Genomic DNA, 56,220 nt, shown 5'->3' with positions numbered 1-56,220 from the left:
TCGCCGCCTGGCGCGACGCACCGTATTTCACCGACGAGGAGCGCGCCGCGCTGGCGCTGACGGAGGCCACGACGCGGATGGCCGACCGCAGCGACCCGGTGCCCGACGCCATCTGGGACGAGGCCGCCAAGCACTACGACGAGAAGGGCCTCGCGGCCCTCGTGCTGACGATCGCCGTGACCAACCTGTTCAACCGGCTCAACGCGACCACCAAGCAGGTGCCGCAGGACTGGAGTTCCTGACCGGGGCTTCGCACACCGGCCCGGTCCGCGGGCGGCGGTCCGGGGCGGCTGCGGTCCGGGGCGGCGGACAGCGGTCCCGTCCTCGGGGATACCCCGCGCTAGCGGTTCGGCTCCTCGACGAGCGTGGCGGCGCGGGGGTCGGGGTGCGGGGCGGGGAGGATGCCGGCGCCGTGGAGGTGGCGGCGGGCGGCGGCGACGGCGCCGGGGGTCGTGGCGTACTCGCGGCCCTCGGCCCGTAGCAGATCCAGCGCGCCCACGGAGTCGAGCGCCCGGCGGTGCTCGGGGCGGATGCCGGAGGTGAGGACGACGATGCCGCGGCGGTCGAGGGTCTCCACCGCGTCCTTGAGGACGAGCGCGCCGGTGGCGTCGATGGTCGAGACCCGGGACATCCGCAGGATCACGACGCGTACGTCGGCGATGTCGGTCAGCTCCAGCAGGAAGCGGTGCGCGCCGGCGAAGAACAGGGGCCCTTCGAGGCGGTACTTGACGATGTGCTCGGCGAGCAGGGAGTGCTCCTCGTCGGTGTGGTCGCCGGGCAGGTGGGCCTTGAAGGAGACCTGGTCGAGCCGCGCCTGCCGGGCCACGTCGCGCAGCGCGAGGGCACCGGCGACGAGCAGGCCGATGATCACGGCGTAGACGAGGTCGAGGGCGAGGGTGGCGCCGGCGGTCAGCACGAGCACGGCGGCGTCGGAGCGGGTGGCCCGCGCCATCGCCCGCAGCGAGGCGACCTCGACCATGCGCGCGGCGGTGGCGAGCAGCACCCCGGCGAGGGCGGCGAGGGGGATCTTCGACACGAGCGGCGCGGCGGCGAAGACGATGACGGCGAGGACGGCGGCGTGGGTGAGGGACGCGAGCCGGGAACGGGCGCCGGTACGGACGTTGACAGCGGTACGGGCGATGGCGCCGGTGGCGGGTACGCCGCCGAAGAGGGGGGCGGCGATGTTGGCCAGGCCCTGGCCGAAGAGCTCTTTGTCGGGGTCGTGGTGCTGGGGGGCGGGGGCGGTCTTCGCCTTCTGGCTCGTCTGGCTCGCCTGGCCCGTCTGAGCTGCGTGGCTCGCCTGTGCGGTGGCCATGCCGTCTGCGACCTGCGCCGAGAGCAGCGACTCCAGCGCGGCGAGCGCGGCCACGGCGACGGCGGGGGCGAGGAGCGTACCGAGGTCGCCCACGTCGAGGAAGCCGAGGGAGGGGGCCGGCAGGCCGGCGGGCAGCTCGCCGATCGGCTTCGCGTCCGTGAGGTGGAACGCCTGCGCGGCGAGGGTGGCGGCGATGACGGCGACGACGGAGAAGGGGACGGTGGGCCGCCAGCGCGCCCCGGCGAGCATGATGGTGACGACGGCGGCGGTGAGGGCGACGGCGGTCCAGTTGGGGGCCGCGGCGAACTCCTCCAGCGCGCGCCAGGTGACGACGAGGACGCGCTCGCCTTCGGGCTTCTCGACGCCGAGGGCGTTGGGCATCTGCTGCAGTGCGATCACGCACGCGATGCCGAGGGTGAACCCCTCGACGACGGGGGCCGGTACGTACCGCATGTACCGCCCCGCCCGCGCCACCGCCAGGCCGACGAGCATCACCCCCGCGAGCAGCCCCACGGCGAGCACACCGCCGGGCCCGTACTGGGCGACGATGGGCACCAGCACGACGGTCATGGCCCCGGTCGGCCCGGAGACCTGGAGGCTGGACCCTCCGAAGAACGCCGCCACCGCCCCGGCCACGACGGCGGTCGCGAGCCCGGCCTCCGCCCCGAGCCCGGAGGAGACCCCGAAGCCGAGCGCGAGCGGGAGCGCGACGATCGCGACGGTCAGCCCGGCGAGCAGATCCCGCCGCGGCTCGCGCCCCATGTCCCCGAGGTCGGCGCGCGCGGGCAGCAGCGTACGAACCGGGCGCCAGACCCGGAGGAGGAATGCGTTCACCGTGCCTCGGCCTCGGCTTCCCGCAGCTCGGCGAGGAGTTCGTTCTGCCCGGCGAGCATCTCGGTGAGGATCCGCCGCGCGGCGCGCATCAACTCGGCGACGTCACCGCCGGCGAGGGCGTAGATGACGGTGGACCCTTCGCGGGTGGCGGTGACGATGCCGGAGCGGCGGAGGACGGCGAGCTGCTGGGAGAGGGCGGGGGCTTCGATGCCGCCGATCTCGGTGAGGAGATCGCGGACGGCCATGGGGCGGTCTTGGAGGAGTTCGAGCACGCGGATGCGGACGGGGTGGCCGAGCATGCGGAACAGGTCGGCTTTGGCTTGGTAGAGCGGGACCTGCACGTGAGTCGACTCCAAGTGATCGGGTGGCGACTACATGATGTAGGAAATTGCAGAGTATTGCAATTTGAGAAGCTGGGGCAGGGCGGGGGCAGGGGCAGGGGCGGGTAGGGGCCTGGGGGTGTGGGGTCTGATTTTCCCCTCACACCCGCCCAAGGGTATGCGGCTGCTCTGACAGTGCGGGGGCGGTGGGGCGTTGAGTGGTACGTCGTGGCGGTGGGGCGGGCCGGGTGCGGGGGTGCGGTGTCGGGGTGGCGGTGCTTCGTTGGGGGTGCCGGCGTACGGGGGTGCCGGCGAGGGGAGTAGCGGTGTCGTAAGGGCTCCCCCCGGGCCACCCCGCTTGTGAGTGTGCGGGCCTCCGCCCGGTGTCAAGGGCGCTCCTCTCCGCTTCGCTGCGAGGAGCGTCGCTGCGCGATGGGGCTTCGCCCCACCCCTGACACCGGACTCCGGCCCGTAACAGACCGGCGGCTCAGGGTGGCCCGGAGGGAGCGGGCACCCTCCGACGGGGGCTACGGATGCCGTGCCCGGTGGACGGGGGCGGGCATCGGTGCCGGGCCGGGCCCCGAGCGCCGATCCCCCCGGCGGACGGAGGGACGGGCTGCCGGATGCCGGGGTCTTCCCCGATGGCCGACCCTCCCAGCGGACAGGGCGGCGGGCTGCCGGGCACCGGGTCTTCCCCGAGCGCCGATGCCCCCCGGCGGACGGGGGCCGGGCCGTCGGACTCCGGGTCTGTCCCGATCGCCGATCTCCCCGGCAGGCGGGGGGCGAAGGCCGGGGGTGGGCTGCACTTCCTCGCCGCTCGCCCCGGCGGACGGGGCGGCCCCATGGCTCCGGGCTCGGTCCGGTCGCCGATCCCTCCGGCAGGCGGAGGCCCGGGGCGGTGCCGGCGGAAGCCGGCCGGGGCTCCGCGCGCGGGTGTCGTTGGGCGAAAGCCGGGCTCCGGGGGCCGATTCGGCCCGTATCCGGGGGTGTTACCGCAGGTTACGACAGAATCTCTCCGCCGGGGCGTGCGGGCGGTGGCTGCCTGGCCTCGGAGGGGCTGCGTGCGCGTCTGTGGGCGAAAGTCCGGCTTCCTAGGTGGCTTGTCCCGGTTTAGCGGGGGTGCTGCTGCGAGTTACGGCCCGATCCGCCCCGGCCTCGGCGCCCTACGCCGACTCCCGTACCACCAGGTCCGGTTCGAAGATCACCGATCTCGGGCTCGCCCCCGGCGAGTCCAGTGCCGTCAGCAGCAGGCTCACCATCTCGCCCGCCATCTCCTCCACCGGCTGCCGCACCGTCGTCAGCTCCGGGCGCGTCGACGTCGCCGCGCTGCTGTCGTCGAAGCCGATCACCGCCACGTCCTCCGGGACCCTTCTGCCCTGCTCGCGCAGGACCTGCACCGCCGCTCGCGCCATCAGGTCGTTCGCCGCGAAGACACCGTCCAGGTCCGGGTGTTCCCGCAGCAGGCGGGTCATCGACTGCTCGCCGCTCGCCGCCGTGAAGTTGCCCTCCGCGCACGGGACGTACGCGTGGCCGTGGCGGGCCATCGCCTGGTTGAAGCCGTCGAGTCGCTCCTGGCCCGCCAGTACGTCCAGGGGGCCGCATATCGTCACCGGGCGGCGGCAGCCGCGGGCGAGGAGGTGTTCCGCGGCCAGGCGGGCGCCGTCGCGGTGGGCCAGGTCCACGTAGCCGGCCGGGACCGGGCGGGCCGGGCGCGCGAACAGCACCGTCGCGACGCCCGCGGCCGTCAGCATGCCCGGCAGCGGGTCCTCGCCGTGGGTGGAGACCAGCAGCGCCCCGTCCGCGATGCCCTGGCGCAGGTGCGCGACGACCTGTTCGCGGGCCTCCGTCGTCTCGGCGAGCATCAGCATCGGGTGCATGCCCCGCGGGCGCAGCGCGCCCATCACGCCGTCGACCACGCGGCCGAAGAACGGGTCGGAGAAGACGTAGCGCCGGTACGCGGCCTCGTCGCCGCCCTCGCCCGCGCCGGAGATCACCAGGCCCACCGCGCCGGTGCGCCGGGTGACGAGGGAGCGGGCCGCGCTGTTGGGTGCGTACCCGGTCGTGCGGACCGCGGCGCGGACGGTCTCCTGGATCGCCGGGTCGACGTTCCGGGTGCCGTTGATCACGCGCGAGACCGTGGCCCGGGACACTCCGGCGACCCGGGCCACGTCCTCCAGCGTCGGCGGTCGGCCCATACGCGCCTTTATAGCACGCGCCGGAAACCGCTCTCCAACACCTGATCGATCAGCGGTACACGCCGAACTCGTAGAGCGAGTACCCGTATCCGGTGCCCCGCGCGGTGCCGTTCATCCGCACGTAGCGGCCGGTGCCCGAGACCTCCAGGTCGTCGATCCCGCCATTGCCCGCGGTGGTCTCGTACACCGTCCGCCAGTCCTGCCCGTCGTCGGAGACCTGGATCGCGTACGACCTGGCGAACGCGGCCTCCCACGCGAGCTGGACGTGCGTGAACGTCGTCCGCTCGCCGAGGTCGACGCTCAGCCACTGCGGGTCGGCCCACGCGCTGGCCCAGCGGGTCGTGTAACTGCCGTCGGTGGCGTCGCCGGCCTCGCAGGGGCAGCCGCCGTAGGCGTCGGTCTGCTCGGTGGACGCCGTGGACGGCTTCCCCCGGGCGACGTTGGTGCCGTCGACCGGCGGCGGGACGACCTTCACCGACAGCGTCTCGATGCCGACGTTGCCCCTGCCGTCCGTCGCGCGCAGGTACACTTTCCACACGCCGAGCCGGTCCGGCGCCGTCACCGCGAACGTCCCCGCGCTCGTCTGCCGGAACTGCGCCGGCCGCAGCGCCTTGTCCTGGTCGACGTAGTTGCTGTTGACGAGCACCCCGTACGTCAGCGCGTCCCCGTCCGGGTCGGCGATGTCCGCGGAGAGCGTGAACTCCCTGCCCGCGGGCACCGCGCCCGCGTCCCCGACGCGCAGGCCGGAGATCACCGGCGGGGTGTTGTCGCCGCCCGTGTCGCGCCCGTACGCCTCCTTGACCGCGTAGTACGACAGCCGCCGCTGCTTGTCCGGGGTGAGGTTGAACCACACGCCGCCGAAGTCGTTCTCGACGCCGTAGTGGAAGAGGGTGGCGCCGAGCGCGACGCCGCGGTGGCCCGTCACGCAGTCCCACGCGCGCCCGTAGCCCTCGGCCTTGGCGACGTCGGACGGCTCCGTCGGCACGCCGTTGGCGTCGTCCTCGACCTCCCACTCGCCCGGCGGGCCGCCCTCGGTGACGATGTACGGCTTGTCGTAGCCGCCTGCCTCCCAGGCGGCGCGCACGTCGCAGACGGCGGCGTACGCGTTGACGGCGTACAGGTCGAGGTCGGGGGCGTTGCGCTGGTAGTACGGCCAGGCGCCGACCCAGGCGTCGGTGGAGGTCACGGGGTGGTTCGGGTCGACCTGGTGGATGCGCTCGGCGACGTCGTTCACGAAGCCGGTGTACGCGTCGCGCTGGCGCTCCAGTTCGGCCCCCTGGTAGCAGTTCTGCAGGCCGAGGACCGACTCGTTGCCGACGTTCCACATCAGCACCCCGGGGTGGTCGCGGTACGTGTCGACCCAGCGGGGGAACTCGGCCAGCATGTCGTTCTTGTACGCGGTGTCCGCGACGTAGTCGACGCAGCCGCCGCTGCCCGGGCCGCCGCCGGGCTGGAGCCAGAAGCCCGCGATGACCTTGACGCCGTTGGCGGCGGCGGCGTCGAGGAGCGGGCGGGTGGTGGCGTCGGTGCCCCAGGTACGTACCGTGTTGGCGCCCAGGGACGCGACGTCCGGCATGTACGAGGCGGCTTCGGCGACGGGCGGGCCCCAGGTCAGGCCCTTGACGGTGTACGGCTGGCCGTCGACGGTGAGTTGCCACGCGCCTGGCGGGCCGGTGACTTTGACGACGCTCCCGGCGGCGGCTTCGGGGGCGGGGGCGGTCACGGAGGCGGGCTCCGGGGCCGGCTGTACGGCGGCGGCCGGGAGCGCGGTCGTCAGGCCGGCCAGCAGCGCGCCTGCGGCCAGGACGGCGGGCAGTGCGGCGGGCAGGCCCCTGGCGCGCCGGGGTCTCGCCGCGCCGGGGGGTGCGGGGGGTCGGGGGTGCATGGGAAGGGATCCTCCAGCGGTGGGGGTCAGGGAAGCTCGTAGTTCTCGTCGAGGGCGGCGCCCGCTTCGGGGTGGGTCTCGTCGTAGCCGCGCGCGTTGCACTGGAGCGCGCCGACGACGCAGTGGTCGACGAGCGCCCCGAGGGTGGCGTCGTCCCAGACGTTGATGAAGTCGTAGTGGAAGGAGTAGCCGCGGCCGCTGGAGAGCGCGATCCGTGACATGTCTCCGTTGACCGGAAACGCCATCTTGAACTCGATCATCGGCAGCGCCACCGGGTGGCTCTGCGGGCAGACGTTGTTGTTCGTACCGGCCTTGACCACGGGATACGCCATGTGGCTCTTGTGGTCGGGGGTGTCCAGGTAGCGGCCGTCCCAGCAACTGGGCGCCTGCATCCGGATGTTGAGCTGGGTGTCCCGGGTGCCGGGGCAGGTGGCGGGGAAGTCGACGTTGAAGTAGCTCTCGCCGCACTCCCAGCCCTCCACGAAGCCCGGGTGGTCGCGGAACTCCTCGGCGCTCTGCAGCGGGCTGCCGACGACGAAGCGCAGGCCCTTGGGGAACGGGCGGACGCTGGTGTAGTCGGTGACGCCGGCCTTGTAGTAGATGACCTGCTCGCCGACCGGCAGCACGGGCTGGCCGCCGTCGAGGACGGTGGGCATCCAGTAGCCGGACTTGTCGCCGGGCGCCTTGCACTCGGTGCCGCCGGCGTCCAGCGAGGCGGTGGTGCTGTGGGCGTCGGTGGTGTCGTTGCCCATGAAGGTGTGGTCGTGGGACTTGCCGGGCTGGCCGGGGTAGACGATCGGGTCGTCCGGCTTGGTGTGGGTGACCGAGCAGTTGGCCTGGAACTCGTGGAAGTAGCGGTGCGGCGGCTCCTTGTCGGACGGTACGACGCCGGTGACGGGCGGTTCCGCGGGGATGTAGCCGTCGCCGTCGGGGTCGTCGCCGGAGGCGACGGGGCGGGGCTGGGCGTGGGCGGCGTGCACCGCGTGGGCGGCCTGGGCCGGGTCGCCGGTGCTGCCGTCTGCCGTGGCCGTGCGGGCGCGGGCCTTCTCGCCGGTGGCGGCGATGGCGCCGAGTGCGGTGACGCACAGGGCCAGGGCCAGGGCCGGCAGGAGTACGGCGTAGAGCCGTGATCTCCTCATCGGGGGCCTCCTGGGGGTGGGGGAGGAGAGCGGGAGAGCGCTCTCCCATTGGCCTGGATGGTTACGCTCCGGAGAACGGTCGTCAAGAGAGCCGGCACGGACGCATGGGCCGATACGCGGGAACACGCCAAATGCCGGACCAGATACGGCAGTTGGGCGCGTGGTTGGGGGTGAGTACGGGATGATTCGGCGATGGTGCGCCGGTACGGGCCGTACGCCTCGTACGTCATGGCGTTTCCCGTACGTCCGGCGCGCGCCCGGGAGTGCCCGCGCGCGTACGCCGTCGTCCGCCTGCTCTCGCGCCCCCGCGCCCCCCGTCCGTACCATGCACCGGTGCCGGACTCCGACCTGACGCCGTACTGGAACACCAACGTCGCCCGCCACCCGGGCATCCTGCGCGCCGTCCCGGAGGGCTGCCGCGACGCGCTCGACGTCGGCTGCGGCGACGGCCTCCTCGCGCGCAAGCTCGTCGCGCGGGCCGAGCGCGTCACGGGCATCGACAACTCCCCGGAGATGATCGCCACTGCCCGCGAACAGGCCGCGGACCGGCCCGGAATCGACTTCGTCGCGGGCGACTTCCTCACCGCCGACCTGCCCGCCGCCGGCTACGACTTCATCTGCTCGGTCTCCGCCGTGCACCAGATGGACTTCACCGCCGCCCTCGCCCGCATGCGCGAACTGCTGCGCCCCGGCGGCGTCCTCGTGGTCGTCGGCCTCGCCCGCGAGGAGAGCGCCGGCGACTGGGCCGTCACGGTCGCCGCCGCGCCCGTCGTCCGCGCCGCGAAGGTGCTGCGGCGCGCCTCCTTCCCCACCGGCATGCCGTTCATCAGCCCGCACATGAGCTACGGCGAGGTCCGCGCCGAGGCCCGCCACGTACTCCCCGGCGTGCGCTACCGCCGCCACGTCCTGCGCCGCTACAGCCTCACCTGGCACGCCCCCTGACCGGCCGCCGCCCGGCGGTCCCCGACCGGACCCGCCCCGCCTCACCCCGCCCACGTGCGGGTTCACCTGCCCGTCATGGTGCGCGGTCTACGCCCCCGGCCGCCGGGCTCCTAGGCTGATCAGCATGCCGACCCACCGCATCAGCGCGCCCCTGCCCGCCTTCGACCCCGCGCAGGCGGAGGTCGTCATGCTGCCCGAGGCCCCCGAAGCCGGGTACTGGACCGGCTGCCCCGGGGTGCTGTACGAGCCCGAGCAGGGGCGGTGGCTGATGACGTACCGGCGACGGCGGCCGCGGGGGCACCCGGGCGGCGAACGCGGCTGGCGGTGCGCGGTCGCCGTGAGCGAGGACGGGGTGGACTTCACCGACATGTGGAGCGTGGAGAGCAGGCAGCTGGGCACCGACTCGATGGAGCGCTTCAGCCTGCTGCCCACCCCCGGCGGCTATCAGCTCTACCTCAGCTACGTCGACCCCGCCGACTCCCGCTGGCGGATCGACGTCGTCGACGCCGCCGCGCCCGACGCCTTCGACCTCGCCGGGGCCCGCCCCGCGCTCACCGCCGCCGGCACCGGCACCGAGGGCGTGAAGGACCCGTACACGCTCCGGCACGGCCCGGTGACCTACCTCTTCGCGAGCTACGCGGCCGCCGGGATCGCCGCCGCAGACGCCGACCGCGCGCACGCCACCGCCGACGTCTTCAACACCGGCGTCACCACCCACCCCACGGGTCTCGCCCTCTCCCTCGACGGCGGCGCGACCTTCGCCTGGCAGGGCGAGGCGATGCCCACCGGCAGCGGCTGGGACGCGTACCAGACCCGGCTCAACTCCGCCGTCCCGCTCGGCCCGGGGGCCGGCTGGCTCGGCTTCTACGACGGCATCGCCTCCCACGAGCAGAACTACGAGGAGAACTGCGGCCTCGCGGTCTCGTACGACCTGCGCACCTGGCACCGGCTCAGCACCGAGGGGCCGTGGGCGGCCGTCCCGTACGGCACGGGCTCGGTGCGCTACGTCGACGCGGTGGTGGCCGAGGGCACGTGGCACCTCTACTTCGAGGCCGCGCGCCCGGACGGGGCGCACGAACTGCGGCTGGCGCGCGTGCCGGTGGGCTGAGCGGGGGTGCGGGTCCGCGGTCGGGCGGGAGCCCGGTCCGCGGTCGGGCCGCGGGCTGTCTCCCCGGTCCGGCTCCGGTCCCTGGCTGAGCCACGGGGCCGGTCTGTGGCTGAGCCACGGGGCCGGTCAGTGGCTGAGCCACGGGGCCGGTCCGCGGCGCGGAACTGTGACCGTGCTGTGGCAGAAGGAGTGACCCCCGTCACGGCCGCGGCGCATCCGCCCTGGTCAACTGGGCGGATGCGCCCCGCCACCCGTGCCACCCGGCCGTTCCGTACACGTCAGGCCGGCCCCCGGCCCGGCGCCCTCGCCCTCGCCGCCGTACTGCTGCTCGCCGGCTGCGGCACCGAGCCGGCGGACGGCGCCGTGGACGCCGGAGCCCCGACCGCGCCGGGCAACCCAACCCCGGTGGAGGTCGACGGGGTGACCGTCACCCGCGTCCACACGAACCCGGAGACCGCGGAGCCGGTGCGGGTGGAGTTCGAGATCGCCAACCGCGGGTCGGAGGCGATGACGTACACCGTCGCCTTCGAGGTCCGTACCGCCTCCGGCGAGGTGCTGGCGTACCCGGAGAAGATCGTGGAGTCGGTCCCGGCCGGCCGCACGGTGCCTGACCAGGCGGACGTCACCGCCGCGATGTCGGGCGGGCGCGCGGCCCAGGTGCAGATCGGCGAGGTGCGCAGCGTCCCGGCGGACGAGGCGCCGTCGACGGGCGGCCCGTGCCCGCCGACGGGGGTACGGCTGTACGCGGACGAGGGTGATGCCGCGATGGGCCTGCGGGTCGTCGGGCTGCATCTGGAGAACTGCGGTACGGAGGTGCACCGGCTGGAGGGCTATCCGCGCGTGCAACTCCTCGACGAGGAGCACGCGGAGGTCACCGGCGTACGCATCCGCCGCGGCGGCGCCGCCATCGCCGCCGGCACCGGCGCGGACGCCCCGCCGCGGCCGCTGGCGCTGCAGCCGGGGGAGCGGGCATCGACGCAGTTGGTGTGGCGCAACACGGTCGAGGCGGGCGAGGCGGTCAACGTCCCGTACGTACGGGTGTGGGCGAAGCCCGACTCCGCACCGGTGACGGTGACGCCGGAACTTGACCTCGGCACGACGGGCGAACTCGGCGTCGGCGCCTGGCAGAAGACCGACTGATCCGCACCATCTCTTCCCGGACTCTTCCCGAAGTCTTCCCGCACTCCCGCCCAAGGGTAGCCGCGCGCTGTGACATCGCCGCGGGGCCGCGGCGGCGTTGCGCCCGGAGGGGCGTGGGCTGCGCGAGATGTCAGAGGAGGCGCCTACCCTTGGGCGGGCGTGCGGGATTGGTGGGCGAGATTGGCGTGCGAGATTGGCGGCGCGCTTCGGGGTGAGCGAGGACCGCGCGCGGTGCGGTGCGCGCGGTCCGGGGTTACCTCGTGAGCGTACGGATGCGGTACCGCAGGCCCGACCTGCTGAGCTGCCAGCCGCCGTCCTCGGCGACCCGCCACTCCGGTCCCGGCACCGGCGCGTACGTGTCGCCGCCCGCCACCTCCGTGTCGACCTCCGTCACCGAGAGCGTCGTGGCGTGCCCCAGCGCGGCCCGGTAGACCTCCCCGCCGCCGATCACCCACACCGTCGTGGCGGCCGGCGAACCCGCGGCCAGTTCCAGCGCCCCGTCGACGGACCCGGCGCCGACCGCGCCCTCCGCCGCCCACCGGGGGTCGCGCGTCACCACGACGTTGCGCCTGCCCGGCAGCGGGCGGAACCGCGGCGGCAGCGAGTCCCAGGTCCTGCGTCCCATCACCACCGGGTGGCCGAGGGTGGTCGCCTTGAAGTGCGCCATGTCCTCGGGAAGGCGCCACGGAATGCCGTTGTGCGCGCCGATCACGCCGTCGCGCGCCTGCGCCCAGATGAGCCCTACGTTCACACCGCGACCGGTGCCTTGATGGCCGGGTGGTGCCGGTAGCCGACCACCTCGACATCCGCGTAGGCGTAGTCGAAGAGCGATTCCGCCCGGCGCAGCCGCAGCCCGGGGAACTCGTACGGCGTGCGCGCGAGCTGCTCCGTCACCTGGTCGACGTGGTTGTCGTAGATGTGGCAGTCGCCGCCGGTCCAGATGAAGTCGCCAGGTTCGAGGCCGGTCTGCTGCGCCACCATGTGCGTGAGCAGCGCGTAGCTGGCGATGTTGAACGGGACGCCGAGGAAGAGGTCCGCGCTGCGCTGGTAGAGCTGGCAGGAGAGCCTGCCCTCGGCGACGTAGAATTGGAAGAAGGCGTGGCACGGCGGCAGCGCCATGTTCTCCAGCTCGGCGACGTTCCACGCGGAGACGATCATGCGGCGCGAGTCGGGGTTGCGGCGGAGGGTGTCGAGCACGTCGCTGATCTGGTCGACGTGCCTGCCGTCGGGGGTGGGCCAGGAGCGCCACTGGACGCCGTAGACGGGGCCCAGTTCGCCGTCCGGACCCGCCCATTCGTCCCAGATGCTGACTCCGTGCTCCTGGAGCCAGCCGACGTTGGAGTCGCCGCGCAGGAACCACAGCAGCTCGTAGACGATGGACTTCAGATGCACCCTCTTGGTGGTGATCAGCGGGAAGCCCTGCGCGAGGTCGTAGCGCAGTTGGTGCCCGAAGACACTCCGGGTGCCGGTGCCCGTCCGGTCGGCCTTGGCCGTCCCGGAGGTGAGCACGGTTCGCAACAGGTCTTCGTACTGGGTGTCCGCCACAGCGGCGAGTCTACTGCCGCCCACCAGGCAGACCGCGAAACGGAACCCCTGCCACCGCCCGGCGGCGGGTCCGGCCCCGGGTGCCGTACGGAACGGGCGCCCGGGGCCGTACGCGCTACTTGCGGCCGTGCCGCAGCCCGTGCACCGCGGCGATGGCCGCCGCCGCGCCGGCCGAGAGCCCGGCGATGACGAAGCAGAGGACGTACGCGTCGACCGTCGGCACCTCGGTGCCGTCGATGACCTGCGCCGCCAGTACGGCCGCGGTGGCGGCGCTGGCGATGCTGCCGCCGGCGGTGCGCACGAGGGAGTTGATGCCGCTGGCGATGCCGCTCTGGTCCATGGGCACGTGCTGGACGGCGAGCGTGCCGAGGGCCGCGTAGGCGATGCCGATGCCGAGGCCCTGGATGCCGCTGAAGATCATGATGTCGAGCGCGGAGTCGTGCATGAGCGCGAGCCAGGCGTACGCGACGCCCGCGATGACCGAGCCGGTGGCGAGGGTCCAGGCGGCCCCGATCCTGGCCTCGATGCGGCCGGAGAGCGTGGAGAAGACCAGCATGGTGAGGGTGCTCGGCAGCATGTACAGGCCGACGTCGAGCACCGAGCCGGTGAGCCCGTAGCCGACCTCGGCCTCGGGGGTCTGGATGAAGTTCGAGATCAGGGTGAAGGCGGCGAACATCGAGAAGCCGAGGAGCAGCGAGGCGAGGTTGGCCGAGAGCGACTTGGGGCCGACGAGGATCTGGAGCCGTACGAGCGGCTCGCGCATCCTCAGTTCGACGGCCACCCAGACGGCGCACAGCACGACCGCCGCGGCGAACAGGCCGAGGATGCGGGCGTCCGTCCAGCCCCACGAGTTGCCCTGGCTGATGCCGATCAGCAGACTGACCAGCCAGCCGCCGAGCAGGGCGGCGCCGATCAGGTCGGGGCGGCCGCCGGCGCGGCGGCCGGAGTCGCGGGTGCAGAAGAGCACGAAGAGCAGTCCCACGGCGGCCATGGCGGCGGCGATCCAGAAGACCGGGTGGTGGGAGTCGGTGTTGTCGGCGATGAGACCGGTGACGAGCATGCCCACGGCACCGCCGACGCCGAGGGTGGCGCTGACGACGCCGATGGCCGTTGTGACCTTCTCGCGCGGGTAGGAGTCGCGGATCATCCCGATGGCCAGGGGGATGACGGCCGCGGCGGTGCCCTGGAGCGCGCGGCCGACGATGAGGAGGGCGAGCGAGTCGGCTATCGCGCAGATGACGGAGCCGGCGACGAGCAGGCCCATCGTCACCGAGATCATCTTCTTCTTGCCGTACATGTCGCCGAAGCGGGAGAGCAGTGGTGTGGCGACCGCCCCGGCGAGCAGCGTCGCGGTGAAGACCCACGAGACCGCGGCGACCGAGATGTCGAACGTCTGCATGAGCTGGGGGAGCAGGGGCAGTACCAGCGTCTGCTGCAGCGATACGACGAGTCCGGCGGACGCCAGCGCGAGCAGCGTCAGGCCGGGTCCTGAGGACTGTCCCGGCCGGTCGGCGCGGCCGTCCTCGGCCACCGTGGTGGCGGTGTCTGTCATCGGGGTGGACTCCTGCGACGGGAAGTGGATTACTTGACTTACGCAAGCAGGTGATACTTAGTTGAGTCAAGCAAATTAAGGTTAAAGTGATCCCCATGTCTGTCCGGCCGCCTGAAGCCACCCACGTCTCCTCGGACGTGGCCGAGATCGAGCGTGCCCTCAGCCGTATCGCCTATCTGAGCAGCCGGGCGCGGCAGCACGACCGGCTGATGGCGCTGGCCGAGGTGCCGCTCGACCGGGCGGCGGTGGCCCTGTTGCGGCAGATCGACGACTCCGAGCCGCTGCGCCTCGGCGAGCTGGCGGACCGGCTCGGGGTGGAGGCGTCGCACGTGACGCGGCAGGTACAGCAGTTGCAGAAGGCGGCGTACGTGTCCCGCGTCCCGGATCCGGACGACCGCCGGGCGCAGCGCATCCAGCTCACCGACGCCGGGCGCGAGGCGATCGGGCGCATCCGCGCGGTGGCGTGCCGGGGGATGCAGGGTGCGCTGGCGGAGTGGTCGCCGGAGGATCTGCGGACGCTCGCGGAGCTGTTCCACCGGATGGTCGACGACTTCGTCGCGCACGTGGACGAGTGGGCGGCCGAGGTGGAGCGGCTCTCCGGCGGCGGGCCGGATGGGGCGGACGGGGCAGGCGAGGCGGGCGGGGCCGGTCCCGCGAGCGGGTCCGACGGCGACGCCCCGCAGGGGGCAGGGGCCTGACGGGGCGGGGGCCTGGCGGGGGCGGAGACTCGTGTGGACCGGCTTCGGGACCGGCCGTCGCTGACAACTCGTCAGGATCGTCCGGCCCGCGGCGGCGACACCGGTCTGGCATCGGTCTGTCGCAAGGGCACGGGGCCACGTCCGCGTCGGCGCGGTACGGCTAACCTGCGCGAATGAAGCGGATGCAGCGGGCCGCCGGCGTGATCGTCGGCTCAGCGGTGGGCGACGCCCTGGGCGCGCCCTTCGAGTTCGGTCCCGGGGGAGCGTTTTCCGCGCGAGTGCCCGCGCCCGGTGCCGGTGGTGAGATGTGCGGCGGCGGTGGCTGGGATCCCGGGGAGGGAACCTCGCGGGGGCGTACTACGGGCTGGACGCGATCCCCGCCCGCTGGACCCGGCCGCTCAGTGACGTGGGCGAGGTCACCACGCCGCAGATCTGGGCCCGGATCCGCGACTGGGCCAACTCCCACCAGATCGGCCGGATGGCCTTCTGGGCGGTCAACCGCGACCGTCCGAACTGGGAGTTCACCCGCATCACCGCCGGCTTCACCGGCTGAACCACCCGCACACCGCTACGGGTGCGCCGGCACCCCCGGGGTCCGCTCCAGGAGTGCCGCCGCGTCCGCCGCATCTGCCGCGTCCGCGGGGCGTGCGGCGCGACGGCGCAGGGCGAGGGTGATGAGCAGGGCGAAGGCGGCGACCGCGGTGAGCGTCCGCAGGTTGTTGTACAGGTCCCAGCGCCGGAGTATCTCCGCGTGGTCGGCGGGGGCCGAGGAGACGGCCCACTTCTTGATGTCGGAGTTGATCGGGACGTTGCCGAACCGGGTGATGAGGAACGACGCCAGCGCCAGCAGCGCGGCCCCGGCGGCGAGCAGCCGCTCGCGGCCGCGGTGCAGCGCGGCGAGGGCCAGCGCGCTGAGCGCGGTGAGGGTCATCGCCGTCTGCATCACGGGCGAGTTCATCTTCATCAGCTCGGCGTGGAACGACAGGCGGGTCTCCAGCGGCACGGCGTCGAACGTCGGGCCGAGGTTCACCGCGCCGTAGCCGAACGCGCCGGCGAGCAGCCCGGCGGAGAGCAGGGCGACGGCGGTGAGGATACGGATGGGCACGGCTAACTCCGTGGCGTCGGGGGCGGTTCGGCGGGTGGTGGCGCGGCGTGGGGCTGGGCGGTGCCGGGCGGGGCGGTGCCAGGTCGTGCCGTGTCGGGTGGTCCGGTCTCGCGCGGGGCGGTGCCGGGCGGGGCGGTGCCGCATGGGTCGGGCGGGGGCGGGGCCGGGGTGTAGCCGGCTTCCTCCACGGCGGCGTCGATGTGCGCCCGCGGCACCGGGCGGTCCGCCCGTACGACCACGGTCTCGGCCGCTATGTCCACGCGCACGTCCGTGACGCCCGGGACCCGGCCGATCTCCTCGCCGACGATGGCCGCGCAGTGACTGCACGCCATGCCCAGCACGGTGTGACGGGTCTCGATCACGGACCGTCCCCCTCCTTGCTCGCCTCTTCCCCCCGCGGGCTCGTCCCGTCCGCCTCCGGGTCCTTGATGGTCCTGCTGAGCTGGTGCGTCCTGCGTATCCGGCCGTCCGGGGCCAGTTCGCCGAAGAGATGGACCTCCGTGGCCGTCCGCCGGCCCCTGCGGTCAGTGGCGTGGATGGTGAAGCGGGCGGCGATCCGCTCCCCGTCCCGCAGCGCCTCGTGCACCTCGAAGGCGAAGTCCGCGAGGTTCTTACGGACCGGGCGGATGTGCGCCACCAGCCGCTCCCGGTCGATGCGGATCCCGTCGGCCGTCTGCACGATGTCCGGCGTGTAGTACCGGTCGACGACCGGGCCCGGGTCGCTGCCGTCCGCCGTGATCTCCCGCGTGAAAGAGGTGAAGAACTCGGTCATGAACTGGCGGGCTGTGTCTGTCATCTCGCTCCCCCCGGTGGCGGGCGAGCCCGCGCGCACGGCGGCCTGGCACCCGCAGGCGCTATCTCTTACACTCCGTAAGATATAGCGCCCGAGACAACTTTGACAAGGTGTAAGACTTTGCCGTCCAGGGAATCCGGCGAACCCGCCGAGTCCGCGGGCCGCCGGCCCGCCCCGCGCCGCCGCCGCGCCGACGCCGAGCGCAGCAGGTCCGCCATCGTCGACGCCGCCGTCCGGCTGCTCGGCGAGCGGCCCGAGGCCAGCGTCGAGGCCATCGCCGCCGCCGCGGGCGTCACCCGCCAGACCGTCTACGCCCACTACCCCTCGCGCAACGAGGTGCTGTCCGCCGTCTTCGACCGCGTCACCGCGGAGACCGACGCCGCGCTCGACGCCGCCCGCCTCGACGAACTCCCCGCCGCCACGGGCCTGCTGCGGCTGCTCGACGTGAGCTGGGAGATCGCCGACCGCTACCCCGGCCTCCGGCACGCGGAGCCGCCCCCCGCGGACCGCCGGCAGGAGGACGAGCAGCACCGGCCGATCACCGACCGGCTGGAGCGGATCGCCCGCCGCGGCCAGGAGTCGGGGGAGTTCGCGCGCGACGCCGAGCCGCACTGGCTGGCCGCCGCCACCGTCGCCCTCGGCCACGCGGCAGGGGCGGAGGTCGCCGCGGGCCGGATGACCCCGGCCGCCGCGGCGGAAGCGCTGCGCGTGGGGGTGCTGCGGCTGCATGGGGCGGAGGCGGAAGCGGAAGCGGAGCTCTAGCGCCCCGAGGGTGCGTACGGGTACGACCCGCGGCCCGGGCCCGTCGGCCCGGGCCGCGGGGGCCCTTCGCGAGGCCGGGCGCCCCCGTGCTCGCCCGCCCCGCGCGGCGTCGCCCCTCGGCGCCGCCGTCCGTACCGCCCCCGTCGCCGCCGTCAGGTCTGCTGCCTCCCCGGGCCGTTCCGGCGCTGGTTGTACACCAGTGCGCCGCCCGCGAAGATCACCGCGCCGGCGCCCGCAAGCGCCGCCGGCAGCACCGCCGAGGAGTCGTCGGACGAGGCGGCCAGGTTCGACTCGCCCTCGTTCAGCGTCTCCACCGCCTGCGCCTGCGGCGCAGCTGCGCCGTGGTCGCCGTGCGCGCCCTTGACCGGGTCGGCCTTGGTGTTCTCCTTGCCCGCACCCAGCGCCTTGACCTCGTCCGCCGACATCGCGCCCGGCGTCAGCCCGGTGACCTGGCCGTTGCCGCCGTCGAAGACGACGTCCGAGCAGGAGAAGAAGTTCTCCTGGCTGTCCGAGCGGATCCACTGGATGAACAGCATGTGCTGCCCGCTGCGCTGCGGCAGTTGCAGGTTCCAGTAGTAGTGCCCGCCGTCCGAGCCCGCGCCGCCCGCCTGCGGCGGGTTGGTGACGGTCTGCAGGTGCGTCAGGTCGCCCCAGGCCAGCGTCTTGGACGGGCTCCAGCCGTTGTTGGTGATGTAGACCTCGAACCGGCCCGGGTGGTGCGCCCAGTTGCTGTACTCGAGGTTGATGTTCGCGCCGGAGGTGAGGTGCGTGAGCGGCCAGTCGGTGCGGGCCGCGTTGTACGGCGAGAAGTTGTACGGGCTGCGGTCGCCGGCGCTGCAGAGCTTGCCGTCCGGTACGTAGCCCTGGGCGCGCCCGCCGGCGTTGGAGTCCAGCACGGCGAACCAGTTGTACAGCGGCGTCGTGCCGGCGGACTGCACCGCCGCCTTGCACGCCGGGTTCTGCGGCATCTGCGTGGAGCTGTTCGCGATCAGATCCTTGTAGCACAGGAACGTGCGCGAGCCGGGCACCATCGCGACGCCGTGGGCCGACGCGGGTGTGGGCACCGCCAGCGCGGCGGTCGCGACGCCCGCGACCCCGGCGAGTGCGAGCGTGCGCCGGAGCCGGAGTGATCGCGCGGCGCGGACGAGTCGTTGGACAGCCATGGTCAGGTCTCCTTCGGGTTCTCCCTGAGCGCTGACGCGAGAGCCCGCGACTTCGGTGCGCGTGCCGGGCCGCCGGGCCGTCCCGGAGCACAGGGCTCGGGCCCGGGGCCGGGGCGGGCGACCGACCTGGCAGGGGGTCTCACGTTCGTCGTGAACAGGTCAATGGGAGCGCTCCCATTGACGGTAGCGCGGGATTTCACGGCTGTAAACGGAATGTGCGCCCGCATGTGGACATCTCTTCCCCTCCTCCGGGCATGGACCGGCCGGCGGCGTTGTTGCCGATCACGACAGCCCGCCGTGAACAGGAGAGACACATGCCCGAGATCCGCGACGCCCAGGTCGTCGTCTTCGACGTCCTCGGCACGCTCGTCGACGAACCCGGCGGGCTGCGCGCGGAGATCCGCGCCGCCGCGCCCGCCGCCGACGACACGGCGGCCGGCGAACTCCTCGCCCTGTGGCAGCGGCACGTCGAGACCGAGCAGGCGCGGATGGCCCGGGGCGAGCGCCCGTACGCCGACAGCGAGACCGTCGACCGCGAGGCCGCCGAGCTGGTGGCCGCACGCGCCGGGGTCACCGACCCGGCGGCCGTCGCCCGGCTGGCCACCGCCACCCGGCGGCTGCCCCCGTGGCCCGACTCCGCCGCCGGACTCGACCGCATCGCCCGGCACTTCCCCGTCGCCGGGCTCTCCAACGCCTCCGGCCCCGCGCTGCTCCATCTCGCCGCGCACGGCGGGCTGCGCTGGCACCAGGCCCTGTCGGGCGCGGCGGTACGGGCCTACAAGCCGGCGCCCGAGGTCTACGGGCTCGCCGCCCGAGCCGCCGACTGCCCGCCCGAGCGGGTGCTGATGGTCGCCGCCCACGCCTGGGACCTGCGCGCGGCGCGGGAGAACGGGCTGCGGACGGCGTACGTCCCGCGGCCGGCCGGTGATCCGCCGGCGGCGACGGACGCGTTCGACCGGCACTTCGACGGGATGGACGGCCTTGTCCGGGCGCTGACGGCGCAGTAGGCGCACGGCGGGGCGCGCCGGCAGAAAGGCGTGGCGCTACAGGTGGGCCCCGTGGCGCGCAGACGGTGGGCATACCCGGGACCGGACGGCAGTCGGGCGGCGGATGTGCCGCAGCGCGCGCTGCGGCACATCCGCCGTCGCTCTTACGCCGCCGCAAGCGCACTCCGCAAGTCCTCACAGGTCCCACTCGGCGCACCCGCCCCGCGAGGGGCGCGGGGCGCCGGATGCGCTTCCGTGACCCGCGGCAAGGCCGGGTTCTGTCTGTTCGGCGGGGCCGCGGTGGGCCACGATCTCCCTGGCGGCTCATGTGCCCGCCGGGGGGCGGGTGTTCCGGGACCCCTCCCGGCTCCGGTGCCGAAAGATGGGGACGGCCCGCCGGTGGCTCGCCCGAGAAAGGGATCACGATGGAAGCGTTTCCCCCGATGCCCAGCGAGCCGCCCGCCGAACCCGGGCGGGGCGCCGGCTCCGGGCAGCAGCCCACCGAACCCGACATCCTCGCGTTCGGCCCCGACCGCCCGGTGTTCGAGCTGGCACCCGTGCCCGTACGGGCCAGGGACCCGTACGCCGTCGGGCTCGCCAACGCCTCGCTGCTGGGCATCGGTTACGGGATGCTCCGCAGGCCACGGATCGCCTTCGGCGCCGCGGGCGTGTCAGTCATGCTCGTCATCCTGCTGGCGACGGCCGGACGGAACGCATGGTTCCAGGCCGTCGTGCTGGCGTGGTGGATAGGCGTCACCGTGCACGGCTGGTATCTCGCCGGGGGCCGCCTGCCCCGCCGCGGCGCCGCCGTGCCGGAGGCGTCCGCGCACGCCACGGAGATACAGCCGGCGGAGCCCGCGCAGCCAGCCGGGGCCGCGCACGCCGCGGAGCGCGAGCCCGCCGACGCGCCCCCGCCCCCCTCCGCACCCCCCGTCCTCCCCGCGAACGTGCGCCGCGACCGCCTCGTCGCCCTCCTCGTCGCCGCCCCCGTCCTCCTCGCCTGCACCGCCCTGCGCCTCGACGCCTCCCGGATCGAGGGCAACGCCGCCGACGCCCACCGCGCGGGCGAATGCGCCCAGGCCGTCTCCGACCTCGAAGGACTCTGGTTCGGCCACCGCCTCGCCGACGCCCCGCTGACCGCCCGCGCCGAGGACGGCACCGAGGCGTGCGAGCTGCTGCTCAAGGCCGAGCGCCAGGCGGAGGACGACCGTATACGCGGCGCCCGCACGCTCAAGGCGTACGCCGCCCACCCCGGCGCGCTCTGGGACGGCGCCGCCGGCCGCCGGGCCGACCTCCTCCTCGCTCAGGCCGAGGACGAGCTGGACGCCGGACTGACCGGCGACACCGACGCGCTGAGCGCGGGTTTCGGCCATCTCGCCACCGTCCTCCAGGAGTACGCGGGCGGTGACGCCGAAGGTCGCGAGGACCGCAGCGGCGACGTCGACAAGGCGATCGACGGGTTCCTCGGCGCGCTGCCCACCGACGACGCCTGCCAGACCAAGGAGGTCACCGACTGGCTCGGTGCCCACGAGACCGGCGACGACGGCCTCGCGCGCGCCGCCGACGTCGTGCCCGAGGTCGCGCCCGCCGCGATCGTCGACTGCGGCGACGCGCTGATGGCCGACGACACCTGGAAGCAGGCCCGCACGCAGTACGAGCAGCTCCTCGACGAGTACCCCGACAGCGAGCTGGCCGGTGCGGCGAAGGACGGGGTCGAGCGCGCGGACCTGGCCATCCAGCTCGACAAGGTGCGCGGCCTGCTGAAGCCCGGCGAGTACGGCGAGAAGCCCGCGTACTGCGACAACCCGGCCCCGTACCGCGGCGCCAAGCCCTACCGCGGCGAAGGACCGCACCGCGCGATGCTCATCGGCCAGAGCAAGCACCGCTCGAAGCTGCCGTCCTCCTGGCTCGCGAAGGACCCGAAGGACGCGGTGGCGATCATCTGCGCGGGCTCGTCGAAGCACGGCGCCACGGTGGCGAACTGCCCGTACGAGGACGACATAGCCATCGGCGGCTCCGTCAACGTGGCCTTCAAGAACCGGGAGATCCCCGTCCGGGTCTACGAGCTGCGCACCGGCAAGCTGGCGAAGAAGACCACCGTCGAGATCGGCGGCGCCAGTTGCCCGGCCGTGCTGGAGTACACGTACTACGGCGTCGACACCGGCCCGCCGTCCGAGGTGTACGTCAAGTCCTCGGAGTCCGACGTGCGCGCGGGCTACGAGCCGCTGATCTATCCCTGAGGGCCACCCCTGAGAGCCGGGTCCGGTCCGGGTCGGTGGCGGCCGGCCCGGACCGGCCCGGCTGAACGCCGGCCGGTGGCAGGCGGGCTCAGTTGGTCGCCAGCGCGTACGCCAGGTCCGGGACGAACTGCCCCGCCCCCGCCGCGCAGCCGTCCGCCTCGCCGGGCGGCTTGACCCACAGCAGCGCGTCGACGGCGTCGTCCCCGGTGGTGAGCGTCGGGTTCGCGCCCAGCGCGCGGCCGGAGGGGTCGCACCACTCGCCGTTGGAGCCGTTGCCGTTGCGGCTGGTGTCCACGACCAGGCTGAGGTCCGGGTCGCCGAGCGCGGCCAGGATCTGCTTGCCGTACGCGACCTCCTCCGCCGTGGTGCGGAAGTTGGAGACGTTGGTGAACACACCGTCCGCCTCCGCGACCCCGGACGCCGCCAGCCGGGCGGCCTGGTCGCCGGGGGAGTGCCAGGCGGAGTGGCCGCCGTCGAGGTAGACGTGGGTCTGCGGGCCCGCGGCCTTCAGGGTGGTGACGGCCTGCCGCAGCGCCGCGTGCCGGGCGTCGCGGCCCGCCTGGTCGAGGCAGTCCTCCAGGGCGAGCGCGTCGGTCTCCAGGATGATCACCACGGGGTGGTCGCCGAGGCCGGCGGCGATGAGCCGGATCCAGTTCTGGTACGAGGGCAGGTCGGGGGCGCCGCCGGAGCTGGCGCCGCCGCAGTCGCGGTCGGGGATGCCGTAGACGGAGAGCACGGGCAGGGCGTCGCCGGCGGCGGACATGTAGCCGGCGACCTCCTGCTGCACGGTGCCGGGGTTGTACTGGGAGAGCCAGCGGGCCTGCGGCTGGGAGGCGATGCGGTCGGCGATGACCGGCTGCCGCCAGTCGCCGGGGTTGGCCGCGGTCCACCGCCGGACCTGGGAGTCGGGGTCGACGTACAGAGGGCCGGGCAGTGCGGCGGAGGCGTGCGGGGCGGCGGCGCCGGAGTCCGGCTCGGCCGCGGGTGCCGCCGGGGTCGCGGGGGCCGCGGTGGCGAGGCCGGCGAGGGCCAGGCCGGCGCCGAGGAGGCCGGTGAGAGCGGTGCGGCGCCATCGGCGCAGGATGCGTACGCGCATGGTGGTCCGTCCTTGTCGCGTCTGCCGGAGACGGGGGTCTCCGGGTGGGAGGTGTGCGGGTTTGGGAGCGCTCCCATGCGTTGCCGGAGCATAGTGGCGGACCGCCGGGCTGGAAACACCGCCCGCGCGCGGGGCGGCGGTGCGTGGGACGTACCTCACGACGGGAGGTCCGCGGGATCCGGGTTACAGTCGACCGGTGAACGTGGGAAGACCCGGGGATGAAGCCGTCGGCTGCCCGCTGACCGCCGTCGCCGCCAGGTACCTGCCACGGCTGTCGGAGTTCGCTTTCGAGCCGGGGCTCGTCGCGGCCGTCGACCAGCACGCGGCCGCCGTACGCGACGCGATCGTGCCCCGGCAGCGCCGCCCCTGGCACGACCTCCTGCCGCAGCGGATCGAGCGCGTCTGCGCGCCGCAGCGGATGCGCCGCGAGGATCTGACGGACTACGTGGTCGGGTTCACCGACGTGCTGGCCGAGAGCGACTGGCGCGAGCCGGTCGGCTACGACTTCGCGGTGCTGCGGCTGACGGCGGTCTGCTGGCTGATCCGCGAGTACGACCTCCTGTCGGGCTGACCCGGCGAAGTCCCCCGTACGACTCCCCGCCGCACGGGCGGGTGAACGCAGCCCGCCGCCGGATTGCGCTGCCCGGTACGTCCCGTATCGTCACGAATGCCCCCGTGACCAGGAGGGACCGTGCCCGAACCCCAGCCCGTGCTGGCCCCGCCCGCCACCGCCGCGGTGTTCCTCGTCGTCACCGTCGCGCCCGGCGGCGAGGACACGATCCGCGACGTGCTCGAAGACCTCCCCGCGCGCCAGCGCGCCGTGGGCTTCGGCGCCCCCGACGACGATCTGACGTGCGTCGCGGGCATCGGCGCCGCCGTCTGGGGCCGGCTCTTCCAGGGCCCGCGCCCGGCAGGTCTGCACCCGTTCCGCGAACTGGAGGGTGAGCGCCACCGCGCCGTCGCCACCCCCGGCGACGTGCTCTTCCACATCCGCTCCCGGCGCATGGACCTCTGCTTCGAGCTGGCCAGACGGCTGCGCGCCCGGCTCGGCGACGCCGTCGCGGTCGCCGACGAGGTGCACGGCTTCACGTACTACGACATGCGCGACCTGCTCGGCTTCGTCGACGGCACCGAGAACCCGGTCGGACGGGCCGCGGGCGCCGCGGTGTTCACGGGACCCGAGGATCCGCGGTTCGCCGGCGGCAGCTACGTGATGGTGCAGAAGTACGTGCACGACCTCGACGCCTGGGAGGCGCTGAGCACCGAGGAGCAGGAGCGGGTCATCGGGCGCACCAAGCTGGGCAACACCGAGCTGCCGGAGGGCGTGCAGCCAGAGGACCCGCACGTCGCGCTCAACACGATCACGGGCCCCGGCGGCGAGGAGCGCCAGGTCGTACGGGACAACATGCCGTTCGGCTCCGTCGGCGACGGCGAGTTCGGCACGTACGTCATCGGCTACGCGCGCGCGCCCGGGGTGCTGGAGGAGATGCTGGAGAACATGTTCCTCGGCCGCCCGCCCGGGACGTACGACCGGATCCTGGACTTGTCCACGGCCGTGACCGGCTGCCTGTTCTTCGCCCCCGCGGCCGGCTTCCTCGACGACCTCCCCGCCCTGCCGGCCGCCCTCGGCGCGGCGGCGGCCGCCGTTCCGGACCCCGTCGCCCCGGGCCCCGTACCCGACCCGCAGGGCGCCGGTGACGGCCCGCTGGGGATCGGCGGCCTCAAAGGAGCACCTGCACGATGAACAACCTGCACCGCGAACTCGCTCCGATCACCCAGGCGGCCTGGGCGGAGATCGAGGAGGAGGCCCGGCGCACCTTCCGCCGCCATGTCGCGGGCCGCCGCGTCGTCGACGTCACCGGGCCCGAGGGCCCGGAGCTGGCCGCCGTCGGCACCGGGCACCTGGAGGAGATCGCCCCGCCCGCGCCCGGCGCGACGGCGCGGCTGCGCGCGGCGCAGTCGCTGATCGAGCTGCGGGTGCCGTTCACCGTCAGCCGCGACGCCGTGGACGACGTGGAGCGCGGCTCCCGGGACTCCGACTGGCAGCCGGTCAAGGACGCCGCCCGCACCGCCGCGTTCGCCGAGGACCGGATGATCGCCGACGGGTACGCGGCCGCCGGTGTCGAGGGCCTGCGCACGCGCAGCTCGCTGCCCGAGCTGAGCCTGCCCGCCGAAGTCCGCGACTACCCCGACACCGTCAGCCGGGCGCTCTCCGCGCTGCGGCTGGCCGGCGTGGACGGCCCGTACTCGCTGCTGCTGGGGGCGGACGCGTACACGGCGGTGAGCGAGACCGCCGACCACGGCTATCCGGTCGCGCAGCACATCTCCCGGCTGCTGGACGGCGAGCTGATCTGGGCCCCGGCGATGACCGGCGGGCTCGCGCTGTCCACCCGCGGCGGCGACTTCGAGCTGCGCCTCGGCGAGGACCTGGCCATCGGGTACACCGTGCACGACGCGAAGACGGTGCAGCTCTACCTGCACGAGACGCTGACGTTCCTGACGTACACGGACGAGGCGATCGTCGTCCTACGGGCGTGAAGAGTCCGCGCGACGACGACGAGGCCGACGTCCGGGGCGGTCACCGGGACGACGGCCCGGAGCGCCGCCGGGACCCTCTGCTCGCCTGGCTGCGCGAGGTCGTACCCGTGGCGCTCATGGTCGTCGCGTACTTCCTGCTGCCTCTGCACCTGCTCGGCGGGGAGAGACCCGAGCTGAGCTGGACTCTCTTCGCGCTGGCGCTCAGCACGGTGACCCTCTTGCTGCTCCGCGAGATCCGGGCGGTGCTGATGGAGGTGCCGCACGCCCGCCCGGGGGTCACCATCCCGCTTCTGATGATCGCCTCGCTCCTGGTCTTCTCCGCCGCGTACAACGGGATCGCCCGGCATTCGGCGGAGTTCCACGGGTTGCGGACCCGGGTCGATGCCCTGTACTTCACGGTCGCGACCGTGGCGACCGTCGGCTACGGCGACATCACCGCGCGTGGGCAGACGGCCCGGATCCTGGTGATGGGGCAGATCACGTACAGCTTCGTCTTCCTCACCGCCGCGGCGACGGCGCTGAGCCGCCGGCTGCGCCGGTCACTGGGCGAGGGGCGGACCAGCGGCGGAGGGCGGCACGGCAGGGGGCGGCGGCGCGGCACGGGGCGGCGGCGCGGGGGTGGGCCGTCCGCGGGGCGGGGTTGAGGCGCCCGGGCGTTCACCCGTACGGCCGTCACGGGATCGTCCGCCCGCGGCCGCGGCGTGATGCTGGGACTCCTGGCCACCTCCCGGCGGCCCTCGGTAAGGAGTGTGTTCCGATGACCTCCCCCACCGCCTCCTCCCACGGCACGACGTCGCCGAGCCCCACACCACCGCACCGCGGCGGCAGCCCCTGGGCGACCGGGGGCACGGTGTTCGCCGGGGTGATGATGCTGGTGTACGGCGTCCTCGCCGTGTTCCAGGGCATCGCGGGCATCGCCCACGACGACGTGTACGCCCGGCAGGGCGACTACGTGTTCAAGTTCGACCTGACGACCTGGGGCTGGATCCACCTCATACTCGGCGTGGTCGTCGCCGCGGCGGGCCTGGGCATCCTCATGGGCAACGAGTGGGCCCGGCTGCTGGGCGTCGCGCTGGCCGCCCTGGCGGTGATCGCCAACTTCGCGTGGCTGCCGTACCTGCCCGTGTGGGCGATCGTGAACATCGCCATCGGCGTCTTCGTGATCTGGGCGCTGTGCACCGACCGGTCCCGCTCGCTCGTCTGAGGTTTCGCGGACCGCGGCGGCCCCGGCGGCGGGCGCCTCCGCTCCCCTTGCGGAAGCGCCCGCTCCGGCCGGTACGGTGTGACACCTTTCCACGCGGCGACGCTGAACTACGGGAGTCCCGTCGTGTGGAGGTGTGAACCGTCAGCGCCGCAGACATGAACAACGGTTTCCACGAGCCGGCCCACCGCGCCCGCGATCTGGTCGCGTTCCTCCGCGAGCGGTACGCGGAGCAGCGCAGGACCGCCGTCGGGCAGCGGTTGCAGCACTGGCAGCGGGAGGTCGCCGAGCTGAACGCCAAGCAGGCCGTCGTGGACAACTGCGAGCGGTGGTCCCTCATGGCCGACGAGGCGGGCCGCAGGATCGCGGAGCGGTCCGCCGCCGGGCTCGGCGTCGAGCCGGCCGAGGCGCTGGAGGCGGCCCGGCTGGACGGCTGCGCGACGGCGATGATCCACGTCGTGGCGACGCTGGCGCTGCCGTTCCAGCGCCACCCCGGGTACCGGGAGGCGTGGCGCCCGCCGCCGGTGCCGTAGGGCGTGGCGGGGTCAGCCGCCGGAGCGGCCGAGGAGGGTGCGTACGCCCGCGGCGCTCAGGGTCAGCGCGCCGGGACTGCCGGTGTCGATGGTCAGATACACCTCGTCCGACGGCCAGGCGTTGGCCAGCAGCACCAGCGGCAGCTTGCGGTACTTGTCGACGGAGGGCAGCGCGTACCCCATCCGGGACTCGGACGTGAAGACGGGCACGAGCCGGTCGCCGTTCGGCTGCTCCATCACCGGCAGCATCATGCTCTCCTCGGCGCCGGCCCCCTCCTGCTCCGCGCCCTCCTCCTGCGGGCCCGGTCCCTCGTCCGGCACGGGCACGAGGACTTCGCTGTGGGCCAGCGCGTGCAGCGCCGCCGGGTCCTTGGCGTCGGTCGCCAGTGCCTCCAGCGCCCGCTGAGTGGTCGAGGGGTCGCTCCCCTGCGGTGCCTCGGTCATGGTCCTTCGCTTCCTCCGGTGTGCCGCGGCGCGCAGTCCCTTCCGGCCCGCCCGCGGCATTGCCTACCCCGTACAGCGTCGAACGTGCCGCCGCTGTCACTCCCGGAACGGGTGACGGAGCCGTTCCGGGTGTGCGCGCGGCCCGGAGGGACCATAATCCGGGCGATGAGCGACCCCGGGGGCCAGGTACGACCCGATCCCAGAGCCGGTCACCGGCTCGCGCTGCACACCGCCGCCAAGAGGTTACGGACGGAGTTCCAGGGGGTGTTCGGCGAGCAGACCATCGAGCGGTTCCTGTACGGCGCGTACGGGGACATAGCGGTACGCGGCGCCCCGCCGGACGACCTGCCGCGCCTCACCGAGCGCTACGCGCGCCGCCGGCTGCACGCGCTGGCCCGGGTGGAGGAGGTGAGCGGCGACGGGCGGCCGGTCGTGCTCTTCCTCTGCGCGCACAACGCCGGGCGCAGCCTGATGGCGATGGGCCTGATGGCCCGGCTGGCGGGGAACCGCGCGGTGGCCTGGTCGGCGGGCTCCGCGCCCGGCGCCTCGGCCAACGCGGCGGCCGTGGCCGTGATGGGGGAGCGGGGGATCGACATCTCCGGGGAGTTCCCCACGGCGTGGACGGACGAGGTCGTCAGGGCGGCGGACGTGATCGTCACGATGGGCTGCGGGGACGCCTCCCCGGTCTTCCCCGGCAAGCGGTACGTGGACTGGCCGCAGGCCGATCCGCACGGGTGGGCGGTGGCGGAGGTGCGGCCGCTGCGGGACGAGATCGAGCAGCGGGTCCGCAAACTCCTCGCGGACCTGGGCATACCGCCCCGCGGCTGACGGCGGCGGACGGCCGCGCCCGCCGGTTCCGTACGCCCGCCCGGGCGCGCCCGGTTCACCCGAAGGGCGGGCGGTGGCGCGCGTGTTGGTCTGCGGGCCCGCCGCCCGCCCTGCGGATCATGGTGGGGCCGCCGACCGCCGAGCGCGAAGGGCCCCACCGTGAAGCGAACCCCCACCGTGACGCGAACCCGCACCGTACGCACGGCACTTGCCGTCCTCGTCGCCGCCGCAGGGCTGGCCGGCGGCGTCCCCGCCGCGGCGGGCGCCGCCGGGCACCCCGACCCCGCGACCCGCCCCTCGGTCCTCCACCCCCCGGCCACCGGCCGCGCGGCCCCCGTACCCGCCCCCGCCGTGGGGGCCTCCTCCCGGGCCGCGCCCGTCTGCACCGGCGAGCGGTTCGGCGACGCCCGGCTGGGCCCGGAGCACCTGCCGGGCCGGTGGGAGCCGCGGGTGGGGCCGCTGCTGCAGGGCTGGCATCCCACCGGTTCGCTCACGCCGGCCGCGTTCCTGGATAAGTACTGGACGGGCCCCGCCGAGGGCGGCACCTGGAAGTACCCGCCGAACGACGGCTTCGCCGAGGTCAACGGCACCGTCGACCGGGAGGCGACGCGGCTGGAGGCCGGGCAGCTCCTCGACCGCTTCGGCTCGGAGTACGGCGGCTACCTCGCCCCCGCCGGCGACCGCTACGCCGAGCGCGCGCTGCCCCCGCAGAACCTCAACACCCGCGATCCCGACGCCCCTTGCGACTACCGCGTCTACCAGGTCACGAAGCCGTTCCGGGTCTGGCAGGGGGCCGTCGCGCCGTGGTTCGAGCAGCCCGGCGGGGGCGAGCAGATCAAGCTCGACCCGGTGTTCCTCGACCCGGGCGAGGGGCAGCGGCTGAACGTCACCTGGCTGCTGGAGCACGGCTACCTGGCGCCCGCGTAACGCCTTGCACCCGTGTGACGCCCGGCGGTTCCCGCAGGCCGGCTGGTCAGCCGGCCTGCGGGGAGGCGCGGCGTCAGTCGTGCTCGGAGACGAGGACGGCGACCGTGTCCGGCGCCAGGGCCTCGAAGACGTGCGGGACGTCGGCGGGGTACGAGGTGTAGTCGCCGGGCTCCAGGTCGACCGGCTCCTCCGCCACGCCCACGCGCGCGTGCCCGCTGCTGAGTATCACGTGCTCCACGACGCCGGGTGAGTGCGGATCCGAGCGGCGCGGGACGCCGGGCTGGACGGTGACGAGGTAGATGTCCCGGCGGGCGTGGGCGGGGGAGGAGGCGAGCAGCGTCGCCGCGTAGTCGGCGTGCTCGGAGGGCACGGAAGGGCCCTCGCCGCGGCGTATGACCTGCACCCGCGGGCGGGGCGGCTCGACCAGCCGGGAGAAGGGCACGTCGAGTGCGACGCTGAGGGCCCACAGGGTCTCCACGCTCGGGTTGCCGGTGCCGGACTCGAGCTGGGAGAGCGTCGACTTGGCGATGCCCGCGCGGCGGGCCAGCTCCGTCAGCGTCAGCCCCGTACGGCGGCGCTCGCGCTGGAGCGACGCCGCGATGGCGTCGAGGGGGGCTCCGTCGCTCGGGACCATGGCACGCTCCGTTCGCTCTGTCGGTCGTTTATTCGACTTGACGAACAGAGTAGCGGATGTCCAGCATGGCAGTCATGCGTTCGATATGGCGAACCCTGCGCGGCGACCTCGCCCGCGACATCGCGCTCGTCTGCGCCGCCGACACCCTGGTCGGCGTCTCGTTCGGGGCCATCGCGGTCGGCGAGGGGCTGCCGCTGTGGCTGCCGGTGCTGCTGTCGGTGGTGGTCTTCGCGGGGGCGGCGCAGTTCATGTTCGTCGGCATCGTCGCCTCCGGCGGTACGGCGCTGGCGGCGGTGGCGGCCGGGCTGCTGGTCAACGCGCGGCACGTGCCGTTCGGCTTCACCGTCGGCGACGCGCTGGGCGGCGGGAGGCTGCGGCGGCTCGCCGGCAGCCATCTGATGATCGACGAGACCGTGGCGTTCGCCCTGGCCCAGCGGGACCCGGTGCGGCGGCGTGCGGCGTACTGGGCGTGTGGCGTGGGGCTGTTCGCCTGCTGGAACGCGGGGGTGGTGCTCGGTGCCCTGGGCGGTACGGCGGTGAGCGACACGGACGCCTTCGGGCTGGACGCGGCGTTCCCCGCGGTGCTGCTCGCGCTGGTGCTGCCGTCGCTGCGCGAGGCGGGTACGCGGCGGGCGGCGCTGGTGGGGGTAGGCGTCGCGCTGGCGGCGGCGCCGTTCCTGCCGGCGGGGGTGCCGGTGCTGCTGGCGCTGGCGGGGCTCGCGGTCGCGGGGACCGGTGGGGAGAGGGCTCGGGAGCAGGGGAGCGGTGCGGTGGCGGAGGGCGGTCCGGTGAGCGGCCGAGTGGCCGAGGGAGGCGTGCCCGGGGGCGGCGCGCCGGGGAGCGGTGACGACGAGCCCGGGGCCGGTTCGTACGACGAGGAGCGGGTGCCGTGAGCACGACGCCCCTGGTGTTCGCCGTCTTCGTGCTCGGCGCCGGCACGTTCGCCTTCCGCTTCGCAGGACCCGCGCTCCGCTCCCGCGTGCGTCTGGAGCCGCGGGTGGAGCGGCTGATGACGGTTGCGGCCATCGTGCTGCTCACCGCCCTGGTCGGCACGCAGGCGCTGCTGGACGACGGCGGCTTCGCGGGGGTCGCGCGGCCGGCGGGCGTCGCGGTCGGCGGCGTCCTGGCGTGGCGGCGGGCGCCGTTCGTGGTCGTGGTGGTCGCCGCGGCGGCCACGGCGGCGCTTCTGCGGCTGTGCGGAGTGGACTGACCTGCCGCCGCCCGCGGCAAGCCGCCCGTGCCCTACGGGCCGGCCGCCCCCGGTGCCGTACGGGCACGGGGAAGGCCCGGCGGTCCGGCCGGGTGTCAGACGGGGTCAAGGGGGCCCAGGAGCCAGCTTCCGGCCGAGGCGGGGTCGTCGTCGAAGTAGTAGTCCCTGATGGCCGCGAGCAGGTCGGCGGTGGTGACGCGGCCGTCCCCGTCGGTATCCAGCCGGCGGAAGACCTCGCGGGCGTCGTGCGCCGGGAGGTTCATCAGCGCGCCCGTCCAGCGCACGTGCTCCTCATGGTCGAGCGCGCCGTCGCCGTCCACGTCGGCGATCGCCATGATCGCCTCCAGGAACTCCCCGTACCCCGCGGCGAAGTCCTCCGGCGTCTCCAGCAGCCCGGCGGCGAACGCCGCCGCGTACTCGGCCTGGTCGACCCGCCCGTCCCCGTCCGTGTCCGCGGCCCGTACGAGCCGCTCCCACACCCCGAGGCACAGTTCCTCCACCCGGCGCCGCGCCGGCGAGTCGGGGCCGTGGCCGAACTCCTCGCCCAGTTGCCGGGCGGCGCGTTCGAAGTCCGCGCGGTCGACATAGCCGTCGCCGTCCGTGTCGTACGTGCGGAAGCGCCGCGCGAGCTTCCGCGCCAGGAACGTCGATACCTCCACGAGCCGTCCTCTCCGCAGGAATTGCCGCCGGTGCACGACGCTACGGCCGGTCCACCGGGGTGCACAGGGGCGCCTGGGCGGGCGCACGGTGGCCCGGAGACGGATGGGGAGCCGACCCCTTTACGGAGAGTGAGGGGGGATTTACGATGAGTGGGTGACGGTGTCGAAGGCCGGCGCGGACCGACGTCACCGGCCAGGGAGAGCCGGGGGGTTGCTCGCATGGCAGAACCACTGTCCGCCGCCGTCGTGCTGCGCGCGCTGAAGCGCGAGGGGCTGACGACCGTCGAGCACGGCGAATGGCGCACGCACAATCGCAACGGCGTGGGCCCGTGGGGCCCGGTGCACGGCGTGGTCCTCCACCACACGGCCACGTCCGGCACGGACGACAGTGTCCGGCTCTGCTACCGCGGCAGGTCCGACCTGCCGGGCCCGCTCTGCCACGGCGTCATCGACAAGAGCGGCCGGGTCCACCTCGTCGGCCACGGCCGGGCGAACCATGCGGGGCTGGGCGACGACGAGGTGCTGCGCGCGGTGATCGCCGAGCGGTACGGGGAGCGCCCGCCCTCGCCCAACGAGCAGAACACCGACGGCAACGCGCGCTTCTACGGCTTCGAGTGCATCAACCTCGGCGACGGCGAGGACCCGTGGCCCGACGCGCAGTTGGAGGCCGCCGAGCGGGCCGCGGCGGCGCTGTGCCGGGCCCACGGCTGGCAGGCGAAGTCGGTGATCGGCCACAAGGAGTGGACGGACCAGAAGATCGACCCGGTGGGCTTCGGGATGCCGGGGATGCGCGAACGCATCGCCAAACGCCTGGCGGGCAAGCCGGAAGGCGAGCCCCCGACCCCACCGGACCCCTCAGGCTCCGCACCCTGACCCGTCCCCCGGGAAGCCTCGGCGTGCCGTGCGGGTTGTATAAGGCGAGGAAGTACGCCGGCCACCCAGCGGAGGCACCGTGACCGCATCGCCCGCCGACACCACCGTGCCGCTCGTCGTCCGGGACCTGCCCGCGCCGCCGCCGCTGGTCCACCGGGCGTGGACGGAGGCGGACCTGCTGGCGCGGTGGATCGGTCCGCGGGGCTACACCGTTCCGCGCGACACCGTCACCGTCGAGCCGTACGTCGGCGGCCACTTCGACTACTGCATGGTCGACGCGGCCGACGACACCGAGGGCGACACGACCGACCGCGGCCGCCACTGGCTCCGCAACCACATCACCGAACTCGCCGCCCCCCACCTCCTCGTCCTCACCTCCGCCCCCATGCCGGAGTACGGCACCCCCGCCCCGGTCAGCACCCGCATCCACCTGTCCCCGGCCCTGCCCGGCACCCGCCTGACGTTCACCCGTACCTACCCACCCGAGCGCCGCCCCACAGCCCGCGCGACGTGGACCACGTCCTTCGACAACCTCGAAGCACTCCTGCTCACCCTCACCTGACCCGGGACGAGTCGGTCCGGGGCCCACCCTCCGCAGGTGCGGCGGTGTGTGCGGGGTGGCCCCCCCCGCAGCTCCCCGTCGCCCTCGGCGGAGTAACCGGCGCGCCCGGACGGGTTGCGGTGCGTCGGCGCGCCCGGCTCGTGCCGCAGCATGCGCAGCGTGTACGCGAACCGCTGCACCGGTCCTGCGGCCGGATCCGGCGCCGGCTTCCGGCGACCCCTCGCGTTCCCGGCCCCCCTTTCACGCCGACCGAATCGATAGGCCCGTCGAGTGGGGGCTGCCCGGTAAACGGGTGGCCGCCGGACTCCGGGGAGTCCTGGCCCTCTTCCCGCCGGAGCCCGCCGTCGCCGCCGTCCAGCGCCGCAGCCTCGCCCCCGCCCCCGACGCGGAGCCCCCGGGCCACCGCCCGGCCGCCACCGCCCTCGCCGAAGCCGTCCGGGGTCCGGGCCGCGGCGTGGCCGCCGTGCCCCTCGTCCTCGCGCCCGCCGCGCTCGTCCTGGGGCTCTGGGGCCTCGGCCGGCAGGGCACGATGTGGCGGGACGAGGCCGTCACGTACGAGATGGCCCACCGCGGCCTGACCGCGCTGTGGCAGACCCTGCCGCACTTCGACGCCGTGCACGGCCGGATCGTCGTGCTGCGCGACCCGCCCGGGCAGCCGTTCGACGCCGAGCCCGGCGAGGCGGCCGAACGCGCCGTGCTGCGCGAGCACTTCAGGGAGTGCGGAACCTGGAGCGTCCGCGGCGCCCGCGTCTCCCGCTACGTGCGGTCGGGGCTCTGCCGCACCGGCTCCGCGTCGGCGTCCGCGTCCGCGGAAGCCCCGTCGTCCCCGTCGTCCGGGCGTTCCCCGTCCCCGTCGTCCCGGTCGTTCTCCTCCGAGTAGCGCGGCCGCGGCACCGAGGTGCGGACGAACTCCACCTCCGCGTACGGCGGCGTATGCAGCCACAGCCGCCGCCCCACCGCGAGCCACACCACCCAGCAGAACGCCACCAGCCCCGTCAGTCCCACCAGCGTGTTCGAAAGGAACTCCGTCACCGGCGGATGCTCCACCGTCGCCTTGTCGACCCAGTACGGGCCGCCCCACTTCCAGTCCATCGGGGCGTCCTCGGACGCCTGCGCCCAGATGGTCCAGGCGAATATCCGGCACGCGCCGTAGAGGAAGTAGGCGTGGTAGAGCGCCAGCAGGAAGCGGTCGGAGAGGCCGACGCGGTGGCGCAGCCAGCCCCATGCGGGGTCCGCGGGATAGACGTGCTGCCTGAAGTACTTGGCGGTGAGCGAGCGGTAGTTGTACGCGAGCATCGCCAGCCAGAAGAGATCCCAGGCCAGGCCCAGACTGCCGTAGTACGCGGCGGCGTCCCCGTAGCGGCCCTCCTGCGCCGCGTACGCCCACATGCCCGTCGAGTAGTGCTGGTCGGTGAAGGGGAAGAAGAGCATTACGCCGACGCTGTCGAAGCAGTCGGTCAGCACGTGCGCCCACTGGCCGATCAGCAGGCCGAGCGCCCACTCCCGGCTCTTGAAGATCAGCAGCACGGCCAGCGCGAGCACCACGCCCCACACCAGCGTGTGGGTGAAGCCGACGCCCGGCCAGCCGCGGTGGTAGTCCCAGGCGTTCTCCGGCTTGAAGGAGAAGCTGCCTATCTCGAAGCCGTAGACGGTGCCCTTGGTGCCCATGTCGGGCAGGAAGCAGCCGAGGAGGACCGCCAGGTACGAGACCTTGACCTTGGTGTGCTTGTGGAGGATGTAGCTCTCCAGCTCATGCGCCGCCCAGCTCACCGGTCTTCCCCCTCGCCGCCGTCGCCCCTGTCGCCGCTGCCCCCGTCGCCGTCCCGGCCGTCATCCGGCTCGTCGTCCCCGGGGTGCCGCCGGGCGCGTACCTTGTCGACGGCCCAGCCGGTGAGGAGGATCGCCGCGATCGCGACCACCGGGCCGCGGGTCCAGGTGAGGATGGAGCGGGTGAAGATCGCGCCGCCCGCGACGAGGGCGATCACGGCGGCCGTGTAGCCGGCGACGTCGCCGGCGCGGGTGCGGCGTACCGGCCGCAGGAACGCCGGGCGGCTACGCACCGGGGGTCACCCCCGCGGCGCGGCCCGCCTGCCCGGGGTGAGTCGTCCGTATGTGCATGGGCCCGCCCCCGCGTCCCGTTCTGCTTCCGCGTACGGCCATGCCGTCGCGTATCGCACCGTCACCGTGCACCGCGCCCCACCGTTCCGTCGTCCGCCGGCGCGCCTCCCCGGCCGCGCAGGCCCCCCTCGGTCGTCCGGGATCTTACGGGATGGGGCACGGTGCCCGGCATTCCGGAGTCAGCTCGCGGGCCTGGTCTCGTAGACCAGCAGCTCCGTGCCCGCGGGGGAGGCGCCGTCGTCGGGCGCCGCCCACATGCGCAGTCCTTCGCCGCGCAGCGCCTCCAGATGCACGGGGTTGCGGGTCGCGACGTGGCCGCCGGTCGACCAGAGCTGCACCGGCACCTCGTGCTCGATGCCGAACGTGCGCAGGTCGATCGCCGCGATGCCGCCCAGCTCGAAGTCGGCGCCGGAGGCGTTCTTGAAGCCGGTGATGCCGGTGCAGAGCATCTTGCGCGAGTCGGCGTACGCGCAGTCCTGGTAGTCGACGAAGTGGCTCTGGTTCGGACGCCGCTGCATCTGGCGGCCGTGCCGGTCCCAGGTGTAGAAGGTCCGCGAGCCCCACGAGACGCCGTGCACCTTGCCGGTGCGCGGCTCGGGCACCACGCCGCCGATGTGGTCGTCGACCCGGAACTCCTCGGTCACCTTCAGCGTGCGGACGTCGACGCGGTAGACGACGGCGGCGCTGTCGGGCCGGTACTCGGCGACCGGGACCCAGACCGAGCGGCCGTCGGTGTCGATGCCGCCGGGGTGGTACATGTCGCCCTCGCCCAGCGTGAGGTCCTCCAGGAGCCGGCCCCTGAGGTCGAGGACGAAGAGGTGGCCGACGCCGCGGCCGGGGCTGCGGTCGTAGCCGTCGACGGGCTCCGGGTAGCGCACCGGCGGTTCGATGACCTCGACGCTGGAGAGGAACAGCCGGTCGCCGACGCGGGTCATGCCCTGCGGGTGGTACGTCTCGAAGTCCAGCGGCAGCTTCTCGACCAGCTCCCACTTGCTGTTGCGGTCCAGCTTCGCGACGGCCTCGACGACGGGGGCGTCGCGCTCGGTCCCGTGGCCGCCGCCGGGGCGCGCGGCGGGGGCGGCGGAGGCGGCGACGGTGCCGAGCAGAGCCGCGGCCAGGGCGGTGACGCCGAGCGTCCTGACGTACCTCATGTGCATCGATCCTCTCCCTCGCGGGCCGGCCGGGACGGCGGGGTGCTCCCCGCGGCGCTCGCCGGCCGGCGCCCGATGATGGCGAGGCCATCCTGCCCGTACGTGGCGGCGAGGCAATCCCGCGGCGAACAGCGGAACACGGCGACGGAACACGAAGTAAGGACACGGTGCCGGGACAGGGCGGACTCGGCACCGTGACCGGACGCGGCGAGGGGGACACCGCGCCGCCGCGGGGAGGGACGGCGGCGCGGCAGGTGACACGGCGACGGGACACCGCGCCGTCCGCTGATGCCCCGCCACCGCGGTCCGGGTGCCCCTTTCTCAGCCCGCCATGCCCAGCACCGTGAGCGAGTAGGGCGTGAAGCCCAGCTCCATCGTCCGCGTCACCTCGAACCCCTCACTGGCCACCTCCGCCTCGATCAGCGAGCCGGTGAACGGATCGGTGACGTACACCGCCTCCTCGCCCGGCGCCAGCGCCGCCTGGTTCTTGGTCCAGTCCTCCGAGACCTCGAACGGCTCGGTCACCTTCGAGGAGGCGACGACCTTCGCGCCCTTCGGGTCGACGCCGTGCAGCTCTCCGTCCGCGGTGAGCGCGAGGCCCCGGTCCCAGTACGGGTCCCAGGTGAACGCGGCGCGCGCGGCGGGTAGTTCGACGCGGCGCATGGTGCGCTCGCCGAGGTCCAGCGCGGCCATCGCCTCGTCGCCGAAGGTGCCGAGGACGGCGTCGCCGCTGTGCCCGGCGAAGGAGCTGACACGCTCCTCCTCGCCGCTGCCGGCCGGGTTGGGGATCTTGTCGGCCTTCCACTTGCCGCCGTCGCCGCGCTCCAGCACCAGCACACCGTCCAGGCAGCCGAAGAGCAGCAGATCGTCGCCGACGGCGTGTTCGCCGTGCAGCTCGGGGCAGTCGCGGAAGGCGGCGAGTGCGCGGTTGTGCGCGTCGTGGACCCGTACGCCGACGGGCAGGTCCTCCTCCGTCTCGCCGGGGATGGTGACGGCCATCTCGCCGTTCTCCAGGGTCACGGCGACGCCGTGGTGCGGGCCTTCCGCCTTCAGCTCGCGCTCCGGTTCCGTGCTCGCGTCCTCGGCGCCGACGTGCAGCACCCGGGCCGTACCGGTGCCGTCGTCGAAGACGGTGACGTGCTCGCCGTGCGGCACGGCGTGCGAGGGGTACTCGCCCTTCAGGCTGCCCAGGAGCCGGGGGCGTTCGTGGTGCGCGTCCTGGTGGCCGCCGTGGTCCTCCCAGCGGATGCCGGCGTCCAGGAGGTGGGTGACGCCCTGCTCGCCCTGGGGCAGCAGGACGTGGGTGTCGTCCTCGGTCCGCACGGGCCTGGACTGGCCCTCGACGCGCAGCGTACGCACCGTGCCGCCGTCGGCGAGGCCGATGACCCGGACGGCGCCCGAGCCCTGTTCGGTGACGACGGCGCGCAGCTCCGGGGCGCCGTGGGCGGTCTTCTCCGCGGGCCAGCCGGAGCGGTCGGCGCCGGCCTGCTCGCCGCCGGCCGCGTCCGACGCGCGGCCGGCGCCGGGCTTTCCGCCGCCCGGATCGTCGTCGTTCTCCGCACACCCGCCGGCCAGCACGAGGGCTATCGCCGCCACGCCCGCGGCGAGCGTCTTCCTTGTCTTCGTAATGACAATCATTTTCATGACGATAGCAGGAGTGTGCGCGGGCGTCCGCCACGGGGGGTCCGGGCATGCGAAAGCCGGCGGCCCCACCCAGCGGGGCCGCCGGCCGGTCTCGCGGCTCGGTGTGTGCCGTGGCTCAGTTCGTGTCGTGGCTGCCGTGGGCCGGTGCGTCGCGGGTGGCCTTCATCGCGTCCGCGTTGTGCGTCCCGGCGACCGTGCCGTCGGGGTTCGTCACCACCAGCAGGCCCGCCATGCCCATGTCCGCGTGGCTCTGGACGTGGCAGTGGTACATCCACCGCCCCGAGCCGACGAGTTCGCCCGCGATGAACTGGAAGCCGAACGAGTCGCCCGGTCCGCAGATCTTGTTGTCGATGATCGGCGTCGGGTCGTCCACGCTGGTCAGCATGCCCGTGCGGTTGTCCGCCCAGCGGTGACCGTGCATGTGGAACGTGTGGTAGAACTCGCCGTGCGTGATCATGATGACCTCGCAGCGGTCGCCGAGCGTGGCGGCGAAGTCGGGCCCGTGCCCGGTGACGTTGTTGATCGTGTTGTCGTTGAAGACGATCACGAACTGCTTGTCGGGCAGCTTGTCGCCCTTCCGGCGGACGATCAGGCCGCCGTACAGGCCGCGCCTGACGCCGCCGGAGCCGTGCGGGGTGCCGACCGCGTGGTCGTGGTAGTGCCAGTAGCCCGCGCTGCCCGGCTGGATGGTGCCGTCGCGGCGGGTGCCCGCGGTGTGCGAGTGCCAGACGTAGGTGCGCGAACCGCCCGGCGGCACCGCGCTGTTCGTCATCGGCGTGCCGTCGTTGTCGATGTCGTAGTCGACGCCGTGGACGTGCAGGCTGGCCTCGACGTCGAGGTTGTTGACCAGCTTGATCATCATGCTGTCGCCCTCGTACATCTCCAGCAGCGGGCCGGGGATGGAGGGCTTGCCCGGTTCGAGGCCGTAGCCGAGCTGGCCGTCCGGCATGGCCTCGGCGTACATGGTGATCCGCTTGATCTCGCCGAGAGGCTGGGGTTGGGGTTTGTCGTTGGACGCCGTGACCGTCGCTCCCGAGGTGGACAGGGCGACCGGGGTCGCCAGTGCGGCCGCGGCCGCACCGCTGGTGAAGGACCTTCTGGAAAAAACGTTGCGCGGCATGGTGGCCCCCGCCTTCTCGCGCGTTTGTGACTCGTCCCTGACAGCCGCTCATGGTAAGGGCTTGTGGAAGCTTTGCCCATCCTCAGGACAAAGTTCGAACCGAATCCGGCTGTAGGCATTGGCAGTTCGCGAAAAGGGGTCTAACTTCCTACGGCGGCGCAGCTATCCCGCAGCATCCCGGGACGAGGTGGGAGGACCATGCGACGCAGGGGAAACGCCCTACGCTGGGCGGCCGGCGCATCGGCGGTGGCCATGGCGGCAACGCTCCTGGCAGGAGCGCAGGCCGTGGCAGGACCGTCGGACGCAGGACCGCTGGCGGCCGGCAGCCCGCCGGGCAAGGCGAACGCTTCGGTGCTCGTGTTCTACCGGGTCGACGGCGACCAACACGCCGTGACCCGGGCGGGCATCGAGGCCATCAAGGCGATCGGTGCCCAGGGGCCCGAGACGTTCACGGTGACCGCGACCGACGAGGTCACGGCATTCACCGACAAGAACCTGGCCAAGTACAACGCGGTCGTCTTCCTGTCACCGGGCAGCGACCGCCTCAACACCATGCAGGAGCAGTCGTTCCAGCGCTACATCAAGGCGGGCGGCGGCTTCCTCGGCATCCATGACGCGGCCCGCTCGGAACCGGAGTCCGACTGGTTCACCGGCCTGATCGGCAGCCGCCCCGCCGGCACCTCCGGCGGCGCGCAGGAGGCCGTCGTCGAGGTCGGCGACCGGCTGAACCCGGCCACCGAGGAGCTGCCGCTGGAGTGGAAGCGCAGCGACGTGTGGACCAACTGGGAGAAGAACCCGTCCGGCAGCGTCCACACCGTCGCCCGGGTCCGGGAGAACACGTACCAGCCGGGCTCGACGGCCAACGGCTGGGACCACCCGATCTCCTGGTGCCGCGACTACGAGGGCGGCCGCTCGTTCTACACCGGCATGGGCGGCACCGCCGCCGGCTTCGCCGAGGAGAACTTCCGGTCGCACCTGCGCGGCGCCCTGCTGTGGACCACGCGCCAGGCGCGCGCGGACTGCCAGGCGAGCATCACCGCCAACTACGAGGCGACCCGGCTGACCCAGCCGAACCAGGCGAACCAGCTCGACCAGATCGGCGAGCCGCACGGCATCGACATCGCCGACGACGGCAAGGTCTACTACATCGGCCGCGGCGGCCGCTGGTCCGGCGCGCCCGTCGACGTCGACTGGAACAGCCCGGAGATGGGCAAGGGCCCCGGCACGATCCACATGTGGGACCCGGAGACCGAGAAGGTGACCGCGGTCGGCACGCTCGACGTCTTCGGCAACAAGGGCGGCGGCGACGAGCTGATCAAGGTCGAGGAGGGCCTCCTCGGCATCGCCCTCGACCAGGACTTCGCCGAGAACGGCTACGTGTACCTGCACTACACGCCGCACTCCGGCGTCGACCGTGCCGCGCACATGGCCGAGCGGCGGGTCTCCCGCTTCACCATCGACCAGGAGACGCAGAAGCTCGACACCGCCTCCGAGAAGGTCGTGCTGTCCTGGCCCGTCCAGGTGCACAGTTGCTGCCACGCGGGCGGCGACATGGAGTGGGACTCCAAGGGCAACCTGTACATCGCCACCGGTGACACCAACTCCTCGCGGTTCAGCGACGGCTACTCGGGCAACAACCCGGAGCCCAACTTCGGCGGCGTGTCCTTCGCCGACGCGCGCCGCACCGCGGGCAACACCAACAACCTCAACGGGAAGATCCTGCGGATCCACCCCGAGGACGACGGCACGTACACCATCCCCGAGGGCAACCTCTTCACCGGCGACGAGGGCGACGGCGACCAGGCCAGGCCCGAGATCTACGTGATGGGCGTGCGCAACCCGTCCCGCATCGAGATCGACGCGGACGACCGGCTCTACGCCGGCTGGGTCGGCCCGGACGCCGGTTCGCCCAGCACCACCTGGGGCCCGGCCAAGTACGACACGTTCGCCGTCATCACCAGCGCGGGCAACCAGGGCTGGCCGTACTGCATGGGCAACTCGCAGCCGTACCGCGACCGCAACCTGCCCGACCCGTCGCAGCCGCTCGGCTGGTACGACTGCGACAACATCAAGAACACCTCGCCCAACAACGACGGGCTCACGGACCTGCCGCCGGTCCGCGACAACAACATCTGGTACTCGCCCCAGGGCGGCGGCCCCGACTACCCGCGCAACGCGGACGGGGTGCCCAGCTACAACGTCGACGAGGCGCAGTACCGCCTGCCCTGGCTCAAGGGCGGCGGCCAGGCGGCCATGACGGGCCCCGTCTACCGCTACGACGCCTCCTCCGGCAGCGACGTGAAGTGGCCGGAGTACTGGAACGACAAGTGGTTCGTCGGCGACTTCTACGACGGGGACCAGCCGCGGCACGCCGTGGTGATGGACCCGGACAACGCCGGTGACGGCGGACTGCCGGTGCACGCCGAGTCGCTCGACAAGATCATCCCGGTCGGCAACGGCGGCATCCGCAACCTGATGGACTGGAAGTTCGGCCCCGACGGCGCGCTCTACGTGCTCGACTACGGCCGCGGCTTCTTCAACGCCGACTCGGCGTCCGCGCTGTGGCGGGTGACGTACAAGGGCGGGCCGGCGACGCCGCTGCCCGGGGACCTGATCGGGAAAGGGAGCCAATGAGATCCGGAGCTCTGACCGCGGGCGGACTGCGGCGGGCGCTGATCATTCTGGTGGCGGTCTGCCTGGCGCTGCTCGCGCCGGGCGGCCTGCCCACCGCGGGCGCGGCGGCGCCCGACGAGGCCCGGGCGGCGCAGACGCTGACCTGGACCGCGGGTGACAGCATCACCGAGTACACCTCCGCGCCCACCACGGCGGTGGCGGGGGAGACGACCATCGTCTTCGAGAACAGCGCCGCCACCGGCAACACCACCGGCATGGTGCACACGCTGACGTTCGACACGTTCAGCGACGGCTACAACAAGGACGTCAGCCTCAACCTCCAGGCGTCCCCGAACGACGAGAACAACGGCAAGTGGCAGGCGACGGTCAACCTCTCGCCGGGCAAGTACCGCTACTTCTGCGCGATCCCCGGCCACGGCTCGATGGCCGGCGAGCTGATCGTCACCGACGGCGGCGGCGAGGACACCACGGCGCCCGAGACTGCCGCGGAGGTCAAGGGCGAGCAGGACGCGAACGGCGCGTACCTGGGCAGCGCGACGGTCGAGCTGTCCGCCACCGACGACATGTCGGGGGTCGACCGCGTCGACTACGCCCTGGACGGGGCCACGGACTGGACCGCGTACGAGGCGCCCGTCGTGGTCAACACCCCGGGCGAGCACACCGTCAGATACCGCGCGACCGACAAGGCGGGCAACACCAGCGAGGAGAAGTCGGTGACCTTCACGGTCACCGAGGCGAACGACACGACGCCGCCCACGGTCACCGCCACGGTCAGCGGTGAGCGGAACGCCGACGGCGCGTACCTGGACATGGCCATGGTCACACTCAACGGGGCCGACACCGGCGGCTCCGGCCTGGACCGGGTCGAGTACTCGGTGGGCGGCAGCGCCTTCCAGAGATACACCGAGATGCTGCACGTCATGACCGTCGGCGAGCACACGGTCAGCTACCGGGCCACCGACAAGGCGGGCAACTCCTCCGAGGTCGGGACGGTCACCTTCACGATCGTCGAGAAGTACCCCAACCCCGACCCGGACTGCCCGGAGCTGGACTCCCGTCCGATCGTCTTCATCGGCCAGTACGACACCCACGTGCCCAACCGCGTCACCGCGAACGGCTGCACGATCAACGAGGTGATCGAGGACGAGAAGGCGTGGCCGAAGCAGAAGGCGTTCCTGGACCACGTCCGGGACGTCACCGACGAGCTGTACGCGGACGCCGTGATCAACGGCGAGGAGCGCCAGATCATCCGCGACACGGCCAGGGAGTCGGGGATCGGCAAGCCGGGCCAGAACGACGGCTACACGCCGATCTTCACCGGCACCGAGAACTCCTTCTCCAAGTGGCAGCAGGTCGGCGGCGGCAGCTTCAACCTCAACGAGGACGGCTCGATGACGAGCGGGACGACCGTCGACGGGATGGGCATGCTGTGGTACCCGCAGGCCCAGTACGGCGACTTCTCGCTCAAGCTCCAGTGGCGCGACGACGCGCCGGGCACCGGGCGCGCCAACTCCGGCGTCTTCGTCCGCTTCCCGGACGTGCGCGACCACCCGGACGAGTCGCGGCCCGAGTGGGTGGCGATCAAGTACGGCCACGAGGTGCAGGTCTTCGACTCGGAGGCCGGCGACCAGTACAAGACCGGCTCGGTCTACGGCTTCGACAGGGTCGACCACGGCTCGGCCGGGGTGGTGCCCAAGGGCACGTGGAACGACTACGAGATCCGGGTGGTGGGCCAGAAGTACTCGATCTACCGCAACGGCGTGCTCCTCAACGAGTTCGAGAACTCCCCGGGGCAGCTCTTCTCGCCGCCGCGCGGCGACGACCCGGGCACGGACGGCCGCCAGCACGCGAAGGGGTACATCGGCCTCCAGGTGCACGGCACGACGGACGTGGTCTCGTTCCGCGACATCCGGATCAAGCCGCTGTGACGTATACGGTCGGCTGAGCCGGATCGGGTCCCGGTGGGGGGCGGTGGACACACCGCCCCCCATCAGGCGTTCCGGGGGGTGTACCAACGGCCGCCGGGGCCGAAACGCCTGTTCGCCACGGGATCGAAAGCGCACCGGTGCCCGTACCTCGGTGGGATAGTCGGTCCGTTCGGTGTCCACGGTCCCGAAGGAAGGTGATGGCCCGTGGTGTTCGCCATGGGATTCTCCGAGTACGGCGGCCCCGAGGTGCTGCGTCCCCTCGACGTCGAGGTGCCGGCGCCGGCCGCCGGCGAGGTGCGTGTGCGCGTCCGCTGCGCGGGGGTCAACCCGCTGGACTGGAAGCTGCGCGGCGGGCGGATGGCGTCGGTCAGGACGCCGGCGTTCCCGTACGTCCTGGGGCTGGAGGCCGCGGGCGTCGTCGAGTCCGTGGGCGAGGACGCGGGGCCGTGGCGGGTGGGCGACGAGGTGCTGGGGCCGGTGACCGCGGGATACGCGGTGCAGACGCTGGCACGCGCGGACCGGCTGGTCGCCAAGCCGCCGGGGCTGCCGTGGGAGCTGGCGGGCGGGCTGCCGGTGGCGGCGGAGACCGCGTACCGCACGCTGACGGCGCTCCGCGTGGCGAAGGACGACACGCTGCTCGTGCACGGCGCGGCGGGCGGGGTGGGCAGCCTGGCGGTGCAGTTCGCGGTCTCGGCGGGGGTACGGGTCATCGGCACCGCGAGCCCCGCGAACCACGACTACCTGCGCTCGCTGGGCGCGGAACCGGTCGCGTACGGGGAGGGCGCGGGCGCGCGGGTACGGGAACTGGCCCCGGACGTCGACGCGGTCCTGGACGTCGCGGGCCGCGGCGTGCTGCCGGAGTCGGTGGACCTGGCCGGCGGTCCTGCCCGGGTCCTGACGATCGCGGACGCGGCGGGCGCGCAGACTCTGGGCGTACGGTTCTCACGCCAGTCGGACGGCGAGGACCAGTACGTGCCGGGGATCGAGCGCGCCCTGGCGCTGTACCGCGACGGCCGCCTGCACCTGCCGGTGTGGCGCGCCCTGCCCCTCACGGAGGCCCCGGACGCCCACCGGGCGAGCGAGGGGGGCCACTTGCGGGGGAAGATCGTCCTGGTGGCGGACTGAGGGGGGATCCGGACGGCGGTCAGCGGGCCAGGCCGAAGGTTTCGGCCGGGCGGGCGGCGGGGCGCCGTGCCCAACCGGGGGCCCGGTCCGCCGCCTTGGCGGCCGGACGCGGCAGCGCCGCCGGGGCGCGGTGCTCCGCTGCCGCCGGAGTCCGGGCCGCCGTCTCGCCGGGGCGGGAGAGCAGGACCACGCCGTGGGTGGCCAGGGCCGTCGCCGTCAGGGCGGCCGCCACCCCCACCGCGCCGCCGGTCAGTTGCTCGCCGAGCAGCGTCAGGCCCACCGCCGCGCAGACCGCGGGGTTGACCAGGGTCACCGTGGCCAGGGGCGCGCCCAGCCCGTCGCGGTAGGCCGCCTGCGAGAGCATCAGCCCCGCGGGGGCCAGTGCCGCCACCGCGAGCCCCGTCAGCACCGTGAAGGCGTCCGGTCCTGGGCGTACCGCGACCGTCTGGGTCAGCACCGAGCCCGCGCCGAAGGCGACGCCCGCGGCCGTGGCGTACGCGATCCCCGCGGCCCGCGGCCCCGCCCGGCGCGCCGCCGCGGCCAGCGCCGCCAGCGCCGCCGCGGTGGCCGCGACCGTGCCGAGGACCTGCGCCGGGGTGAGCACCTCGATCCGCCCGCCTCCGCGCACCAGCAGCAGCACCCCCGCAAGACCCGCCAGCGTCAGCGCCGCGCCCCGCCACCGGACCGCGCCGACCGCCCGCCCGCTGACCGCCGCCTGCAGCGGCAGCGCGAGGACCAGCGTCAGGGCGCCCAGCGGCTGTATCAGGGTCAGCGGCCCGTACCGCAGCGCGAGCACGTGCAGCGCCGCGCCCGCGACGTTCAGCCCGACCGACAGCCACCACGAGCCGCGCCCGAGCGCCGCCCACACCCCCGCGTCCGTCTCCCGGCCCGCCCCCGCGACCCGCTCCTGGAGCACGGCGGCCCCCGCGTACGCGGCGGCGGACGCGATAGCCAGGACCAGTGCTGCCGCGAGGCCGTTCATGCCGTTCATGTCCCCTCCGGTGGTCGAACCCGTCCCCGACGGTACGGAGCGTTGCGGTCAGATTGTGTCCGCAAGTCCGTGCTGCCGTCGTGGTTGTGGACTGCGCGCACCGCCGGAACTCATCGGCAACGACGACACTTCAGTTCGCCCCTCATGAACCCGTGGCAGGAGTGGCGCCGGAGGAAGAGAAAAGCGGCGAGGGCCGGCAGGATCACCAGGACCGTGCCGGCGGGCCTCTCGCTACTCGCCTGGGCCGAGCCCCGGTTGTGCCGGCTCACCCACCCCACGCCCTCTCCGAGAGGAGCGGCGACGTGCACGGCTTCGGGGCGGAGACGGCGCGGGCGCTGTCGACCTCGATGACCACGGAGCGGCCGAGTTCCGCCGGGTGCCGACCCGGGGCGCCCCATCCCCGCGGCCGCGAGGGTGACGTACGAGTCGAGGCGCACGACGCCGGTGCTTCTTCCCGCGTGTGTGCACCCACCCGCGACGACGGCCACGGCGTCGTGGATCAGACCTGGCCGGTGCTTTCGCGGACGACGAGCTGCGGTTCCAGGAGCACGTGGGTGTCTGTGGGCGGTTGATTCTGGAGCCGGCCGACGAGCAGACGCATGACTGTGCGACCGATCTCGTCGAGCGGTTGACGGACGCTGGTCAGAGCCGGACTGACCACGGCGGCGGTCGGAGAGTCGTCGGAGCCCACCACGGCGAGGTCACGGCCGATGTCCAGTCCTCGCTGCCGGGCCGCCACGTAGCACCCCATCGCGAATGTGTCGCTCGCCGCCACGACTGCTGTGGGTGCCGGACTCGCGTCGAGGAGATGCAGGGCCGCGCGGGTGCTGTCCGACACCGTGTCCAGAGCTCGCACGCACCGGTCAGGAGCGAGGCCGTGCCTCCGCATGGCGCGCTGCCATCCCTGCATCCTCTTCTCTCCGGGCCCGGAGGTGGGGGGCCAGCCGAGGAAGGCGATGTTTCGGTGCCCGCGCTCCACGAGGTGGTCCACGGCCATCTCGCCGCCATGAACGTTGTCCACATCGACCGTGAGGAGGTCCTCGGCCGAGCCGCCGGGGTCGGGAGTTCCGAAGCAGACGAAGGGGGCCCGGCGCTCGGCGAGCCAACCGGGGCGGGGATCTCCCGGGTCGATACCGGAGAGCACGAAGCCGTCGACGCTGCCGGTGCGGAGCATGTCGGCGTAGCGGGTGAACTCGTCGCTGGTGCGCCCTGCGCTGAACAGGAGCAGGAGGTAGTCGGCGGATTCGGCGGCGGTGGTGAGGGCGTGCAGGAAGCGGTCCTGGAGGACGCTGGCGGTGCCGGAACGGTCGGGGTCGAGGCGGTAGCCGATCTGGCGCGTGCTGCGTGTGCGCAGCGACCTGGCCATGCGGTTGGGCTGGTACCCGAGTCGGTCGACGACTGCGAGGACGTGCCTCAGGGTGTCGGGGCGGACCCGGTCGGGGGCGTTGAGGGCGTTGGAGACCGTCTGCCGCGACACCTGGGCCGCGCGTGCCACCTCCAGGATGGTGGGGCCCCCGGAACGCCGCTGCCTCGTCATGTCGCCGTTGGACTCTCTTACGCAGGTCGGTGGTCAAGGCGCCGCCCGGGACCTGGACGAGATCCCTGTCAGCCTTGCGTTTCGATCGATCAAATACAGCTGGCTCAGATAGTCGCACACCTGCTGGGCCGAGTCAACGGTGAAGGCTCGAAACCGGAGAGAGGCCGGTGTCCAGGGATTTTCCCTTCAGCGCCCCGCCTCGAAGGCTCTCCGTGCGCGATCCCTTGACACAGGTACCGGGCGGTGCTTCGATCCCCTCAATTTGAACGATCAAAGTTGAGCCGCTGCACCCTTCCCCGGCGTCACGCTGTCCGCGCGGACCAGCGGATGACCGTCGGGAGCGGGCCCGCCCCGCACCTCCGTGGTTGCGGAGCCGACCGGGCCCGACGCCCACTGGCCAATGCCGACTGCCCGAAAGGTCCCTGTCCGATGGCGACTCCCTCCGTGCCGTGGTGGCGCGACGCCGTGATGTACCAGGTCTATCTGCGCAGCTTCCTGGACAGCGACGGTGATGGCGTGGGTGACCTCCGAGGTGCCCGGACCGGACTGCCCTACCTGGCCACGCTCGGCGTCGACGGGCTGTGGCTGAGTCCCTGCTCCCCCTCTCCTCAGCACGACCACGGCCACGACGTGGCCGACTACTGCGCGAGCGACCCGCTCTTCGGCGGCCTGCACGACTTCGACGGGTTGCTTGCCGATGCGCACTCCCTGGGGTTCAAGGTCATCCTCGACGTGGTTCCCCACCACTGCTCGGCGCAGCACCCGCGGTTCCGCGAGGCCCTGGGGGCCGAGCCCGGCAGCGCGGCCCGGAAGCGGTTCCACTTCGCGGGTGGCCGCGGGACCGGCGGCGAACTGCCGCCCAACAACTGGCGGGCCATGTTCGGCGGCCATTCGGTACTTGAACGTTCACAGCAACTCTCGGACTTCCCGGCTCTCTCCCGAAACTGCTGACCAGCCCAGCCGGCCGAGCCGCCCCGGAGTCTCCCCTCGTCAGTCCCTCAGGCGCCCCGAACCAGCGGGAAGCCGCCCCCCTCGCACGGTGACCCGCCTTCCGGCCACCGTCCGCCACAAAGGAGCAGGAGCAATGAGAAAGCGCGGAACCGTTGCCACAGCCGTGCTCACCACCACGGTCACGCTTCTCGGGGCCGGCTGCGCCGGCAGTACCCCCGGCGAAGAGGGGAGCGCCGACGGGCGTGGGCCGTTCACCCTCGCCATGCACAAGGACACCACCGGGAAGTTGACGAGCGAGATCCTCGACGTCTGGAACAAGCGCCACCCCGACGAGAAGGTGACCTTGATCGAACTGCCCGAGTCCGCCGACGAGCAGCGGGCCGCGATGGCACAGAACTTCCAGGCGAAGAGCGATCGCTTCGACGTGGTGGCCATGGACGTGATCTGGACGGCGGAGTTCGCCGCCCGGGGATGGATAGAGAAGCTGGATCCCCAGGTTCTTCCCGACGGCATCGTCCCGGCCGCCCTGGAGACCGCCAAGTACGAGGGTGACCTGTACGGAGCGCCGCTCACGTCGAGCGGCGCGCTGCTCTTCTACCGCAAGGACCTGGTGAGCAAGCCCCCGGCCACCTGGAAGGAACTGATCGACGGCTGTGAGATCGCCGAGCGGCAGCGGATGGACTGCTACGCCGGTCAGTTCGCCCAGTACGAGGGCCTGACCGTCAACGCGACCGAGGCCATCAACTCGGCCGGGGGTTCCGTCTACGGGCCCGACGGTCAGGTGACCGTGGACAGCCCCGAGGCCAAGGAGGGCATCGACTTCCTCGTCGATGGCTTCCGCACCGGATACATCCCCAAGGAGGCCATCACCTACCAGGAGGAGGACGGCCGCCGCGCCTTCCAGAGAGGCGACCTCCTCTACCTGCGCAACTGGCCCTACGTGTACGGCCTCGCCAACGCCGCGGGCTCGGACACGAAGATCGCGGGGAAGGTCGGAGTGGCACCGCTGCCCGGCGCCGACGGCGCCGGGGCATCCACCCTCGGCGGTTTCAACCTGGGGCTCAGCAGCTACTCCAAGCACAAGGAGTCGGTCCTCGACTTCATGGCCTTCATGGAGAGCCCCGAGGCCCAGCGCGTGCAGGTCACGGACCTGTCCAACCCGCCCGTGCTGATGGACCTCTACACGGACGAGGCGCTCGCCACGGAGTTCCCCTACCTGCCCGCTCTGCAGCAGGGCCTGAGCCAGGCCCGTCCCCGCCCGCAGGTACCCGCATACAACGACGCCAGCCTCAGCATCCAGCAGGAGATCTACAAGGCACTTCAGGGGGAGAAGAGTTCAGCGGACGCGCTGAAGGACCTCGCCGGTCAGTTGAACGGACTCCAGAGCAACTGACCCGCCCCTATCCGCCGTACGATCCAGGAGGCCGCCGTGTCCACCGCAGTCAGCGCGTCCACCAAGCCGGGTACGTCACCCCCGGGAAAGCCGCAGCGCCGCGGACGCCGGAGCCGGGGTGAGGCACGGCTGGCCTGGTACCTGATCACGCCGGCGATCCTTCTCCTTGCCGCCGTGATCGGATACCCCCTTGTCAAAGCCGTCTACCTGTCGCTCTTCAGCGACACCATCGGCGAAGAAGCCGAGTTCATAGGTCTCGGCAACTACCGGAGGGCACTCACCGGAGACGCATCCGCCGACTTCTGGTCCGCTGTGCAGGTGACCCTGCTGTTCGCGGTCGTCACCGTCCTGCTGGAAGTGGTCATCGGGACCGCCATGGCCCTCGTCATGCACCGCGCCTTCCGCGGCCGAGGGCTGGTGCGGGCCAGCGTCCTGGTTCCGTGGGCCATCCCCACCGCTCTCACCAGCGTGCTGTGGCAGTGGATGCTCCAGCCCGACGGCATCGTCAACGGCATGACCGGAGAAACCGTCCTGTGGACCGGCAGCGAGTGGCCGGCCACATGGGCGATCATCATCGCCGACACCTGGAAGACGGCACCGTTCCTCGCGCTGCTCGTCCTCGCGGGCCTCCAGCTCATCCCCGACGAACTCCACGAGGCCGCCCGCGTGGACGGCGCGGGTGTCTGGCGCCGCTTCCGCAGCATCACCCTGCCGCTGCTGATGCCCGCCCTCATGGTGGCCGTCCTGTTCCGGCTCCTCGACGTCCTGCGCATCTACGACCTGCCGCAGATCCTCACCGGCGGGGCGAACGGGACGACCACCCTGTCGATGCTCGTCGTGCAGGCATCGGTCGAACAGACGAAGTTCGGCTACGGGTCGGCGCTCTCGACGCTGACCTTCCTGTTCATCTTCGTGGTTGCGCTGCTGTTCGTCCGGTTCCTCGGCACCACCCTCATGCCGGCCGAGGAAGGCAAGGAGTCCTGATGCTCACCACCGCGTCCCCCGATTCCCGCCCGACCGTTCACCGGCGACCGGGCCGGACGGCCCGCAGCGCACTTTCGCCCGTTGCGCGCCGCCGGCTCGGAAACGCGGGGCTGGCGCTCTGCGTGACCCTCATCGTGCTGTTCTGCCTCGCGCCGTTCTACTGGATGTTCGTCTCCAGCCTCAAAGGGCCGAACGACATCTTCAACAATGACCTGTGGCCGGCTTCGCCCACCCTGGTCAACTACGAGGCCGTCTTCAGTGGCCAGAACAATTTCCTCTACGCCCTGCGCAACAGCGCCATCGTCGCCGGCACCACCACGATCCTCGCGATGCTGATCGGACTGCTGTCGGCGTATGCCTTCGTGCGGCTGCGCTTCCCCGGAAAGCGGCTGGCGCTGGGAGCCGTTCTGGCCGCCTCCATGTTTCCCGGCGTCGCCCTGCTGACGCCGCTCTTCCAACTGTTCAGCGACTGGGGATGGATCGACCAGTACCAGGCCATGATCATTCCGGACGTCAGCTTCGCGCTGCCCCTGGGGATCTGGACGTTGTCGGTCTTCCTGCGCGAACTGCCGTGGGATCTTGAGGAATCCGCGGTGATCGACGGCTGTACCCAAGGTCAGGCGTTCCGCAAGGTGCTCCTGCCGCTGGCCGCTCCCGGTGTGTTCACCAGTGCGCTCCTCGTCTTCATCGCGGTGTGGAACGAGTACCTGATCGCGAACGCCATGACCCTCACCCTCGCGTCCCAGCCGGTCACGGTGGCCATCGCGAAGTTCACGGGAAGCTCCGAGTACCAGCAGCCCTTCGGTACGCAGATGGCGGCGGGTGTCATCGTGGCGCTTCCGCTGATCGTCCTGGTCCTCCTCCTCCAGCGGCGCATCGTCGCCGGGCTGACCGCCGGGGCGGTCAAGGGCTGACCGTCCGGCCCCGGCGCCGGCGACCGGACGCCGATCACGGCGGGATCGACCGACCCATGTGAACGATCAAGAGCCTGCCGTGCGGTACCGGACCGGCGCCATGACTCCGGCAAGGCTGACTGAACCCTGAACGGCGCGCCACGTGCGGCCCTCAATGAGGAGTTATCTTGACGGATTGGATACCCCAGCCCTTCATTCACGACGCGATCATCTGCGTCGGGGCCCCGGAACTCGTGCTCTCCCCGCGGGACGGGCAGATCAGGGGCGGGGCGGAGGGCTTCTACGCGGCCGATTCCCGGCTCATCAGCCGACTTGTGCTCAGCGTCAACGGCCAGGAGCCGGAGATCGTGGACGCGTGGCTGTCCCACGCGGGGGAGGCACACTTTCTCGCCGTTCACCGTGACGGCGACGACCCCACTCCGGACCCGACGGTGACCGTGGAACGCGTGCGCACAGCCGGCAGGGACTTCGAACGGATCACCGTCTCCAACCACCGGCGCCGAGACGTCCGGCTGGCACTGCGGCTGTCGACGGCGTGCGACCTGTCGGACATGTCGGAGGTGAGGGCCGGACGGCCACGGGAGGCGCGCCCTGCGACGGAGAGCGGACGGAGCATCGTGTGGACATCACCCGGGAAGGGCGCCGTCACCCTGACCGGGACGCCGGCCCCCGATCGGGTCGAGGCCGGCCGTCATGCCGCCGCGTTCGTGTGGGACGTCGAACTCGCTCCGGCACAGACGTGGACGACGACCCTGGCACTGGACACCACCCCCGGGACCGTGTCGGCACCGCCCGCGGCGGTGGTCGCTCCTCGGCCCGGCCGGCAGCCGTGGTCAGCGCCGCGCCTGACCTGCACCGACCCCCGGCTGACCCGCCTCATCGACCAGAGTCTGAACGACCTGGCAGCGCTGTTGCTGGCAGACCCCCAGGCTCGTGACGACCGGTTCCTCGCCGCCGGCGTTCCGTGGTACCTCACCCTCTTCGGGCGCGACTCACTCTGGGCCGCCCGGATGATGCTGCCCCTGGGGACCGAGTTGGCCGCCGGCACGCTCAGATCGCTGGCCCGGCGCCAGGGCACCACCCATGACGCGGCCACCGAGGAGCAGCCCGGCAAGATCATGCACGAACTGCGGCGCGAAGCCAGCGCCGTCCTGCCTCCGCTGTACTACGGCACCATCGACGCCACACTGTTGTTCGTGACCGTTCTGGCGGAGGCATGGCATTGGGGGATGCCCGAGAGTGAGGTGGCAGCGCTGCTCCCCGCGGCGGAGCGCGCGCTCGACTGGCTGCGGGAGCACGCCGATGCCGACGGCGACGGGTTCGTCGAGTACGCCAGGCTCCGGGAGACCGGCCTGGTCAACCAGGGGTGGAAGGACTCCGAGGACGCCGTACAGTCCACTGCCGCCCGCCTCGCAAAGCCGCCCATTGCGCTGGCCGAAGTCCAGGGCTACGCCTACGAGGCCGCGCGTGCGGGAGCGCAGTTGCTCACCGCCTTCGGGAGGCCGGGGGCGGACTACTGGCGGGAGTGGGCGGAGCAACTGGCCGGGCGCTTCCGCTCCGCGTTCTGGCTCGAAGACGATCTCGGACCCTATGTGGCGATCGCGCTGGACGGTCAGAAGCGCCCGGTCGATGCGGTGGCGTCCAACATGGGCCACTTGCCGGGCACCGGCATCCTCAGCCAGGAGGAGTGCCGGCTCGTCGCCCGTCGGCTCTCCCGGGCAGACATGGACAGCGGCTGGGGGCTGCGGACGATGAGCGCGAACGCCCGGGGGTTCAACCCATTCGGCTACCACACCGGCTCGGTCTGGGCCCACGACACGGCCATCGCCGTCGCCGGGCTGGCGGCGACCGGCAACCACCAGGCGGCCGCATCCCTGATGGACGGACTGGTCGAGGCCGCATCGGCGTTCGACTACCGCCTGCCCGAACTGTACGCCGGTGAACAGCGTCGCGCGGGTGGCCGGCCCGCCCCCTATCCCGCCTCCTGCCGGCCCCAGGCGTGGGCGGCCACGGCGGGGGTCAGCCTGCTGACTTCACTGCTGGGGCTCCGTCCCGATCTGCCCGCCGGCAGGATCCGGATGCGCCCCCTGACCGCTTCGCCCGTGGGGGCCCTCGAAGTCAGCGGCATCCGGCTGGGCTCCTCGTCGGTCACGGTCACCGTGGACGGCCGCGGTCACGGCGACATCGTCGGCCTTCCGCTGGAGACACGGGTCGAGACGGGCGACTGAGCACCGGCGCCGCACCGTTGTCGTAGCAGGGGAGCAGGATGGGCACCGTGGCCTCCCTCCTGTACGACGACTCCGCCCCGCCGCCCGGCCCCGTGCAGTTCCAGCTCGTCCTGCTGCGCCGCATGCAGGACTTCCAGCCCGACCTGGTCGCCGGTGCGCTGCGCGCCCTCGGCGTGCCCCGTACCGCCATGCGCGAGGCCAACCGCCGCTGGCAGGGCCGGCTCCGGGCCCGCGGTGGCCCGGCCGCCGGCGCCGCGCGGGCCCGTGACTTCGCCGCGCTGCTCGGGCCGCCGGTGTCGGTGACGCGGCGCGCGCACGGCGACATGGCGCTGGACGTGCACGTCTGGCCGGTGCCGCTCTGGCCGGACCTGCGGTTCGAGGCCACCTGCGGCGTGGGCGGCGTGGCGCTCAACGCCTGGCTCGTACGGGCGCCGGACGCGGCGGGCCCCGCGCTGCGCACGCTCGCCGATCTGGCGCCCTGGGGTTGCACCGTCGACGAGGTGGCGCGGGCCTTCCCGCCCGCGGCGCCCCGCGAGACGTCCGCCGCCCCCCGCTTCGCGCTGGCCTTCACCGCGCCGGACGCCGCCGGCGAACCGCGCGCGTGCACCGCGGAGTTCGCGTGGGGGCTGGTGCAGCGGTGGGGCGTCGATTAAGCGTCGCTTACCGATCCCATGAACGGATTCTCGCTGGTGCTGCACAGTCCTCCGCGGGGAGACTGGTCGGCATGATCACACCGGACACCAAGGACTGGACCTGGGTCCTGGACCGCCCCTGCCCCGAATGCGGCTTCGTGGCGGCGGAGACCCGCGCGCAGGACGTCCCCGCGCTGGTACGGAAGAGCGCCGTGCGCTGGGTGCAGGTGCTGGCCGACGAGCCGGAGCGGCTGCGCGCGCGGCCACGGCCCGACGTGTGGTCGGCGCTGGAGTACGCGTGCCATGTGCGCGACGTGTTCCGGCTGTACGACGAGCGGCTCGACCTGATGCTCACCCAGGACGGCCCGACGTTCGCGAACTGGGATCAGGACGAGACGGCGGTCGCGGAGCGGTACGGGGAGCAGGACCCGCTCCAGGTGGCGGCGGAGCTGTCGGCGTGGGCGGAGACGCTGGCGGAGCACCTGGACGAGGTGGGCGAGGGGCGGTGGCAGCGGACGGGATTCCGGAGCGACGGGGCGGCGTTCACGGTCGACACGTTCGCGCGGTACTTCGTGCACGACGTGATCCACCATCTGTACGACGTGGGCGCGCTGGACCGCTCCGCGGAAGGCCGGGGATGAAGAGCTAGCCCCACGGGGGCCTGGAGCTCGGCGGGTCGGTTCATCCCCTGGCCCGGCCCGCCGTTTCTTCTGCCCGCCGCGGGTGGGCGTGTCGCCGGTGGTCTCGTCCACCACCGGCTTCTGCCGCGCCGCGCCCTCGGGCGCGGGCTGTTCGCACCGTGCGTGAAACGGACCACCTCGTCCTGGCTCCGCCAGTCGCCCTCGGCGACCATGCCCGCTCCGCCGCCCGCTTTCGTCACTGTACGTAGGTCGGACCGGATCCCGCCGCGGGCGGGACGGCGGCCCCCGCGTACCCGCGAAACCGTGCCGGGACGTCGATCCCCGCCGCGGCCACCTCGGTTCTCCCGCGCCCCGCGGCGGTGGCGGGCGGAGGGCGCCGGCGGACCCGGCCGCGGTCCGAACGCGGTCGCAAAGATTACGCCGATGACTACCGTGCGTTGCCGCCGGGAACGAAACGGAAGCAGTCGGAAGCCCCTGATTGCAGCCAGGTCACGGCAGTGGCCTAGACCTGTTCGCGAGAGGCGCCCGTCGGTAGGCTGACGCCCAGCGCACGCTGGATGATCTTCATCTGGTCGTAAACCAGCGCCGAGGACAAAGGGGTTCAACAGTGAGGACAGTACGGTTGATCAGTGCCGGCGCAGCCGCCTCTGCGCTGGTACTGGGGCTTGCGGCATGTGGTGACGACGGGGGCAGCTCGGACGGGACCACCACGATCAAGTTGGTGGCGGCGGATTACGGGGATAAGGCGTCGAACGCGTCGAAGGTGTACTGGGATGACGTGGTCAAGCGTTTCGAGGCGAAGCACAAGGACATCAGGGTCGATGTTCAGGTCATTAACTGGAATGACATCGACACGAAGGTGAAGACGATGATCCAGGGCGGGAACGTCCCGGATGTCCTGCAGACCGGTGGGTATGCGGACAAGGTCGCCGACGATCTGCTGTACGAGGCGGATGAGGTGCTGTCGCCGAAGACGAAGTCGAACCTGATCGAGTCGTTCGC

53 protein-coding genes and 3 pseudogenes (1 of these 56 only partly in view) are annotated in these 56,220 nt (G+C 72.9%); 33 read left to right on the top strand and 23 right to left on the bottom strand.

The window, feature by feature from the left end; all coding sequences use genetic code 11:
• On the top strand, positions 1-242 hold the 3' portion of the coding sequence (locus FB457_RS32755) for a carboxymuconolactone decarboxylase family protein (RefSeq protein WP_047015631.1). 214 nt of this gene lie to the left of the window's left edge; only the last 242 of its 456 coding nucleotides appear in the window; its start codon lies beyond the left edge, outside the window; its stop codon occupies positions 240-242.
• Between the two features lie 98 nt (positions 243-340).
• Here the strand turns inward: FB457_RS32755 and FB457_RS32750 are convergent, their stop codons facing one another.
• From FB457_RS32750 to FB457_RS32730, 5 genes are all read right to left on the bottom strand, one after another.
• Positions 341-2,077, bottom strand: a complete 1,737-nt coding sequence (locus tag FB457_RS32750) for a SulP family inorganic anion transporter (protein ID WP_486589224.1) — start codon at positions 2,075-2,077, stop codon at positions 341-343.
• A 68-nt stretch (positions 2,078-2,145) separates the two neighbouring features.
• Positions 2,146-2,490, bottom strand: a complete 345-nt coding sequence (locus tag FB457_RS32745) for an ArsR/SmtB family transcription factor (RefSeq protein ID WP_047015629.1) — start codon at positions 2,488-2,490, stop codon at positions 2,146-2,148.
• 1,142 nt (positions 2,491-3,632) lie between these two features.
• Positions 3,633-4,664 carry a LacI family DNA-binding transcriptional regulator gene (locus FB457_RS32740; RefSeq protein ID WP_047015628.1) on the bottom strand — a complete coding sequence of 344 codons (1,032 nt, stop codon included), beginning with the start codon at positions 4,662-4,664 and terminating at the stop codon, positions 3,633-3,635.
• Between the two features lie 49 nt (positions 4,665-4,713).
• Positions 4,714-6,549 carry a discoidin domain-containing protein gene (locus FB457_RS32735; RefSeq protein ID WP_145784222.1) on the bottom strand — a complete coding sequence of 612 codons (1,836 nt, stop codon included), beginning with the start codon at positions 6,547-6,549 and terminating at the stop codon, positions 4,714-4,716.
• 26 nt (positions 6,550-6,575) lie between these two features.
• Entirely contained in the window at positions 6,576-7,688 is a 1,113-nt protein-coding gene (locus FB457_RS32730) for a DUF1996 domain-containing protein (protein ID WP_145784220.1), read from the bottom strand.
• A gap of 333 nt (positions 7,689-8,021) precedes the next feature.
• Here FB457_RS32730 and FB457_RS32725 point away from each other — a divergent pair, with 333 nt between their 5' ends.
• From FB457_RS32725 to FB457_RS32715, 3 genes are all read left to right on the top strand, one after another.
• A complete protein-coding gene (locus FB457_RS32725; RefSeq protein WP_047019872.1) occupies positions 8,022-8,630 on the top strand; it encodes a class I SAM-dependent methyltransferase in 609 nt (202 codons plus the stop codon).
• A gap of 124 nt (positions 8,631-8,754) precedes the next feature.
• Entirely contained in the window at positions 8,755-9,738 is a 984-nt protein-coding gene (locus FB457_RS32720) for a glycoside hydrolase family protein (protein WP_047015625.1), read from the top strand.
• A 363-nt stretch (positions 9,739-10,101) separates the two neighbouring features.
• Positions 10,102-10,878, top strand: a complete 777-nt coding sequence (locus tag FB457_RS32715; protein ID WP_047019871.1) for a DUF4232 domain-containing protein — start codon at positions 10,102-10,104, stop codon at positions 10,876-10,878.
• Between the two features lie 253 nt (positions 10,879-11,131).
• On the opposite strand, the gene FB457_RS32710 is transcribed toward FB457_RS32715, so the two are convergent.
• The 3 genes from FB457_RS32710 to FB457_RS32700 all read right to left on the bottom strand — a co-directional run bounded on the left by FB457_RS32710 (position 11,132) and on the right by FB457_RS32700 (position 13,975).
• Positions 11,132-11,629, bottom strand: a complete 498-nt coding sequence (locus tag FB457_RS32710) for a dihydrofolate reductase (RefSeq protein ID WP_145784218.1) — start codon at positions 11,627-11,629, stop codon at positions 11,132-11,134.
• Positions 11,626-12,423: a thymidylate synthase gene (locus FB457_RS32705; protein ID WP_047015623.1), complete on the bottom strand. Its 798-nt coding sequence runs from the start codon at positions 12,421-12,423 to the stop codon at positions 11,626-11,628. The genes FB457_RS32710 and FB457_RS32705 overlap by 4 nt, the downstream gene beginning before the upstream one ends.
• A 115-nt stretch (positions 12,424-12,538) precedes the next feature.
• Positions 12,539-13,975 carry an MFS transporter gene (locus tag FB457_RS32700; protein WP_047015622.1) on the bottom strand — a complete coding sequence of 479 codons (1,437 nt, stop codon included), beginning with the start codon at positions 13,973-13,975 and terminating at the stop codon, positions 12,539-12,541.
• A gap of 95 nt (positions 13,976-14,070) precedes the next feature.
• Here FB457_RS32700 and FB457_RS32695 point away from each other — a divergent pair, with 95 nt between their 5' ends.
• From FB457_RS32695 to FB457_RS32685, 3 genes and pseudogenes are all read left to right on the top strand, one after another.
• The gene (locus tag FB457_RS32695; protein ID WP_078898205.1) at positions 14,071-14,673 is read left to right on the top strand and encodes a MarR family winged helix-turn-helix transcriptional regulator; all 603 of its coding nucleotides are present in this window, start codon (positions 14,071-14,073) and stop codon (positions 14,671-14,673) included.
• A gap of 173 nt (positions 14,674-14,846) precedes the next feature.
• A pseudogene (locus FB457_RS36595) lies at positions 14,847-15,017 on the top strand (ADP-ribosylglycohydrolase family protein); the annotation flags it as partial.
• Positions 14,981-15,226: a glycoside hydrolase family 18 protein gene (locus tag FB457_RS32685; protein ID WP_145784216.1), complete on the top strand. Its 246-nt coding sequence runs from the start codon at positions 14,981-14,983 to the stop codon at positions 15,224-15,226. The pseudogene FB457_RS36595 and the gene FB457_RS32685, both read left to right, overlap by 37 nt.
• A gap of 15 nt (positions 15,227-15,241) precedes the next feature.
• Here the strand turns inward: FB457_RS32685 and FB457_RS32680 are convergent, their stop codons facing one another.
• The 3 genes from FB457_RS32680 to FB457_RS32670 are packed head-to-tail and all read right to left on the bottom strand — an operon-like array spanning position 15,242 to position 16,574.
• Positions 15,242-15,778 (bottom strand): anthrone oxygenase family protein, encoded by a 537-nt coding sequence (locus FB457_RS32680; RefSeq protein ID WP_047015620.1) that lies wholly within the window; start codon positions 15,776-15,778, stop codon positions 15,242-15,244.
• Between the two features lie 2 nt (positions 15,779-15,780).
• Positions 15,781-16,140: a heavy-metal-associated domain-containing protein gene (locus FB457_RS32675; RefSeq protein WP_145784214.1), complete on the bottom strand. Its 360-nt coding sequence runs from the start codon at positions 16,138-16,140 to the stop codon at positions 15,781-15,783.
• The gene (locus FB457_RS32670; protein ID WP_047019868.1) at positions 16,137-16,574 is read right to left on the bottom strand and encodes a nuclear transport factor 2 family protein; all 438 of its coding nucleotides are present in this window, start codon (positions 16,572-16,574) and stop codon (positions 16,137-16,139) included. The genes FB457_RS32675 and FB457_RS32670 overlap by 4 nt, the downstream gene beginning before the upstream one ends.
• Before the next feature lie 117 nt (positions 16,575-16,691).
• Between FB457_RS32670 and FB457_RS32665 the strand changes: the two genes are divergently transcribed.
• Positions 16,692-17,333 (top strand): TetR/AcrR family transcriptional regulator, encoded by a 642-nt coding sequence (locus FB457_RS32665; protein WP_047015619.1) that lies wholly within the window; start codon positions 16,692-16,694, stop codon positions 17,331-17,333.
• A 152-nt stretch (positions 17,334-17,485) separates the two neighbouring features.
• Here the strand turns inward: FB457_RS32665 and FB457_RS32660 are convergent, their stop codons facing one another.
• Entirely contained in the window at positions 17,486-18,496 is a 1,011-nt protein-coding gene (locus tag FB457_RS32660; protein WP_486589223.1) for a lytic polysaccharide monooxygenase, read from the bottom strand.
• Between the two features lie 314 nt (positions 18,497-18,810).
• On the opposite strand from FB457_RS32660, the gene FB457_RS32655 reads away from it, so the two are divergent.
• The gene (locus FB457_RS32655; protein ID WP_047015617.1) at positions 18,811-19,503 is read left to right on the top strand and encodes a haloacid dehalogenase type II; all 693 of its coding nucleotides are present in this window, start codon (positions 18,811-18,813) and stop codon (positions 19,501-19,503) included.
• Between the two features lie 404 nt (positions 19,504-19,907).
• Positions 19,908-21,722, top strand: a complete 1,815-nt coding sequence (locus FB457_RS32650) for a hypothetical protein (RefSeq protein ID WP_145784212.1) — start codon at positions 19,908-19,910, stop codon at positions 21,720-21,722.
• An 88-nt stretch (positions 21,723-21,810) separates the two neighbouring features.
• On the opposite strand, the gene FB457_RS32645 is transcribed toward FB457_RS32650, so the two are convergent.
• A complete protein-coding gene (locus FB457_RS32645; RefSeq protein ID WP_047015616.1) occupies positions 21,811-22,818 on the bottom strand; it encodes a glycoside hydrolase family 6 protein in 1,008 nt (335 codons plus the stop codon).
• Positions 22,819-23,014: 196 nt separating this feature from the next.
• On the opposite strand from FB457_RS32645, the gene FB457_RS32640 reads away from it, so the two are divergent.
• From FB457_RS32640 to FB457_RS32615, 6 genes are all read left to right on the top strand, one after another.
• Positions 23,015-23,389 (top strand): DUF6401 family natural product biosynthesis protein, encoded by a 375-nt coding sequence (locus FB457_RS32640; protein WP_047015615.1) that lies wholly within the window; start codon positions 23,015-23,017, stop codon positions 23,387-23,389.
• A gap of 120 nt (positions 23,390-23,509) precedes the next feature.
• A complete protein-coding gene (locus FB457_RS32635) occupies positions 23,510-24,562 on the top strand; it encodes a Dyp-type peroxidase (RefSeq protein WP_047015614.1) in 1,053 nt (350 codons plus the stop codon).
• Positions 24,559-25,356, top strand: a complete 798-nt coding sequence (locus tag FB457_RS32630; RefSeq protein ID WP_145784211.1) for a family 1 encapsulin nanocompartment shell protein — start codon at positions 24,559-24,561, stop codon at positions 25,354-25,356. The genes FB457_RS32635 and FB457_RS32630 overlap by 4 nt, the downstream gene beginning before the upstream one ends.
• Positions 25,353-26,000: a potassium channel family protein gene (locus FB457_RS32625; RefSeq protein ID WP_047015612.1), complete on the top strand. Its 648-nt coding sequence runs from the start codon at positions 25,353-25,355 to the stop codon at positions 25,998-26,000. Before FB457_RS32630 ends, FB457_RS32625 begins: the two co-directional genes overlap by 4 nt.
• A 113-nt stretch (positions 26,001-26,113) precedes the next feature.
• Positions 26,114-26,560 carry a DUF7144 family membrane protein gene (locus FB457_RS32620; RefSeq protein WP_047015611.1) on the top strand — a complete coding sequence of 149 codons (447 nt, stop codon included), beginning with the start codon at positions 26,114-26,116 and terminating at the stop codon, positions 26,558-26,560.
• Positions 26,561-26,715: 155 nt separating this feature from the next.
• On the top strand, positions 26,716-27,090 hold the full coding sequence (locus FB457_RS32615) for a DUF6221 family protein (RefSeq protein ID WP_253911193.1): 375 nt from the start codon (positions 26,716-26,718) through the stop codon (positions 27,088-27,090).
• Between the two features lie 12 nt (positions 27,091-27,102).
• On the opposite strand, the gene FB457_RS32610 is transcribed toward FB457_RS32615, so the two are convergent.
• The gene (locus FB457_RS32610; RefSeq protein WP_047015610.1) at positions 27,103-27,534 is read right to left on the bottom strand and encodes an SseB family protein; all 432 of its coding nucleotides are present in this window, start codon (positions 27,532-27,534) and stop codon (positions 27,103-27,105) included.
• 165 nt (positions 27,535-27,699) lie between these two features.
• Here FB457_RS32610 and FB457_RS32605 point away from each other — a divergent pair, with 165 nt between their 5' ends.
• Both FB457_RS32605 and FB457_RS32600 read left to right on the top strand, forming a co-directional pair.
• Positions 27,700-28,362 carry an arsenate reductase/protein-tyrosine-phosphatase family protein gene (locus FB457_RS32605; protein ID WP_047015609.1) on the top strand — a complete coding sequence of 221 codons (663 nt, stop codon included), beginning with the start codon at positions 27,700-27,702 and terminating at the stop codon, positions 28,360-28,362.
• A gap of 177 nt (positions 28,363-28,539) precedes the next feature.
• Complete coding sequence (locus FB457_RS32600; protein ID WP_047015608.1) at positions 28,540-29,289, top strand: TNT domain-containing protein; 750 nt, start codon at positions 28,540-28,542, stop codon at positions 29,287-29,289.
• A gap of 73 nt (positions 29,290-29,362) precedes the next feature.
• Here the strand turns inward: FB457_RS32600 and FB457_RS32595 are convergent, their stop codons facing one another.
• Positions 29,363-29,923, bottom strand: a complete 561-nt coding sequence (locus FB457_RS32595) for a helix-turn-helix domain-containing protein (RefSeq protein WP_047015607.1) — start codon at positions 29,921-29,923, stop codon at positions 29,363-29,365.
• A 74-nt stretch (positions 29,924-29,997) separates the two neighbouring features.
• Between FB457_RS32595 and FB457_RS32590 the strand changes: the two genes are divergently transcribed.
• Together FB457_RS32590 and FB457_RS32585 are read left to right on the top strand one after the other, a co-directional pair.
• Positions 29,998-30,816, top strand: coding sequence for an AzlC family ABC transporter permease (locus tag FB457_RS32590; protein WP_078898630.1), 819 nt, complete (start codon positions 29,998-30,000; stop codon positions 30,814-30,816).
• Positions 30,813-31,133 carry an AzlD domain-containing protein gene (locus FB457_RS32585; protein ID WP_145784210.1) on the top strand — a complete coding sequence of 107 codons (321 nt, stop codon included), beginning with the start codon at positions 30,813-30,815 and terminating at the stop codon, positions 31,131-31,133. The genes FB457_RS32590 and FB457_RS32585 overlap by 4 nt, the downstream gene beginning before the upstream one ends.
• Before the next feature lie 95 nt (positions 31,134-31,228).
• Here FB457_RS32585 and FB457_RS32580 read toward each other — a convergent pair whose 3' ends face one another.
• Positions 31,229-31,792 carry an EF-hand domain-containing protein gene (locus FB457_RS32580; protein ID WP_145784208.1) on the bottom strand — a complete coding sequence of 188 codons (564 nt, stop codon included), beginning with the start codon at positions 31,790-31,792 and terminating at the stop codon, positions 31,229-31,231.
• Positions 31,793-32,011: 219 nt separating this feature from the next.
• Here FB457_RS32580 and FB457_RS32575 point away from each other — a divergent pair.
• A pseudogene (locus FB457_RS32575) lies at positions 32,012-32,650 on the top strand (peptidoglycan recognition protein family protein); the annotation flags it as partial.
• Positions 32,651-32,744: 94 nt separating this feature from the next.
• Positions 32,745-33,227: an SRPBCC family protein gene (locus tag FB457_RS32570; RefSeq protein WP_145784204.1), complete on the top strand. Its 483-nt coding sequence runs from the start codon at positions 32,745-32,747 to the stop codon at positions 33,225-33,227.
• Between the two features lie 756 nt (positions 33,228-33,983).
• Here the strand turns inward: FB457_RS32570 and FB457_RS32565 are convergent.
• The 5 genes from FB457_RS32565 to FB457_RS32545 form a co-directional block, all read right to left on the bottom strand.
• Entirely contained in the window at positions 33,984-34,997 is a 1,014-nt protein-coding gene (locus tag FB457_RS32565) for a metal-dependent hydrolase (RefSeq protein ID WP_047015601.1), read from the bottom strand.
• Positions 34,994-35,287 carry a hypothetical protein gene (locus FB457_RS32560; protein ID WP_145784202.1) on the bottom strand — a complete coding sequence of 98 codons (294 nt, stop codon included), beginning with the start codon at positions 35,285-35,287 and terminating at the stop codon, positions 34,994-34,996. Before FB457_RS32560 ends, FB457_RS32565 begins: the two co-directional genes overlap by 4 nt.
• 237 nt (positions 35,288-35,524) lie before the next feature.
• Entirely contained in the window at positions 35,525-36,496 is a 972-nt protein-coding gene (locus FB457_RS32555; protein WP_145784200.1) for a DUF6454 family protein, read from the bottom strand.
• A gap of 321 nt (positions 36,497-36,817) precedes the next feature.
• Positions 36,818-38,134, bottom strand: coding sequence for a hypothetical protein (locus FB457_RS32550; protein ID WP_253911192.1), 1,317 nt, complete (start codon positions 38,132-38,134; stop codon positions 36,818-36,820).
• 121 nt (positions 38,135-38,255) lie between these two features.
• Positions 38,256-39,260 carry a multicopper oxidase domain-containing protein gene (locus tag FB457_RS32545; protein ID WP_047015597.1) on the bottom strand — a complete coding sequence of 335 codons (1,005 nt, stop codon included), beginning with the start codon at positions 39,258-39,260 and terminating at the stop codon, positions 38,256-38,258.
• 285 nt (positions 39,261-39,545) lie between these two features.
• Here FB457_RS32545 and FB457_RS32540 point away from each other — a divergent pair, with 285 nt between their 5' ends.
• The 3 genes from FB457_RS32540 to FB457_RS32530 all read left to right on the top strand — a co-directional run bounded on the left by FB457_RS32540 (position 39,546) and on the right by FB457_RS32530 (position 44,947).
• Positions 39,546-41,894: a ThuA domain-containing protein gene (locus tag FB457_RS32540; RefSeq protein ID WP_047015596.1), complete on the top strand. Its 2,349-nt coding sequence runs from the start codon at positions 39,546-39,548 to the stop codon at positions 41,892-41,894.
• Positions 41,891-43,822 (top strand): OmpL47-type beta-barrel domain-containing protein, encoded by a 1,932-nt coding sequence (locus tag FB457_RS32535; RefSeq protein ID WP_145784199.1) that lies wholly within the window; start codon positions 41,891-41,893, stop codon positions 43,820-43,822. The genes FB457_RS32540 and FB457_RS32535 overlap by 4 nt, the downstream gene beginning before the upstream one ends.
• A gap of 207 nt (positions 43,823-44,029) precedes the next feature.
• Positions 44,030-44,947 (top strand): NADP-dependent oxidoreductase, encoded by a 918-nt coding sequence (locus tag FB457_RS32530; RefSeq protein ID WP_347613984.1) that lies wholly within the window; start codon positions 44,030-44,032, stop codon positions 44,945-44,947.
• Positions 44,948-44,966: 19 nt separating this feature from the next.
• Here the strand turns inward: FB457_RS32530 and FB457_RS32525 are convergent, their stop codons facing one another.
• Both FB457_RS32525 and FB457_RS32520 read right to left on the bottom strand, forming a co-directional pair.
• Complete coding sequence (locus FB457_RS32525; protein ID WP_047015593.1) at positions 44,967-45,938, bottom strand: DMT family transporter; 972 nt, start codon at positions 45,936-45,938, stop codon at positions 44,967-44,969.
• Positions 45,939-46,437: 499 nt separating this feature from the next.
• A complete protein-coding gene (locus tag FB457_RS32520; protein WP_253911191.1) occupies positions 46,438-47,433 on the bottom strand; it encodes a LacI family DNA-binding transcriptional regulator in 996 nt (331 codons plus the stop codon).
• 471 nt (positions 47,434-47,904) lie between these two features.
• Here FB457_RS32520 and FB457_RS32515 point away from each other — a divergent pair.
• The 8 genes and pseudogenes from FB457_RS32515 to FB457_RS32480 all read left to right on the top strand — a co-directional run.
• Positions 47,905-48,363 (top strand): annotated as a pseudogene (locus FB457_RS32515) (alpha-amylase family glycosyl hydrolase); the annotation flags it as partial.
• 196 nt (positions 48,364-48,559) lie between these two features.
• On the top strand, positions 48,560-49,819 hold the full coding sequence (locus FB457_RS32510) for an ABC transporter substrate-binding protein (RefSeq protein WP_047015590.1): 1,260 nt from the start codon (positions 48,560-48,562) through the stop codon (positions 49,817-49,819).
• Between the two features lie 36 nt (positions 49,820-49,855).
• Positions 49,856-50,803 (top strand): carbohydrate ABC transporter permease, encoded by a 948-nt coding sequence (locus FB457_RS32505; RefSeq protein ID WP_047015589.1) that lies wholly within the window; start codon positions 49,856-49,858, stop codon positions 50,801-50,803.
• Positions 50,803-51,717 carry a carbohydrate ABC transporter permease gene (locus tag FB457_RS32500; protein ID WP_047015588.1) on the top strand — a complete coding sequence of 305 codons (915 nt, stop codon included), beginning with the start codon at positions 50,803-50,805 and terminating at the stop codon, positions 51,715-51,717. The genes FB457_RS32505 and FB457_RS32500 overlap by 1 nt, the downstream gene beginning before the upstream one ends.
• 167 nt (positions 51,718-51,884) lie before the next feature.
• Positions 51,885-53,945: an amylo-alpha-1,6-glucosidase gene (locus FB457_RS32495; RefSeq protein ID WP_052770265.1), complete on the top strand. Its 2,061-nt coding sequence runs from the start codon at positions 51,885-51,887 to the stop codon at positions 53,943-53,945.
• 47 nt (positions 53,946-53,992) lie between these two features.
• The gene (locus tag FB457_RS32490; protein WP_145784197.1) at positions 53,993-54,598 is read left to right on the top strand and encodes a hypothetical protein; all 606 of its coding nucleotides are present in this window, start codon (positions 53,993-53,995) and stop codon (positions 54,596-54,598) included.
• A gap of 71 nt (positions 54,599-54,669) precedes the next feature.
• Positions 54,670-55,218 carry a DinB family protein gene (locus FB457_RS32485; RefSeq protein ID WP_047015586.1) on the top strand — a complete coding sequence of 183 codons (549 nt, stop codon included), beginning with the start codon at positions 54,670-54,672 and terminating at the stop codon, positions 55,216-55,218.
• Between the two features lie 622 nt (positions 55,219-55,840).
• Positions 55,841-56,220 (top strand): extracellular solute-binding protein (locus FB457_RS32480; RefSeq protein WP_486589222.1); only part of this gene is annotated, 380 nt, incomplete at its 3' end.

The sequence above is a fragment of the Streptomyces sp. CNZ287 genome, assembly GCF_007827615.1.
The sequence above is the reverse complement of the archived record's forward strand: the minus strand, read 5'-3'. Positions and strand labels throughout refer to the sequence as shown.

Bases quoted from the DNA above. Each gene is read 5' to 3' on its own strand.
- FB457_RS32645 (WP_047015616.1), bottom strand. From the start codon at position 22,818: ATGCGCGTACGCATCCTGCGCCGATGGCGCCGCACCGCTCTCACCGGC.
- FB457_RS32700 (WP_047015622.1), bottom strand. From the start codon at position 13,975: ATGACAGACACCGCCACCACGGTGGCCGAGGACGGCCGCGCCGACCGG.
- FB457_RS32485 (WP_047015586.1), top strand. From the start codon at position 54,670: ATGATCACACCGGACACCAAGGACTGGACCTGGGTCCTGGACCGCCCC.
- FB457_RS32620 (WP_047015611.1), top strand. From the start codon at position 26,114: ATGACCTCCCCCACCGCCTCCTCCCACGGCACGACGTCGCCGAGCCCC.
- FB457_RS32660 (WP_486589223.1), bottom strand. From the start codon at position 18,496: ATGGCTGTCCAACGACTCGTCCGCGCCGCGCGATCACTCCGGCTCCGG.
- FB457_RS32740 (WP_047015628.1), bottom strand. From the start codon at position 4,664: ATGGGCCGACCGCCGACGCTGGAGGACGTGGCCCGGGTCGCCGGAGTG.
- FB457_RS32650 (WP_145784212.1), top strand. From the start codon at position 19,908: ATGGAAGCGTTTCCCCCGATGCCCAGCGAGCCGCCCGCCGAACCCGGG.
- FB457_RS32750 (WP_486589224.1), bottom strand. From the start codon at position 2,077: ATGGGGCGCGAGCCGCGGCGGGATCTGCTCGCCGGGCTGACCGTCGCG.
- FB457_RS32525 (WP_047015593.1), bottom strand. From the start codon at position 45,938: ATGAACGGCATGAACGGCCTCGCGGCAGCACTGGTCCTGGCTATCGCG.
- FB457_RS32535 (WP_145784199.1), top strand. From the start codon at position 41,891: ATGAGATCCGGAGCTCTGACCGCGGGCGGACTGCGGCGGGCGCTGATC.
- FB457_RS32545 (WP_047015597.1), bottom strand. From the start codon at position 39,260: ATGCCGCGCAACGTTTTTTCCAGAAGGTCCTTCACCAGCGGTGCGGCC.
- FB457_RS32630 (WP_145784211.1), top strand. From the start codon at position 24,559: ATGAACAACCTGCACCGCGAACTCGCTCCGATCACCCAGGCGGCCTGG.
- FB457_RS32610 (WP_047015610.1), bottom strand. From the start codon at position 27,534: ATGACCGAGGCACCGCAGGGGAGCGACCCCTCGACCACTCAGCGGGCG.
- FB457_RS32655 (WP_047015617.1), top strand. From the start codon at position 18,811: ATGCCCGAGATCCGCGACGCCCAGGTCGTCGTCTTCGACGTCCTCGGC.
- FB457_RS32720 (WP_047015625.1), top strand. From the start codon at position 8,755: ATGCCGACCCACCGCATCAGCGCGCCCCTGCCCGCCTTCGACCCCGCG.
- FB457_RS32735 (WP_145784222.1), bottom strand. From the start codon at position 6,549: ATGCACCCCCGACCCCCCGCACCCCCCGGCGCGGCGAGACCCCGGCGC.
- FB457_RS32615 (WP_253911193.1), top strand. From the start codon at position 26,716: ATGAACAACGGTTTCCACGAGCCGGCCCACCGCGCCCGCGATCTGGTC.
- FB457_RS32590 (WP_078898630.1), top strand. From the start codon at position 29,998: ATGCGTTCGATATGGCGAACCCTGCGCGGCGACCTCGCCCGCGACATC.
- FB457_RS32550 (WP_253911192.1), bottom strand. From the start codon at position 38,134: ATGATTGTCATTACGAAGACAAGGAAGACGCTCGCCGCGGGCGTGGCG.
- FB457_RS32605 (WP_047015609.1), top strand. From the start codon at position 27,700: ATGAGCGACCCCGGGGGCCAGGTACGACCCGATCCCAGAGCCGGTCAC.
- FB457_RS32500 (WP_047015588.1), top strand. From the start codon at position 50,803: ATGCTCACCACCGCGTCCCCCGATTCCCGCCCGACCGTTCACCGGCGA.
- FB457_RS32695 (WP_078898205.1), top strand. From the start codon at position 14,071: ATGTCTGTCCGGCCGCCTGAAGCCACCCACGTCTCCTCGGACGTGGCC.
- FB457_RS32730 (WP_145784220.1), bottom strand. From the start codon at position 7,688: ATGAGGAGATCACGGCTCTACGCCGTACTCCTGCCGGCCCTGGCCCTG.
- FB457_RS32670 (WP_047019868.1), bottom strand. From the start codon at position 16,574: ATGACAGACACAGCCCGCCAGTTCATGACCGAGTTCTTCACCTCTTTC.
- FB457_RS32555 (WP_145784200.1), bottom strand. From the start codon at position 36,496: ATGAGGTACGTCAGGACGCTCGGCGTCACCGCCCTGGCCGCGGCTCTG.
- FB457_RS32510 (WP_047015590.1), top strand. From the start codon at position 48,560: ATGAGAAAGCGCGGAACCGTTGCCACAGCCGTGCTCACCACCACGGTC.
- FB457_RS32595 (WP_047015607.1), bottom strand. From the start codon at position 29,923: ATGGTCCCGAGCGACGGAGCCCCCCTCGACGCCATCGCGGCGTCGCTC.